The organism is Acinetobacter sp. NIPH1876 (genome assembly GCF_022808535.1).
In the GTDB taxonomy this organism is placed as follows: Bacteria; Pseudomonadota; Gammaproteobacteria; order Pseudomonadales; family Moraxellaceae; genus Acinetobacter; species Acinetobacter higginsii.
On sequence record NZ_JALGBR010000003.1, the window covers coordinates 57,672 to 115,342 of the forward strand.

The window sequence follows — 57,671 nt, forward strand, 5'->3', positions numbered from 1 at the left end:
GCTGCGATTTTAAATGCGCAAGGTTACAAAGTTGGCTTGTATCAATCACCGCATATTTATCGTTTTAATGAAAGGGTAAAGTTGGCGGGTGTTGAAGTTGATGATCGAAGTCTGGTTGATGCTTTTGTTTTAGTTGATCAAGCACGACGTGAATGTGGTTTAAGTTTATCTTTTTTTGAAGCAACCACTTTGGCTGCTTTTTTGATTTTTAAACAGCAACAATGTGATGTTTGGGTGCTTGAAGTCGGCCTAGGCGGTCGTCTTGATGTGGTCAATGTGATCGATCCTGATATTGCTGTGATTACCAATATTGGTTTAGATCATGTAGATTGGCTCGGCGACACCGTAGAAAAAATCGCATTTGAAAAAGCAGGGATTATTCGTTCGAATATTCCAGTAGTTTTCGCGGGTCAGCAACAACTGCCGCAAGCCATTCAAGATAAAGTGGTTGAAACCCAAGCTCAGCTATATGCCTTGAATCGAGATTATTTTTACCAGCAGAATGATGATGGCCAAACTTGGTCGTTTGCGTCTTCAGGCACAACCTTACAGCTTCCTGTTGGACAACTAGCGCTCGATAATATTTCTACCGCAGTTGCCGCTATATTGGTGAGTGGTGTTGAAGTTTCGCAAGCAGCGATTGCAACAGGTATTCAACAAGCACGTTTACAAGGTCGTTTTGAAATACGACAAATCCAAGATAAAACCGTGATTTTTGATGCTGGGCATAATGCACATGGCGTCGAATTTTTATTGAAGCAGTTGCGAAAATTCTTAAAATACAATAAACAGTACACAGATGTTGTTGCAGTATTTTCAATGCTGGCAGATAAAGACATTGCTTCTGTCACCGATTTACTAAAAACAACAGTAAAAGATTGGTTTATTGCTAATTTAGATGTGCCTAGAGCCGCACCAATGCAACAGATCCATGATGCATTACAAGGGCAACAGGTATACGAGTTCGGCAGTATCCAGCAAGCGTTTGAAACTGTGCTGAAACAAAGTAATAACAATCAGCTGATTTTAGTCTGTGGTTCGTTTCATACTTTAGAAGCGGTCTGGGAGTATTTAGAAGAATGTCGATGAATAACAAACAACGTTGGATGGGCGGCGTTGTTCTACTCGGTGGTGGTGTTTTATTAGCTGCATTGCTGTTAAAGGGCAATGATGAAATTGAGCAAGATCACACGCAAGCTCCAGTTACTCATCCGATTCCCAAAACTGAGTCTAAACCGAAAACAGCACAGCCAGCTCAAGACAGCGAAATGGTGTCATTACAACCATTGGCTGTCGATGTGGAAACAGAAAAGCGGTTGCTGGAAGAACAGCGTCGTTCACGTGAAAAAGCGGTGGCTGAACAAGAAGCGCGTGCAGCTGAATTCTTAAAGATGCAGCAACAGGCCGAAGCAGCAGCAGCACGTAAAGCTGCAGAAGAATACGCAGCGATTAATGCACGTCGTACTGCAGCTCAAGAAAGCTCGGATAATATTCCACCAGAATTGGTTGAAGATGAAAAAGCCAAGGCTCAACGACTTGCGGATGAAAAACGTAAATCGGATGAAAAGAAGCGCGCTGAACAACAGAAAGCAGATCAACAAAAGTCTGATGCTGATAAGAAGTTAGCGGAAGACAAACGTAAAGCAGAAGCTGACAAAAAAGCAGCAGAAGACAAACGTAAGGCAGAAGCGGATAAGAAAGCTGCTGAAGATAAGCGTAAGGCAGAAGCGGATAAGAAAGCCGCTGAAGATAAACGCAAAGCAGAAGCTGACAAGAAAGCTGCAGAAGATAAACGTAAGGCAGAAGCAGAGAAAAAAGCTGCTGATGAGAAAAAACGTAAAGCTGACGAAGATAGCAAGAAGAAAGCTGAGGCTGAGAAAGCACGCGATCTGATGGAAAATGGCGATAAAAAGTGGATGGTACAAGTCGCTTTGGCAGCAAACCAAGCCAATGCAGATGCTGTTGTGTCGAAATTACGTGCTAAAGGCTACAAGGTAACGACCAGCCAGACCTCTAAAGGAATCCGTATTATGGTTGGTCCTGCCAAGGATCGTGATACTGCGGATAACACGCGTAAGAAAATCACAACGGATGAAAGCTTAAATATGAAATCTGCTTGGGTGATTGATTGGGTTCCGCTTGACCAACGATAAACCTTGACCATCCCCTAGATCAAATCAGGAGCACATCACAGGCTTTATTTATGCTGTGAGTGTTCCATTAAAATTAAATAGGGGACTTGCGATCATGAATACAGCGATCAGAATATTAGAACGATTTGTTTTTTCACAAGATTCTGATGTTAGTGCACTGTCTGGTGTCGCCTGTATAGGGGACGATGTTTATTTTGTTGGTGATGATGTTCGTTACTTATTAAAAACCAATCGAAACAACAATATAGATGGTGCAACAGTTTTTGAAAAAGTTCCGTTATCTGAGTCGTCTGAGCAAATATCATTTAGCGTATTGAGCAAAGCAAAAAAGCCTGATTTTGAAGCACTAAGTTGCATAACCTTGGATGGGCAACAGCAACTACTGGTGATGGGATCAGGTTCTACCGAAAATCGAAAACAAGCATTACTTTATAATCCATCTAACAATCAAATCAGCATTTTTCTGGATGCAGTCGATTATCACTTTTTAGAGAACTGTGTTGAATTAACGGGTGGAGCTGAACTGAATATAGAAGCAATCTGTTCAGATCATCGTCATTTCTATATCTTTCAACGTGGCAATATTAATCGCCATCACGGTGTTTTAGTTTTTGATTTAGCTGAAATTCAAGCCGGAAAATCGTTAGAAAATGCGCTTATCAACTCGCTTAATCTCAATTTGCCTGAGATTGAGGGGGCTGCAAGTGGGATTTCTGATGCCTATTTCTTTGTGGATAAAAATCTAATTGTCGCCACGGCAGCGGTTGAGCAAACATTAAATACCTATGACGATGGTGATGTGCTGGGTAGTTTTATTTTACTGTTCTCGCCAGATGGTAAGGCGTTATCCAGTCATTTGATTCAAGATGAAGAAAGTAAAACGCTCGCGATTAAAGTTGAAGGGATTACTTGGTTGGAGTCGAGATCCGATGGGGAAGTATTCTCATTGGTCACGGATAGTGATGGCGGAGATTCTGAAATTTTAAAGGTCTGGTTGGCTCATTCAGTTTTTGAAAACTAGGAGGGGAAGTAAAACTTGCTTTGTGATCATGCAATTTTGAGCAGTATATTGTGCAGGTTGATTCCTAATGACTGGACAAGCCAGTTCCTTTACGAAGCTCTATTTGCTAAATAAATAGAGCTTCGTCCAAAATAATTACAATATTTAGTGAGATGGATTAGACAGTTGTTTTTGAATCCATTTTACATTTTCAGGCGTAAATAAATGATCAATGTTTTTCCAGATCACATGGAAGCCATATCCACCTTGTTTCATTTCTTTGACTGCATCTTCAATTGACCAGTTTTCAAAAATAATCCGATACATGGCAATGGTTGCACCAGTACGGTCAGAACCATGGTAGCAATGCACTAAAATTTTATGATTCTTTTCTTTGGCTGTTTGAATCGCTTGCATGGTTTGTAATAGATCTTGACGATTGATGGCCCATGTATAAATTGGAATATGCACAAGATTAAACGGTTGATCTTTTAAAACTTTGGCATCTTCATTTCTGGCTCTGAGATTAATGACCGTATCAATATTATATTGTTTTAAGCTTGGAATGAGTTCATTGCTGGGCTGATCACTACGAAATACATCATTGCTAATTTGATAAAAATTATGCTGCTGTGAAATCAGTGTTCCCCAGTTTTTTGGACGTTGTTCATCATTGAGGCTTGAATGCTTCATGCATCCGCCTACACTGAGTGTAGAAATCAGGGTGAGGGCAAGGAGTTTTTTTTTCATATTACTGATAACGATTGAATTCGACGGGATCGTGCGCACAAATTAACTCAATGCTTGGTTCATGTTGAGCGAGATATTGTAACTGCTTGAGGTTTTGCAAACGCAGTTGATTATTTTCAGCCAATAAGCGCTCAGTGAAATCTAAAGCCCTGAGTTTATTTTTTGGATTGAGTTCCAAATGGGTGTAATAGGCATCGCCACAGAATAGGACCCAGCCATCAGCCTTTTTAATCGCAATCCCACAGTGCCCAGCAGTATGTCCAATCAGTGGAATCATCAGGATTTCCTCTTGAAATAAGGCTAATCCTTTGACTTTTTGTAGATTAAACCAAGATTCACCTTCACTATGTTCCGCAAAGCTCCAATGGCGATGTTGTTTGAATTGCTCCGTTTTATAACGGAGCTTGCCTTTGGCTGTGAGTGATTGAGTGGCATTAAATTCAGCAGCTAAGAGATGTACGGTGGCATTGGGGAAGTCTGAAATTCCACCGGCATGATCAAAATCTAAATGGGTCACAAAAATATGTTTTACATCACTGGGGTTAAAGCCGAGCTGTTGAATTTGTTGGATGGCAGTAAGTTTTAAATTCGGCACAATTGAACCAAACTGTTTAAGTAAACGGCCTAAACGCTGTTCAGTATGTAAATAGTCTTGAAGCCCTAGACCTGTGTCAATTAAGACTAAGCCACGATCAGTTTCAATCAATAGACAATGACAAACGAGGTGTGCTTTCCAGCCTTTTTGTCCAAATAATGGCGCACAAGTCGGGCAGAAGCTGCCGCAATGTAGATGGTGGATATTGTAGATCATGATGCTTTTTTTATTGTGTAGCGGATCGAATTATTTTTATAACCGATTGATTCAGAAATACCAAAACAATTTTAGCTTATATATAAAAAAGCCTATCCAGAGGATAGGCTGAGATGCATGTTATTCAGATTTAATATTATTTTATTACTGCTTGGGTTTATCCTCTACTACGTACTTCGTTTGTCTTGCACTGCGATTAAAGCATACGCTTTAATCCTTTAATTCACAGCATAGCTGCTCATCTTCTTGCGAAGCTTTAGCCGCTTCTCAGGAACGAGCGTTGCTCGTCTTTATTGCTACGCACTTCGTTTGTCTTGCACTACGATTAAAGCATACGCTTTAATCTAGTTCAGGCTGGGGGGTGAGTCTTAAATAAGGTTTGACCGCCTTATAGCCTTTCGGGAAGCGTTGTTTGATTTCTTCTTCATCTTTCAATGAAGGCACAATCACCACATCTTCACCATGTTGCCAGTTTGCTGGGGTTGCCACTTTATGCTTGTCAGTTAATTGTAATGAATCTACCACCCGCAATACTTCATTAAAATTACGGCCTGTCGATGCAGGATAGGTAATAATCAAACGAACTTTCTTGTTCGGGTCAATAATCACCAATGAACGTACCGTTAAAGTCTCACTAGCATTTGGATGAATAAAGCCATACAGCTCAGAAACTTTACGGTCTTTGTCCGCGATAATCGGGAAGTTGACCGTGGTGTTCTGCGTTTCGTTGATGTCCTGAATCCAGCCTTGATGTGATTCAACATCATCGACTGAAAGGGCGATGGCTTTCACTCCGCGCTTGTCAAACTCATCTTTTAGCTTTGCGGTATAGCCAAGTTCCGTGGTACAGACTGGGGTGTAGTCGGCAGGATGGGAAAAAAGGATTCCCCAGCTATCCCCTAAAAAGCCATAGAAATCAATATCGCCTTGGCTTGATTGTTGTTGGAAATTTGGGGCGATGTCGCCTAAACGTAATGTCATGATCAGTCCTCTATACATTCTTTATGTTTTCTATCTCTATTCAATATGCAGTATTCTCTTTATAAATAAAAAGATTGTTTTTTCATTTTGTTATGAATTTTTTGGATATGAATAAGTAGTGATGCTAAAAAATGATCAGAAATACACATTCAAATCGATGTAAGTTAAATGCAAATTTGCTACATTAACGCTCTTTGGTTGTGTGATGTCAGAATCGCCTCGCAGATTTTTTTGCCTGTTTGAATGCAAAGCACTTGTAGTTCTTATTTCTGACTCCATAATAACAGCTAAGAAAAAATTAACCGACCTAGGGTTTGTTGAAATTGACAAACCTTATAACAAACAGGATTAGAGAGTTTATTCATGTTGGCAAGTCTGATCGGAGGTATCTTCGGTACAAAAAATGAGCGCGAGCTCAAACGCATGCGTAAAATTGTTGAACAAATTAATGCGCTTGAACCGACGATATCTGCTCTTAACGATGCAGACCTCTCTGCAAAAACTCCAGAATTCAAACAACGTTTTAGTAATGGCGAAAGTTTAGATAAGTTAATGCCAGAAGCGTTTGCGGTGTGTCGTGAAGCAGCAAAACGTGTCATGGGCATGCGCCATTATGACGTGCAGTTGATTGGTGGTATTACCTTGCACGAAGGTAAAATTGCCGAAATGCGTACAGGTGAAGGTAAAACCCTGATGGGTACTTTGGCTTGTTATCTTAATGCATTAAGCGGTCAGGGCGTTCACGTGATTACGGTGAACGACTACTTGGCACAACGTGATGCTGAGTTAAACCGTCCATTATTCGAATTCTTGGGCTTGAGCATTGGTGTGATTTACTCCATGCAAATGCCTGCTGAAAAAGCACAAGCGTATACTGCTGATATTACTTACGGTACCAATAACGAATTCGGTTTCGACTATCTACGTGACAATATGGTGTTTTCTCTACAAGAGAAAAAACAGCGTGGTTTAAGCTATGCCATCATCGATGAAGTCGACTCAATTCTAATTGATGAAGCACGTACGCCATTAATTATTTCTGGTCAAAGTGAAGATTCATCTCATCTTTATCAGCTTATTAATAATATTCCTCCGACATTACGTCCACAGAAAGAAGAAAAAGTGGCTGATGGTGGGCATTTCTGGGTCGATGAGAAACAACGTTCAGTTGAAATGACTGAAGTCGGCTATGAAACGGTTGAGCAAAAACTGATTGAAATGGGCTTGTTGGCTGAAGGCGAGAGTCTTTATTCAGCAACTAACCTGAATTTAGTTCACCATGTCACTGCAGCGATTCGTGCACACTATCTTTATCAAAAGAATGTGCACTACATTATTGGCGTTAATCCACAGACTCAGAAAGAAGAAGTCATTATTGTGGATGAAAGCACGGGTCGTACCATGCCTGGTCGTCGCTGGTCAGAAGGCTTGCACCAAGCGGTTGAAGCCAAAGAAAGCATGGAAATTCAACCTGAGAACCAAACGCTTGCAACCACAACTTTCCAGAATTATTTCCGTCTATATAAAAAGCTTTCAGGTATGACAGGTACTGCCGATACTGAAGCTGCGGAAATGAAAGAAATTTATGGCCTAGATGTTGTCATTATTCCAACGCACCGTCCAATGGTTCGTAAGGATCATAACGATTTAATTTATTTAAACCGTAATGGTAAATACACCGCGATTATTGAAGAAATTACCAATATTCGTCAGCAGGGTGTTGCACCGATCTTGATTGGTACTGCGACAATTGAAGCAAGTGAAATCTTGTCTTCTAAGTTGCTACAAGCAGGTATTCATCACGAAGTCTTGAACGCAAAACAGCACGAACGTGAAGCGGATATTATTGCGCAAGCGGGTAGTCCAAATGCGGTGACGATTGCGACCAACATGGCGGGTCGTGGTACAGATATTTTGCTGGGTGGTAACTGGAAAGCCAAGCTTGCCAAAATTGAAAATTCAACGCCTGAAGATGAAGCACGCTTACAAGCACAATGGGAAAAAGATCACGAGGATGTTTTAAGTTCGGGTGGTTTGCATATCATTGGTTCTGAACGTCACGAATCACGTCGTATTGATAACCAGTTACGTGGCCGTGCAGGTCGTCAAGGTGACCCTGGTGTATCTCGTTTCTATTTATCGCTTGAAGATGACTTGATGCGTATCTTCGCGGGTGATCGTGTGGTTGCCATGATGCGTGCGATGGGCTTACAAGAAAGTGAAGCGATTGAACATAAAATGGTCAGTCGTTCAATCGAGAATGCACAGCGTAAAGTTGAAGCACGTAACTTTGATATTCGTAAGAACTTATTGAAATACGATGATGTAAACAACGAACAACGTAAGATCATTTATTCGCAACGTGATGAAGTATTGGCTGAAAGCACTTTACAAGATTACATCGAAGAAATGCATCAAGAAGTGGTGAAGGGCTTAATAGCGGACTTTATTCCACCTGAGTCGGTGCATGATCAGTGGGATATCGAAGGCTTGGAAAATGCTTTACATGCAGATTTAGGCATTGACTTGCCTGTACAGCAATGGCTAGACCAAGATCGTCGTTTAGATGAGGAAGGTTTGATTGCACGTATTACTGATGAAGTAATTGCACGTTATCGTCAACGCCGTGAACAAATGGGTGATGAATCAGCAGCAATGCTTGAACGTCACTTTATGTTGAATTCACTTGATCGCCATTGGAAAGATCATTTAGCGGCGATGGATTATCTGCGTCAAGGTATTCATTTACGTGGTTATGCGCAGAAGAATCCAGAGCAAGAATACAAGAAAGAAGCCTTTAACTTGTTTGTGAATATGTTGGGTGTGATCAAGTCTGATGTCGTGACGGACCTTTCTCGTGTGCATGTGCCGACAGCAGAAGAGTTAGCTGAACTTGAAGCACAGCAACAACGTCAGGCTGAATCAATGCGTTTGTCTTTCGAACATGATGATGTTGATGGCTTAACGGGTGAAGTCACTGCTTTTGAAGAAACTGAAGTGACAGAAAATGCATTCCCAGTACCAGAAAGTCGTAATGCACCTTGTCCATGTGGTTCAGGTCTTAAATACAAACAATGTCACGGTAAAATCTAAGTTCATGACTTGATTTAAGCTGAAATAAAAAAAGCAGAGCATCAGCCTCTGCTTTTTTTACGAGAATTTACTTGAGTCCAAGCACGCTTTGTAGTTTCATTATTGGACTTACAGATCTTGATTGAGTTCGCATTAAAAGCGGGAAGACAATGAAAAAACCATTACAACTTTTAATTTTGGCAACTGCGGCGGTATCTGGTTTTGCATTTGCAGACGATGCACCACAAACCACAACTGTGGATAAAGTATTGGCAGCAAAAGGTATCAATACAGCTGAAGCGCAAGTCAAGCGTGAAGTAACAACTGTGATTAGTCCACGTACTGGCATTCGCTATACCCTAGGTGATACAGGCAACCGCCCAATCGTATTGCAAACTGCTGCAATCGCACCTGCAAACTCAGCAAATATTAACCGTATTGTGGCATCAAACCCTGCATTATCAGCACAAAGCCAAGAGAAAGCGAAGATTGCTTTAATTGGTGAAACAGCTGTTCAGGCAGCTAATGCGGCTGCGGCACAAACTGCAGGTACTCAGACTGCTAAAGCAAATTAATTTCAACTTGTTTGGAATAAAAAAAGAGATGCAATTGCATCTCTTTTTTTATGGAAGAATTTTATTATAAAAAGCTTGGTAATAAAATTAAGCCAATCAGGATAGCAAAAAGCAGCCACTTTGATACGTAGTAAAGTGGGCGATTACGCTCTTTTAGGCCACGGCCATAGTGATGCACAGCATAGCCGTATTTAAAAATACGGTTAATAAAACCAGTTTTGTCTTGGTCATCATTGGGCGAACTTGCCGCAGACATGACATTACGACCAAACCAGTGATTAAACTTTTGTGCCCAACCCCATTTCATCGGGCGTTCGATGTCACAGAATAAGATAATACGGGTTTCATCGGTTTTGTTTTCAGCCCAATGCACAAAGGTTTCATCAAAGACGGTAGCTTCACCATCTCTCCAGCTATAACGCTCTTGATCGACTTCGATAAAGCAATCATCGCTATTGGGTGTGACTAAGCCTAGGTGATAGCGTACCGAACCTGCATAAGGGTCACGGTGTTTCCCTAAGTAGCTGCCAGAAGGCAATTCGGTAAACATGGCGGCTTTGACGGATGGAATACTTTCCAGTAACGCCACTGTTTTTGGACAGAGTTGATGTGCAGATGGATGACTATCTTGATACCATTTCAGATAAAAGCGTTTCCAACCTCGTTTAAAGAAGGTATTAAAGCCCGCATCATTGTTTTTTTCAGAAGCTTTAATTTGATTTTGCAGTTGAATCGCTTCTTCACGAATCACTTGCCAGTTATCCTGTAATGGTTTCAGTTCAGGGAACTGCGCCACATCGAAGAAAGCCTGGTTCGGCAACTTGGAAAAGCCCGTCATAAACATGTTGATCGGTGCTAAAAATGTCGAATGGTCAAATAATTGTCGAGATGCTTTTAAGCGCTCTTTACCTCGTAAATAGGTATACAAAAAGCTGACTAAAAATACGGCAACGATAATCACTGCGTACATAACACAATCGTCTAAAAAAAATGAAGGCGGTTATTTTAGCACAAAAAATATTTGGAAGAATGCAGCCCTAAGCGCAACTTTATAAGATAAAAACTATGCAATTGAATGGTATTTCAGATGATCTGAGCGCGTATTTCCCACAGATCATCTGAAAAATAATGATTAAATTTGGTTGTTTACATCATCATGCTTGGTTTCACGAATCATTAAAAATGCAATTAACGATAAAATTGAAGCCACACTGAGGTACAGACCAACTGCGCCAAGACCATAACTTTCTGCCAACTTGGTTGCGATATATGGTGCAAAGGATGCGCCGAAAATACCTGCCAAGTTAAAAGTTAAAGCTGATCCTGTATAGCGAACCGAAGTTGGAAAGATTTCTGACAACACAGTACCGATTGGACCATAGGTTAAACCCATAATGGCAAGACCGATACATAAGAACAAGAACACCAGAATTGGACTACCTGAACCTAATAGCGGAGCGAAACACAATCCGAACAGGGCGGAAAGAATACACACGGCAACAGAGGTATTTTTACGCCCAAACTTCTCTGCCAAAATCGCTGACAGTGGAATAAAGGCAGCAAAACAGAGGGTTGCTACCAGTTGCAATACAAGGAATTCACCACGGGCATAGCCGAGCTTGGTGGTGCCCCAGTTCAAGGCAAATACGGTGGTGAGGTAAAACACCACAAAAGTACAGATTGCTGCGATCGTACCAAGTACTAACATCGGGAAATGTTTGGTCATTACTTCTTTGAAAGGAACATTCACTTCTTTCTGCTTATTCAGAACTTTTTGAAAAGCAGGGGTTTCATGTAACTTTAAACGAATGTATAAACCAACTAAAACCAATACCGCACTGGCGATAAATGGAATACGCCAGCCCCATGCCATAAAGGCTTGTTCAGACATAAAGGCATTGAGTAGCAGGAAGGAACCTGTTGCAAGGATAAAACCGATCGGTGCGCCGAGTTGTGGAAACATCCCGTACCAAGCACGTTTGCCCTCTGGTGCGTTCTCAGTGGCAAGCAGTACCGCACCACTCCATTCGCCACCTAAGCCTAAACCTTGGCCCAAACGACATAAGGCGAGCAATAGAGGTGCAGCAAGGCCAATTTGTGCATAGGTTGGTAACAGACCAATACAGACAGTTGAAATTCCCATGGTCAGTAAGGCTGCAACCAAGGTGGCCTTTCGTCCAATTCGGTCGCCGAGATGTCCAAAAATTGCAGCCCCAATCGGGCGGGCAATAAAGGCGATCGCAAAGGTCGCAAGTGACTTGAGCACCGCAGCGCCATCGCTGCTTTCAGGGAAAAATAAGTGTGGAAAAATGAGTACTGCTGCTGTGGCATAGATATAAAAGTCGAAAAACTCAATTGTCGTACCGACAAGGCTGGCAAATAATACCCGTACTTTTGAGTTGCTGGCCACTTCTGGGGTGGCAGTCGTAGTGCTTGACGACATACAAGACCTTCATGTTATTCATTCAAGAAACAGAATAGCGGTTGTCTTGAAAAATTCCTTTTGAATGTGCAGTTTTACTTCGAAAACTTAATGCTATATATGGACTTATAATACATAACAGTAGATTGCCAAAAAGTGTAATCCTGCGCCTAATAGCACAAAAACATGCCAAATTGCGTGGGTATATCTTACCTTTTTTAAGGCATAAAACAATGTGCCGATGGTATAAGCCAAACCACCTGCAATCAGCAGTTGTACTGCTTCTTTAGACAGATAACGTTGCATATCATCCATCACTAAAACAGCCAGCCAACCCATGACTAAATAGGCAGCTAAAGAAATTTTTTGGAAACGATGAATGAATACCAGTTTGAACAGAGTACCGATCAGGGCAATGGCCCATAAGGCGATCAGCAAGTAATGTGCCTTGGCAGTTGGAATGGCAATACTGAGAAACGGGGTATAAGTGCCTGCAATCAGATAGTAAATCGCGGTATGATCCAGTTTTTTATACCAATAGCGTTTACGTTCATCTTGGGCAAAGTGATACAGCATGGAACTACTGAGCAACAGTACCAAGCTAAAACCATAGACCCATAAACTGATCCATTGTCCTAAAGGCAGGCCATAGCCTTTGATGATCAAAAAGATTGAGGCAATTAAAGCCAATACTGCGCCAGCGCCGTGACTATAGGCATTAATCAGTTCTTCTTTGGGGTCATAGTCCAGCAATGTGTTTGTGTTCATCAAGCGATCTGGTTGCATAAAAATACAACTGTATCGTAATGCAATTTCCCTTTTAAAGTAAGACGCTTTAAAATTTAGTTTCTATTTGTCAGGTTTTCATTATGTTTGCGCCGAATTTTTCTTTTGAACAAGAACAGCAGTTTTTCTTGGATATCCAGCAATCTATTGAAAGTAAAAGCTTTGATCGTCTGATTTTGAGTCAGTACAAGGGCGAAATAGCGCAACTAGAAAAGATGACATTTCGTGTGATTGAACTACAGGGACAGGCAAACTTGTCTTGCTTATACCATCACACTACACAAGACATCACTAAAAATTATAGTATTGCCGAAGGTTTGGAAAAGATTGCTGAGTTATTGAGTCTGTCTAAGCAAGCCAATCTCTTTAGTGCTGAACAAGATGTTCAACTGAAGAAAAATAAGAAGAAAGCCATGTTGAACACTCAGAAGAAACAAGTATCTACCGACAAAGTAGGGCAACAGCAGCACGATCGTGAAAAGCAGCGTTATGTACAACAGCAAAGTCCATTTTTAAAGCATCTTGGCATTACCGATGAAAAAGGACAAATCGTTCCAAGTATGGCGCGTAAGTGGAAGCAAATTAATAAATTTATTGAAATTTTTTCGCATGCCTATGAACAGATTGACGCTTCACAGCAAGAATTGAATATTGTCGATTTTGGTTCAGGTAAGGGCTATTTAACTTTTGCCTTATATGACTATTTGCAGGCGCAGCAGAAAACACCGTTAATTACGGGGGTTGAACTGCGTTCGAATCTGGTTGAGTTTTGTCAGAATGTGGCTGATCAAACGGGTTTTAGTCATCTGGATTTTTTTGAAGGGGATGTGCGTAGCTATCAGCCAGAAAAGTTAGATGTGATGATTGCATTGCATGCCTGTGATATTGCGACTGACTTTGCCATTCATACTGGTATTCGTCTGAATGCATCGATGATTATGTGCGCACCGTGTTGCCATAAGGAACTCCGTCCACAGCTACAAAGTCCAGAGGTGTTACAGCCGATGTTGCAATTCGGCATTCATGCAGGACAACAGGCTGAAATGTTGACCGATACTTTGCGTGCGTTACTACTTAAAGCCTATGGTTATGAAACCAAAGTTTTTGAGTTTGTGTCTTTGGAACATACTAGTAAGAATAAAATGATTTTGGCGACGAAACGAAAGGATGTTCAACAACCTGATGCAAAAATCATGCAGCAAATCCAAGCGTTGAAAACCATGTATGGGATTGAAAAACAGAGTCTGGAATTATTATTGCAAGATCAGATGCCAGTCGAGAATATTGGCTGTAAGTGTTAATTAAAACAGAGAAAACGATGTACCAAGTCAAACAGGGAAATTGGGATCAATTACAGCAAGATGCGAAATTGATCCGAACATTGGTTTTTATTCAGGAACAAGGTATTGCTGAAGCGGATGAGTGGGATGAGCAAGATGCGATCTCACAACACTTTGTTATCTATGATCAGGATCAGCCGATTGCTACAGGACGATTATTACAAAATAATAGTGTGGGGCGCGTTGCTGTGCTTAAGGCCTATCGAGGGCAAGGTCTTGGTCAAATGATCATGCTGGATATTATTGCCTTTGCGAAGCAGCAGGAACGTGCATTCCTGCATTTGTCTTCACAAGTCCATGCGATGTCATTTTATCAGCAGCTTGGTTTTGTGGTGCAAGGGGATGAATATGATGAATGTGGCATCCCTCATATTGAAATGCGGATGCCACATCTACAGTAAATTCAGAATGAAGTGAATGAGCTTGAATTGGACTGAGTTTATGGCTGTTGCTGAGTTTGGGCAGCCACTTCAGAACTCGCTGAAGAGCTATTTTGAGCATGTTCCTGTTGTTGCGCTTTACGCTGTGCACCTGGCATATAATCCGGTTCTTGGGTCATGGCCAAATAGAAAAAGCTTAAAAAGATCGTGCTAAGCACACCGACAATAATGACAAATTTCCATCCCAATACCGTTTCTTCATTTGAATCTTTTTTTGGGGATGGTTGATTATTCATAATAAATTCCAAAAATAACAAAAACAAAACTAGATTTTGCGCCTTTTGAGGCTGATTTGCCAAGTAGGAATATGGAATTGATGATAAGAAATTGGTTCATGCTTTGGATAGGGACGCGTAGACCGAAGATGCTGCCATCGTTGAACTAAGAAAAAACGCTTCGCTATCCAAAGGAAAATTGGATGTGTTTGTATAAGAATTAAAGCTTGTTCCAGTCTTCAATTGCCTTTAAACCTGTTTCTATTCCTACATCATAGCTATAGCGTATCTTGGCTTTATTCTTTGAAAGACGACCTGCCATATTTTTTAAATCAGGGGGGCAAACTTCCAAGATTTTCTGACCAGAGGCTGAGCGGGTAAATTCGACAGCATCGTTATAACGTTGAGTCCGCGTTAATAAACTTTGTGCAAAACCACGCTGTTGTTTAAACAGGTATTTGGCAAGGAACTGATCACCTTTACTGGTGGCTTTATAATATTTTTTTGGACGAGTTCTGAGTACCATTAACTTGAAAACATCATGCTGTTGCGCTGCCCAATGCACGGGTAAGGCATCTGCAACACCGCCATCAAAATAAGGCTCACCGAAGACTTCAACCGCTTGACGCGTTAAGACTGGAATTGAACTTGATGCTCTTAAGCCATCAAGGATATTGTCCTTAGATGCTTTGATATAGGTGGCTTCACCTGAGATGGCATGGGTCAATACCATATAAAATTCAGGATGATTGGCAAATAGATGAGCTTGATTGAGCGGATGCTCTTGTTCTACCACATCCCACATCCATTTTAAGTCCAGCAAGTCACCACCTTTGAAAAAGCGACCATATTGGATAAATTCAGTGCGAAGCGAATGATCTAAATAGATTTGTAGGGTACGACCTTGTTGTGCTGCAAGGTAATTGGCGACATTGGTTGAACCAGAAGAGACACCAACGCAGAGATCAAAGGGATTAAATTGTTGCTGTAAAAATGCATCTAAGACACCGCTGGTGAATGCACCGCGCATTCCACCGCCTTCAACGACCAGTGCCTGACGATTTTGTTGAAGCATTGAAAATCTCGAATATCATGATAAACCCATGTTTTACACAGATTTATCATGTTCGGCAATAACACTTTAGTGATTGTGTTGATGTGCTTCCGTTGCCCCTGTTTCTGTTGTCACTGATGATTGTGACATTTCAGCCGGTGTAGCCGCTTTCTTTTGATTCATTGGCATATAATCTGGTTCATTATTAATAGCCAAGTAGAAAATCACCATAAACAGTACGCTGAGAATTGTGGTGATAATTAATGCTTTCCAGCCCCAAGGCGAAGTTTCTGGGCAGAGTTTTTCAGACATAAGAAATTTCCAAATGATGCAAAAAAATAAAGCAGAATTACCAAACTTATAGCATAAATTGTGATGCATTACTCAGATGTTTTGCTGTGATTTTGTCGATCGCATAAAAAAGCCCGTATAGACAAGGAGTTCCATACGGGCCTTAATCGGCTTGGTTAAATCAAGATTATTGAATCACAGTATTTTGCTGTGCTTTTTCTTTCAATAATTTTGGCGGCGTAAAACGCTCACCATATTGTGCCGCCAGTTGCTCGGCGCGTTGTAAGGATTTTTGAATGCCATTTTGATTCAGGAATTGAATGGCACCACCCGTCCAAGGGGCAAAGCCAATCCCGAATATCGAACCGACATTGGCATCAATCACAGATTCTAAAACGCCTTCTTCATAGCAGCGTAAAGTATCCAGTGCTTGTACAAACAGGAAACGATCAATCATGTCCTGCTCAGAAATACTATTGTCTTTCTGCCAGCGGCTGAGCCCATCCCATAAATGCTTTTTGCCATTTTCAGGGTAGTCATAGAAACCTGCACCTGCAGCCTTACCTTTACGATTCAGCTCATGAATCATGGTGTGCACCACGTCATCCACTGGGGTTTTCGGTAAATCTTTACCTTCTGCTTGCAGAGCTTTACGGGTTTCTGCTGCAACATGTTCAGTTAAGGTTAGAGAGACTTCATCCTGAATCGCCAGTGGGCCAACCGGCATACCTGCTTTGAGTGCTGCCATTTCAATTTTGGCTGGATGCACACCTTCTGCAAGTAGACGCATCCCTTCTTGAATGAAAGTACCAAACACGCGGCTGGTGAAGAAGCCACGGCTGTCATTCACGACAATTGGGGTTTTGGCAATTTGCTGAACAAAGTCGTAAGCCTTCGCTAATGTATCAGCAGAAGTCTGTTTACCTTTGATAATTTCAACCAATTGCATTTTATCGACTGGACTAAAGAAATGTAGTCCAATGAACTTTTGAGCATCTTTACTCGCCGTCGCCAAACCTGTGATAGGTAGGGTAGAGGTATTCGATGCAAAGATTCCACCTTCAGCCAAATATTGTTCAGCTTCTTGCGTCACTTTGGCTTTCAGTTCTTGGTTCTCAAATACTGCTTCGATGATCAGGTCACAGCCTTGCAAGTCTGCCGCATTTGCCGTTGCAGTAATCAGTGCCAACACCTGATCACGCTTTTCTGCGGTCATACGACCTTGTGAAACACGTTTATCCAAAAGTTTCTGTGAATAAGCTTTGCCTTTTTCTGCGTTTTCAACAGAGACATCTTTCAGGATCACAGGGATGCCTTTGATTGCCGTCGAATACGCGATACCCGCACCCATCATGCCCGCACCTAACACACCCACTTTAGTCGCTTGCCATTTTGCAACATCCGCAGGGCGACTTGCGCCAGACTTGATTGCATTGAGACCATGCCAGAAAGTACCGATCATATTTTTAGAAATCTGACCGACCGTGAGTTGCGTAAAGTAACGTGATTCGATACGCAAAGCGGTATCAACATCAACCTGTGCACCTTCTACTGCTGCCGCCATGATCGCTTCAGGCGCAGGGTAACAGCCTTTGGTTTTATCACGTAGCATCGCAGGGGCAATCGCAAGTACTTGTGCCACCGCAGGCGTTTTCGGATCGCCACCTGGAATCTTGTAGCCTTTAACATCAAAAGGTTGCTGTGACTTTGGATTGGCTTTGACCCAAGCAATGGCTTTGTCTAACAGTTCTTGTTCGTTCTCAGCGGTGTCATGTACCAAACCCAGTGATTTTGCTTTATCTACCCCAAATTGCTTACCTTCCATCAGGAATGGAAACGCATTTTGTAAGCCAAGTAAACGTACCATACGCACGATACCACCACCGCCTGGCAGCAAGCCTAAGGTCACTTCAGGCAAACCAAATTTGGTTTTTGGATCATTGATGGCAATACGGTAATGACAGCCTAAAGCAATTTCCCAACCGCCACCGAGCGCCGTACCATTTAAGGCAGCGACAACAGGTACACCTAAAGTTTCAATTGCACGTAAGTCACCTTTGAGTTCCTCAATCATTTTGAAAAAATCAGTGGCATGTTCAGGTTGAACTTGAATCAGCTCATCCAAGTCACCACCGGCAAAGAAAGTTTTCTTGGCAGAACGGAAAATAATACCTTTTAGATCCGTTTCTGTTTTAAGCTTTTGGCTGACGTCATTGAGTGAATCACGGAATTCTGCATTCATGGTATTGGCAGACTGACCAGATGAATCAAGGGTAAGAATTACAATATTGTCAGCGTTTTTTTCGTATTTAATAGCGCTCATGTTGTGCTCCTTACACCAACTCAATAATGGTGGCGATCCCCATTCCACCACCGACACATAATGTGGCTAGGCCACGTTTTTTGCCTTGACGTTCTAACTCGTCTAACAAAGTTCCTAAAATCATGGCACCCGTTGCACCCAATGGATGACCCATCGCAATTGCACCGCCGTTAACATTGACTTTCTCAGCTGGAACGTTGAGTTCATTGATAAAACGCATCACCACGGCCGCAAAGGCTTCATTGACTTCAAACAGGTCAATATCATCAATCGTTAGGCCAGCTTTGGCTAGGGCTTTACGTGCAGCAGGCGCAGGACCTGTCAGCATGATGGTCGGGTCTGTACCCACCAATGCAGTTGCAAGTACTTTGGCGCGTGGTTTTAAACCTTGTTCTTTGACTGCTTTTTCAGAAGCCAATAACACCACAGCAGCACCATCAACGATGCCTGATGAGTTACCTGCATGATGGACATGATTAATTTTTTGTGCTTCTGGATATTTCTGTAGCGCAACCGCATCGAAGCCCATTTGTCCCATCATTTCAAAGCTGGCATTCAGTTTTGCCAAGCCTTCAACGGTGGTAGCACCTCGAATAAATTCATCTTTTTCTAAGATCAGTACACCCGAATGATCTTTAACAGGAACGACGGATTTATCGAAATAACCTTTGGCCTGTGCTGCCGCTGCTTTTTGTTGTGAGCCGACTGCAAACGTATCGACATCTTCGCGGCTATAGCCGTCTAAAGTGGCAATCAAATCTGCACCAACACCTTGTGGTACAAAAGAAGATTTTAAGTTGGTTTCAGGATCAAGTGCCCAAGGGCCGCCATCAGAGCCCATCGGGATGCGTGACATGGACTCCACACCGCCTGCGACAACGATATCTTCCCAACCAGAGCGGACTTTTTGTGCTGCCAAATTGACTGCTTCCAAACCAGATGCACAGAAACGGTTGATTTGCACACCAGCAACATCATCATTCCAACCTGCTGCAATGGCCGCAGTTTTAGCAATATCACCGCCTTGGTCTGCAATCGGGGTAACACAACCTAAAACGATGTCATCCACTTTTGACGTATCAAGTTGATGGCGTTGTTGTAATTCATTCAGTAATGATGTGAGTAAAGTAATCGGTTTGACTTCATGCAGTGAGCCGTCTTTTTTCCCTTTTCCGCGTGGTGTGCGAATGGCATCAATAATGTAGGCCTCGCTCATAGTTTTTCCTTGTATCACCTTAAAATTGTTGTTTATCGAGTGTACTCAATTTAAGTGTCAGTGCAATGATGATAAACATTGGCAAGTTTGATGCTTTTCGCCAATTTGATAGATTGCGTGAGTGATCAGGCCAAGCGTTAATTTTGGTATTCTTTGACATGTCTTGCGAGATCTTCGATTAGACTAGTATTTGGAAATGATTGATAGAAAAGATGGGCGAAAGCACATGATAAAACGAATGCGTCACTATGCTGCCATGGCATTGATCTTGTCACTTTTTGGATGTGATTCATCTGGACGGAATATTGAAAATAACAAAGCAATCGAGGATAAAAACAAGGTGAGCCAAACCTATTCAAATCAAGTCGCTGACGACAGAATGTTATTGGTGTTGTCTGCGCCTTCTGTACATGATCCGTATTACAAATCCGCTTTTCAACGAATTGTAGATTTTCAGATTGATTATGCAAAATCGATTTTGGGCAATGATAATGTCGTGATTTTAGTAGATGAGGATACCAAGCCTTATTTCACGGGCAAATTGCCTGAAGATATCTTACTGGTAGATGATGTCCGTGATATTTGGATGCGTGACTTCACCACGGTCAATCCAATGCAGCCTGTGCAATTTACCTATACTTGGGCCTCAATGACCAAGAAACAAAGTAAAGATGTGCAAAAAAGTTTTAATCAATTTGCTGACCGATATCAAATTCAAAGAGCCAAAACTGATTTGATGATTGATGGGGGGAACCTCGTTGATGACTATGCGGGTCGTGTCATTACCACAACACGTTTCATGCAAGATAATGAGCTTAGCTATAACGAGGCCAAACAAGAGTTAAAAGCTACGCTGGGTGCAACCGAAGTTGCCATTTTAGAACCAGATGAAGAAGTACTGGCGCATTCAGATGGTATGGTCAGTTGGGTGGATAAAAATACATTGCTTGTGAATGACTATTCAAAAACACCATCATTTAGAACAACCGTAATGAATGAGTTAAAAGCTTCTTTTCCAACTGCAAAAATTGTGGAAGTGCCTGTTGAATATAAGACCAATCCAAAAGGGCAATGGGAAGGGTTTGAGTCGGCATGCGGTGTGAATTTGAATGCCACGGTCACACATCACAATATTTATGTGCCAACCTTTAATATGCCGCATGATCAAAAAGCACTCACGACCATCAAGCAAAACACCTCTAAGAAAGTCATTCCTGTGAATGCTGAAAGTGTTTGTCCAATGGGCGGTAGCGTGCGTTGCCTCACTTGGCAGGTGACAGGGGACAATGCTGTGAAACTTATTCAAGCGGCGAGAGATAAGTAATTGATTTATAACTTGCATCGGCTGGTTCACAAGCCGATGCAAGTTGTTTAAGCTCACCTGCCTTTTTATTGTGCTCATAACAAATGAAGTTCATTAATATTATTGGTACCACAGGTTCGGGTAAATCGACACTAGCCCGACAGTTGGCGCAAAAACAACAATTACAATATATCGAACTGGATAATTTACTTTGGCTGGATGATTGGCAAGAATCGGCCAATGAAGCCTTGTTTTTGAAGCTAAAAATCGCCATGAAAAATGCTACAGCAGGGTGGGTCATTGATGGTCTTTATACCCGCACTACTCCAATGATGATGGAGAAAGTAGATACCGTCATCTGGTTAGATTATGCCTTTCACATCAATTTATATCGTTTGACCAAGCGTACATTCGGGCGTGTGATCAGTCGGAAAAAGTTATGGGAAGATTCAAATAATCAGGAAAGTTTAAAATTGATGCTGTCCAAAGAATCTATTTTTATCTGGTTAATTAAATCCTATCCAAAAAACCGAAAAAAATACTTAGCTTTGATGCAGAATCCTGACTATCAGCATATTCGGTTTATTCGTTTAACCTCTCCACAACAAGCAGAAAAATTTTTAGAACAGATTAAGGCCATGCAATGACGTCTATTCGAGCAAAAGCGTTATGCCTATTTCGTCATAATGATAAGGTGTTACTTGCAAAAGCGTATGATCCCAACAAGGATGAATATTTTTTCAGACCGATCGGTGGTGGTATCGAGTTTGGGGAAACATCTATTCAGGCAATTGAAAGAGAGGTCTTGGAAGAAATTCAGCAGCAGCTGACACAGCCTAAACTTATCTGCGTCATGGAAAATCTATTTAGCTTTGATGGGCAGCAAGGCCATGAAATTGTGTTTGTATATGATGCTGAATTTATAGACCCACATATCTATAAGCAACACCACATACAGGGTTGTGAACCCAATGGACATAGCTATATCGCACAGTGGCTGAGTCGAGAACAAATCGCACTCACTCAATATCCTGTTTATCCAAAAGGCATTGAGCAATGGCTATTCAATGCGAGATCATCTCAAGTTGAGTTTATGGACTCATTCGATAAATCTAAATGAAAGAATTGGTTATAGGGTGATTCGGTATATTCTGCGAAAGCTGCACCTTCAACAAAACCAAATTTTTTATAAAGTTTGATTGCTGCATCAAAATGAACGTCTTTTCCTGTTTCTAAACTGACTTTTTGATAGTGACGTTGCTGGGCAAGTTCTAGTAAGTATTCCAGTAACTGTGCTGCGACCCCTTGACGCAAATGGGCGGGATGAGTCCGCATAGACTTGATTTCTGCATGGTCGGGTGTCAGTTCTTGGATTGCGCCACAGCCCAGTAACTCATCATCGTTCCACAGGGTATAGACGCTAATGGAATCTTTTTGCAGGCTACTGAGGTCTAATGCAAAACTATGTTCAAGTGGGGTATTTTGATGCAGGCCATGCAAGTGGAGATAAATCAAATTTTGTACTTGTGGGTGAGAAAAGTCAGCTTTTTTAATGGTCATTGTTATTCAAGCAAATTGTAGGGGGCTGCTTGATTATTAGCATATTTAAAATGCAGTGTTCAACTATATAAAGTTGAACACTGCATTGTCGTTATTAGTTGTGATGGCCATGCAACTGACGATATAAACCAGGAGTCACACCTGTCCATTTCTTAAAGGCACGGTGGAAAGTACTGGTTTCACTAAAGCCGACTTGTTGTGCTACATCTTCAAGAGTGAGATTTGGCGTCAACAATAAATGAATCGCAGCATCACGACGCAAGGCATCTTTAACACCTTGATAGCTTTTACCTTCGGCAGCTAAACGACGACGCAAAGTTTGTGGTGATAAATACAACATTGCGGCAACATCATTGAGTGTCGGCATTTCTTCACCAATCTGGCTCTTCAATACATCACGAATACGTGAAGTCAACGAATTGGTATTTTTGAATTTCACTAGAAGCTGGGCAGGTGCTGCTTTTAAGAATTCTTCTAAGGTCTTTTCATCTTGACGGATTGGGAGATCTAAATAATCCGCAGCAAAGGTAATCTCTGTGCGTGGCGCATCGAATTGCATCACAGGTGCAAAGAACAATGCATCGTATTCATCAGCATGATTAGGACGTTCATAACCGAAATGCACACGCTCTAAAGGTAGGCGACGTTCAATTAACCATGATGCTAGACCGTGCCAGATCATCAGCATGCTTTCAGTAATGAAATGATCAGGATCTAAAGCTTTAGGAATGTGTGGGACTAAACGTGCTTCATGTTTGTCACGTTCTAAGCTTACCGACCATTCATCTCCAAACAGTTTGTAGAATTGAGAGGAGAGTTCCAGTGCCTGTCCAAGTGTTTTGGAGTGGATGATTAATTGACACATGATTGCGAATGTACCCAAGCGACGTGGCTGTACATCGAAGCCAACGTGTTCGTCTTGAGTAACCATCCATAACATTTTTACAAAACGGGTGTACTGCTCAGGAGAGATTCGAGCCTTTGGTTGGCGAAGCAGTTCAGCCTCTATGCCGACATGTGAAAGTAACGTTTCAACGTCCATGCCTAGGCGTTTAACACCTGTTAAAGCCGCATTCACGAAGTGGATGCTGATCGTATCACGGCTCATATTGAATCCTTCAGTTTCTTTACTATTCACGATAATTGACCTAAATAACCGTCTAAAATATCAAATTGGGCAATTGACAAGAAAAATAATTGCGCTCTGTATACATGTTAAATTGCCGAAACTATCAAGGTAAATGGCTGAACATGACATTGTTTTTGTGTTTATCCACACCTAGTATAAAAGAAAATTTGAACAAATTGAGTAAAAATTATTATGCCATCTGCACTAAAGGGATTGAAAGTCCTCGATTTTTCGACTTTATTACCAGGGCCATTTGCCAGTATGTACCTTGCCGACATGGGTGCAGAAGTTATACATGTGGAATCACCGACTCGTCCAGACCTTGTACGGATTATGCCACCCTATGCCAATGGTCAGGCCACTGCACACAGTTATCTGAATCGGAATAAACAGTCGATTGCACTTGACCTCAAAGATGCAGCCAATATTGAACTGATCAAAAATAAAATCTCTGAGTTCGATATCGTGCTTGAACAGTTCCGTCCAGATGTGATGCGCCGTTTGGGCTTGGACTATGAGACTTTAGCGGAGATTAATCCACGACTTATCTATTGTTCGATTACTGGTTATGGTCAAACAGGGGCTTATAAAGATCGTGCAGGACACGACATTAACTATTTAGCGTTGGCAGGCGTGTCTGGGCATAGTGGTCGTCAAGATGGTGGACCGCCACCCTTGGGAATCCAAATTGCAGATGTGGCAGGTGGTTCCTTGCACGCAGTGATTGGTATTCTTGCTGCTGTGGTCGAGCGTCAACGCAGTGGTCTGGGTCAATATCTTGATATTTCGATGACCGATTGTGTGGCGAGTCTGAATAGTATGGCTGCTTCTGCAAGTCTGGCAGGGAAAACGCCACAAGCACCCGAGGCGGGAATGCTGAATGGTGCAAGCTTCTATGATTATTATCAAACCAAAGATGGTCGCTATTTTTCAGTGGGAAGTTTAGAGCCACAATTTATGACAGGCTTGGCTGCAGCGTTAGAATTACCTGTACTCCTTGCAAAAGGAACATCGTTTGACCCAGAAGATCGTCAAGCGGTAAAGCAAGCCTTGCGGGAAAAGTTTAAAACACAAGACTTTGCAGAATGGCAGCATCTGTTCCAAAGCTTAGATATTTGTGTTGAACCTGTACTCAGTCTGGATGAAGCGTTGGTCTCGCCAATGGCTCAACAAAGAGGCTGGGTGGTTGATGTGCCAGTATCGGAAAATGCATCACAAACTGAGCCACAGTTGGCCTGTCCGATCAAGTTTTCCCGTTCGCAAATGAAGTATGCCTTTATCGGTCAGGGTTTGGGTGAGGGTAAATGGTAGAAAATATGTGCGACTAATCACTGATTGTTAAAATATTGTACAGATTGTTAACATTTTGAATAAGTTGTAATTTAAAAATGAGAGTAACCTTTTATACACAATAACATAAAAGGTTACGTAAACATGACAATCTCTAAGTCTTTGATTGTTTCTTGTTTATCCGTTCTATCATTGAGTCTTTTCACACAACATACTCAAGCAGCATCTTCCGCATTTGACCCAAATGGTCAATGGCTGTTTGGTGATTGGAACGGTCAACGCACTGCGTTGCAAGAACAGGGTTACAAATTTTCTGCTGATTACACAGGTGAATTTGCAGGGGTTTTAGATTCTAAACAATACTCAAGCCACGGCAGTGAATTCACTGGACAATTGGCGTTGGGTACAAACTTCGACCTAAATAAAATTTTAGGTTGGCAAGATACTGAGGCGCAGATCACGGTGACATACCGTGATGGGCAGTCTTTGTCACAAACCGCAGATGGCTTACAAGGTCACCAAAGTTCTGTACAAGAAGTTTGGGGGCGTGGTCAAACTTGGCGCTTAACCGACCTCTGGATCAAAAAGAAATTTTTAGATCAAGCTTTAGATATTAAAGTGGGTCGTTTCGGTGAAGGTGAAGATTTCAACAGTTTTAACTGTGATTTCCAGAACTTATCACTATGTGGTTCTCAAGTGGGCAACTGGGTTGGTGACCAATGGTACAACTGGCCTGTGAGCCAATGGGCATTGCGTGTCAAATATAACCTACAGCCAGATCTTTATGCACAAATCGGGGCATATGAATATAACCCTGAGAACTTACAGCGCGGCAAAGGTTTTAACCTAAGTACCGATGGCTCTCGTGGTGCGATTATTCCAGCAGAAGTGGTCTGGAATCCTAAACTGGGTGCACTTGCTTTGCCAGGTGAATACCGTTTTGGTTATTACTACAGTACAGCGGATGCCGCAGAAATCGAGAATCCTGCCAAGACTGGACATAAACAAGGCGGTTGGTTTACTGCGAAACAACAGTTGACTCGTCATGATGGTCAGTCAGATCGTGGTTTAACTGGCTTTGTCAATGTCACAGTGCATGATTCTAAAACCAATGCCATTAAAGACATGCAAAATGTTGGATTGGTCTATAAAGGTTTATTGGATCAACGTCCTCAAGATGAAATTGCTTTAGGTGTTGCTCGTATTCACGCCAATGACAAAAACAATAGTCTATTGGATGAAGAATATAACACTGAGTTGTATTACGGCATTCATGCCACCAACTGGCTCACCATCCGTCCAAATATTCAATATGTCCACCATGTCGGTGCATTGAAGGATGGGGATAAGACCTGGGTGGGCGGTATTAAGTTCCAAACCATTTTCTAATTTTGATACTCGAGCAATTTTGCAGACGCAGTTCATACGATGGGCGATATCTGCAAAGTTCTTGTTGTGATTTGAACTCGACCATAAAAAGAGACTTTTCTTGCTTTTTATGGATCTAAAATATAAAAGATGCAAGGTGATCTTATGAATCAATCTGCTTCAAAATCTGGGCTTAGAACTTTGACGGTGGTGATTATCGCCCTCATTGCATTGTTCTTGCTCGTTGGCGGTATCTGGCTCGCAGCAATTGGCGGGTCTTTTTATTATGTGATTGCGGGCGTGCTGTTGCTCATTGTAGCAGTACAACTTTATAAACGTGCCTCAGGTCCTTTATGGGTTTATGCGGCATTGATGTTAGGTAGTGTGGTTTGGGGTGTCTGGGAAGTTGGGACCGACTTCTGGGCACTGGCACCACGTCTTGATATCCTTGGCATCTTAGGTTTGTGGTTACTCATTCCAGCGGTGACGCGTGGGATTGATAACCTCACTTCAAGTAAAGTGGCATTGTCATCGACTTTAGCCATTGCAATTGTGGTGATGGTGTACTCGATCTTTAATGATCCACAAGAAATTAATGGTGTGATTCAAACGCCACAGCCAGCACAAGCGAAAGCCGTGGATGGCATTGCCCCCGAAGATTGGCCGGCATATGGTCGTAGTCAGGGCGGTGAACGTTATTCTCCATTGACACAGATCAACGATAAAAACGTCAAAGATCTCAAAGTGGCTTGGACATTACGTACTGGTGATTTCCGAACTGAAAATGATTCGGGTGAAACCACCAACCAAGTAACACCAATCAAGATCGGCAATAACATGTTTATGTGTACACCACATCAACATTTAATTTCGATTGACCCTGCGACAGGTAAGGAAAAATGGCGTTTTGATCCTAAGCTCAAAACCGATAAAACCTTCCAGCATTTAACTTGTCGTGGTGTGATGTACTACGATGCTGCTAATACCACTGAATTTGCAACCAGTTTACAGGCGAAAAAGTCGACCTCAACCGAGTGTCCGCGTAAAGTCTTTGTTCCTGTAAATGACGGTCGTTTAGTTGCAGTTAATGCAGATACAGGTAAAGCATGTTCTGACTTTGGTCAAAATGGTGAAGTGAATTTACAAGAATTCATGCCATATGCATATCCAGGTGGTTATAACCCAACATCTCCGGGTGTGGTTTCTGGTACCACTGTAGTGATTGCAGGTTCTGTAACAGATAACCATTCGAATAAAGAGCCATCAGGTGTGATTCGTGGTTATGACGTGAACACAGGTAAATTATTATGGGTGTTTGATACAGGCGCAGCTGATCCAAATGCAATGCCAGGTCAAGATACTCAATTTGTGCATAATTCACCAAACGCATGGGCGCCACTTGCCTATGATTCAAAACTAGATATCGTCTATGTCCCAACAGGTGTGGGTACACCAGATATCTGGGGTGGAGACCGTACTGAGTTGAAAGAGCGTTATGCGAACTCAATGCTAGCGATCAATGCAACGACAGGTAAACTGGTATGGCACTTCCAAACCACACACCACGATTTGTGGGATATGGATGTACCATCACAACCGTCATTGGCCGATATTCAAGATAAATCAGGTCAAACGGTTCCAGCGATTTATGTATTGACTAAAACAGGCAATGCCTTTGTTTTAGACCGTCGTAATGGTCAGCCAATTGTACCAATTACCGAGAAACCTGTTCCGCAAACTGTGAAATGGGGCCCACAAACCAAAGGTGAGTTCTACTCAAAAACTCAACCATTCTCTGACTTTGATTTAGCACCAAAAGATAAATTAACCGATAAAGACATGTGGGGTGCCACCATGTTTGATCAGTTGATGTGTCGTGTGAAATTTAAACGTCTGAATTACGATGGTATCTATACACCACCTTCTGAAAATGGAACCTTGGTATTCCCAGGGAACTTAGGGGTGTTTGAGTGGGGCGGGATGTCGGTGAATGCTGATCGTCAGGTCGCAGTCATGAACCCGATTGGCTTGCCATTCGTGAGTCGTTTAATTCCAGCAGATCCAAACCGTCAACCTGTAGCACGTGGTGCGGGGACTGAGCAGGGCATGCAACCGATGTATGGTACGCCATACGGTGTTGATATCAGTCCGTTCCTATCTCCATTGGGTTTACCATGTAAACAACCAGGCTGGGGCTTTGTTGCGGGTGTGGACTTAAAAACACATGAAGTGGTATGGAAAAAACGTATTGGTACCATTCGTGATAGCTTGCCAACACTATTCCAGTTACCACCAGTGAAAATTGGTGTGCCAGGTTTAGGCGGTTCGATTTCGACTGCGGGTAATGTAATGTTTGTCGGTGCGACACAAGATAATTACATCCGTGCCTTTAATGTTTCAAATGGTGATAAGTTGTGGGAAGCACGTTTACCTGCGGGTGGACAAGCAACACCAATGACTTATGAAGCCAATGGCAAACAATATGTGGTGATTATGGCCGGTGGACATGGTTCATTCGGTACCAAAATGGGTGATTATCTCGTTGCGTATGCTTTACCTTAAATCCCTCCCAACCTCCCTTTATGAAAGGGAGGAGTTCTCTAATTTAATCCTTGCGCCACTATAATCGTGGCTCAGGGTGAGGGGAGATTAAAAGTCCAGATTTATCTGGGCTTTTTCTTTTTGTGGCAATTAGATAGGCTTATCAATAAAACCGTTATTAAATATGCAAAAAAAGCATTTTGTTGATGAATAAAAGCTCGCTATGCTAGTCGCCTTTATAATGAATGACTAGCCATACGCCATGTATTTATATACGGATTTCGATCAACAACTGATTAACCAACGTGTTGCTCAGTTTCGCGATCAAACAGAACGCTATTTAGCTGGAAAATTAACAGAAGACGAATATCGTCCATTACGTTTGCAAAATGGTCTGTACGTGCAACGTTATGCACCTATGCTCCGTATCGCTGTGCCGTATGGCTTGATGAATACCAAACAACTCAGAAAAATTGCTGAAATTGCGACAGAGTACGATCGTGGTTATGCGCACGTTTCAACCCGTCAAAATATTCAGTTGAACTGGCCTGCATTGGAAAATGTACCTGACATTCTAGCTGAGCTAGCAACAGTACAAATGCACGCTGTACAAACTTCAGGTAACTGTATCCGTAATACTACCACTGACCAGTTTGCTGGTGTGGTTGCGGGTGAGATTGCTGACCCACGTCCGACCTGTGAATTGATTCGTCAGTGGAGTACGTTTCACCCTGAATTTGCTTTCTTACCGCGTAAGTTCAAAATCGCGGTGTCTGCTTTAGAAGAAAAAGACCGTGCTGCAACAGCATTCCACGATATTGGTGTTTATCTAGTACGCAATGACGCGGGCGAGATGGGCTATAAAATCATGGTCGGTGGTGGTCTAGGCCGTACCCCGATTATTGGTAGTGTGATTCGTGAGTTTCTACCACGTGAAGATCTAATTGCTTATTTAGAAGCGACATTACGTGTTTATAACTTACATGGCCGTCGTGATAACAAATATAAAGCGCGTATCAAAATTTTGGTGAAAGCTTTGACACCAGAAGTGTTTGCACAAAAAGTGGAAGCTGAATTTGAGCACACGCGTGAAACATTGAAGATTCAACCTGAAATCTTGAAAAAATTAGATGAAGAATTTACCCCATTTGATTATCAAGATTTAGAAGATCAGGACTTCACCGACTTATTCGCTGCACATCCGAAATTCAAACAGTGGTTTAACGTCAATACCAATGCACATAAAGTGAAAGGTTATCGGATTGTTACGATTTCTTTGAAACGTGCGGGTATTGCACCAGGTGATGTCACCAGTGAAGAAATGAACTTAATTGCGGATTTGGCCGATAAATATACTTTCGGTGAGTTCCGTACCACGCACGAACAGAACATTTCATTGGTCGATGTGCCGCAGAAAGATCTATTTGAATTGTGGCAAACGCTTGAACACAGCGACATGGCACGTGCACATATCGGCTTTATTACCGATATTATCTGCTGCCCGGGTGGTGATTTCTGTTCATTGGCCAATGCCAAATCGATTCCAATTTCAGAAGCGATCAGTCGTCGTTTTGATGACCTAGACACTATTTATAATCTGGGTGAACTTGATCTGAATATTTCGGGTTGTATGAATGCCTGTGGTCATCACCATGTCGGTAACATCGGTATTTTGGGTGTCGATAAGAAAGGTGCTGAGTTCTATCAAATCACTTTAGGTGGTCATGCCGATCATGATGCATCACTCGGTGATATCTTAGGACCTTCTTTTGCCGCTGAAGTTGTACCAGATGTGATTGATGAAATCTTGAATACTTACCTTGACTTACGTACAGAAGGTGAGCGTTTTATCGATACCTATCGCCGTGTTGGGATTCAACCATTTAAGGAGCGTGCTTATGCTTAATACAACGCTACAAGTGCTGTTTAAAGATGGCACGATTGCTGACAATAGCTATCAAGTGATTGCTGAAGATGGAGCGATTCCACAAGGTGATGTGGTTGTAACAGCTGAACAGTTGGATCAATTGGCAAAGGTGCAAGGCAAAAAGGCGCTTTACATTACGGTGAATGATTCACCTGAAACCCATCAATTTCCATTGAATGAGCTAGATGCCATTTTTATTGAATTTGCTGGTTTTAATGATGGCCGTGGTTACTCATTTGCTGCCTTATTGCGTCGCCAAGGGTATCAAGGTGAATTACGTGCAGTCGGTGATATATTTAAGGATGTTTTAAACTATTTAAAACGTTCTGGCTTTGATACTTTTGTCGTCAAAGAAGGGAAAGATATTCATGAAGCTGCTGCTGGGCTTCAAGATTTTACCAATCCTTATCAAGCATCGACTGCTGTACCACAAGCAAGCTATCAAACTGGCGCATAAGCAGATTGAAACAAAAAAAGCTGAACTAAGGTTCAGCTTTTTTTGTTTTAATTGCTAAGTTCACAATGATTATTCATCTAACTGACAATTGATCATCCATTTGATTCCAAACTGATCGGTGAATGCGCCATAGAGCGCACCCCAGAAGGTTTTTTCTAAGGGCATTTCAATTTGGCCATTTGCAGACAAGGCATTGAATAATCGTTGTGCTTCGTCTTGTTCATCTGGATCAAGATTAATTGAAATATAGTGGTTGTTACCTTGGGTAAATACGCTATTTTGAGCGCAGAATTGATCATTAACATCTGATGCCATCAATACGGTAAATTCATTGATGGGTAGGGATACATGTAAAACCAAGTTTTTATCAGCTTCTGAAAGGCTGACACCTTCAGTAGGTGGCATATCGCCATAACGGCTGAGCATGGCAAATTCGCCACCAAACACAGATTTATAAAAATTGAATGCTTGTTCTGTTTGTCCTTTAAAATTTAGATAATGATTGAGTTGCATATGGGACTCCTTGTTGTTTTTTTATACACAGCATAACTTATCGATATTTTGACTATAGGTGCATTATTTTTTGTAATCTTAAAAATAAAAAATCCTGCATCAAGCAGGATTCTTTTGAACAGATTGAAAAATATTTAGATCAATTCAATCGCAACAGCTGTCGCTTCACCACCACCGATACACAAGGCTGCAACACCTTTCTTACCACCAGTGCGTTTAAGCGCGTGAATCAATGTCAGGATGATACGAGAACCAGTAGAACCAACAGGGTGACCTAGAGCACAAGCACCACCATTAATATTGACTTTTTCAGCATCTAATTTGAAATCATCGATTGGGCACATGGTTACCATGGCAAATGCTTCATTGATTTCCCATAGATCTACGTCTTGCGCATCCCAGCCTGCCTTTTTCAATACTTTTTCAATTGCACCGACAGGGGCAATCGTAAATTCAGATGGGTGTTGAGAATTTGACGCAGTTGCAAGAATCTTTGCCAAAGGTTGTAAACCACGTTGTGCAGCAACATCACTTGAGGTTAATACCAATGCTGATGCACCATCAGAAATTGAACTTGCGTTCGCAGCAGTAATCGTACCATCTTTTGCAAATGCTGGTTTTAATGATGGGATTTTATCGATTTTTGCACTTAATGGTTGTTCGTCTTGATCAACAACCACATCACCTTTACGGGTAGAAACTGTTACAGGAACGATTTCATCTTTGAAGTAACCTTCAGTAATCGCCTTTTGTGCACGCTGCAAAGAACGGATGGCAAAGTCATCCATCTGTTCACGGGTATAGCTACGTTTATTCGCCATATCTTGGGCAAATGAACCCATTAAACGACCAGTTTCAGCATCTTCCAAACCATCAAGGAACATATGATCCTTAATTTCACCATGACCCATACGGTAGCCAGCACGTGCTTTTGGTAATACATATGGTGCATTGGTCATTGATTCCATACCACCTGCAACCACGATCTCTGCACTCCCTGCTTTAATCATATCTGCTGCTTGCATCACCGCTTTCATGCCAGAACCACACAATTTGTTAATGGTCACTGCACTGGTAGAGTCTGGTAAGCCCGCTTTACGCATTGCTTGGCGCGCAGGGCCTTGTTTTAAGCCTGCAGGTAAAACACAACCCATGATTACTTCTTCTACATCAGTCGGTTGCAGGCCAGAACGGGCAATTGCTTCTTTAATGGTAACTGCACCTAATTCTGGCGCTGTAACACCAGATAATGCACCTTGGAAGCCGCCCATTGCTGTACGAGCGCCATTAACGATTACGATATCAGTCATGATGTGTCTCCACACTTATAATTTATAAAAATGTTCCAAACTTAAGCAGTATAGTAAAAAAAGGATCGGAATAAAGGGTTTTACTTATTTTAGGCTAGACTGAGGAGTTTTTAGCAACTTGATAACTTTTCAAAACGAATATTGCCCATACGGCTCAAGACAATCTTCGTATGGTGCTGAGGGGATTCAGAGCAGTAGACAAAGCTGCCATTGGAGGCAAAGGGAAGGCCGTTCTCAGCTTGAAAAACAAGAGAGTTGGGGCTTCGTCCAAAAGACCTAAAGTTGAGGTAACCATATTTATGGTTCAAAGGGACGCTAAAGAGGAGAGTCTCATTCTGATCACGTTGGTTGTTTCGATTAATATCAATAAATCCGATAAAACCTTTATTCCAATTTGTGTCACAGTTCTCGAAATTTGAACTTGGGCACAGCATCACATTTTTATGATGAAGTTGTGCATCCGTTTTTGCTTTTTGTATATGAATTGTGAGGATTCTTTTAAGGTGGTTTACTTCAGTAGAGATCATCATTTCACGAAAATGGGGGATTGCAACAGTAATCAAAATTGTCAGAATTCCAAGGGTGATGACTAATTCAATCAAAGTAAAGCCAAATGGTTTAAACATATTCTACCTATCTATTTTTATTAATTTTTTTATTAACAGTGTGTTAAATGAAAACTTAATTTCGCTAGTGAGTATTTCTAAAAAAAAAATTAAGATATACTAAAGCATAAGTTCCTGAACAATAATTCAATCAGATACCCGATGGGAATTGAAAATTTACTGAACTACAACGGAAATTGTAAGAAATTTTGTCAATAATTTATGAGGTTAAAGTTATCAAGCACTTGGAAAATTCATCAAATGTTTGTATGATTCAAAGTGAAGTGAATAGCTGAAAAAATAATACTGTAGAACACCTGTGTTCTCAGGACGAAAAATCATAGGCTGAGCTTACACAAAACAATTGTTATCTCTGGAGGATATCCATGAAATTGAGTCGTATTGCACTTGCTATGCTTGTTGCTGCTCCTTTAGCTGCTGCGAATGCGGGCATAACTGTAACTCCATTATTGGTTGGTTATAGCTGGCAAGACAGTAAGCATAATAATGACAACCTAACAACTCATGCTGAGTTGCAGGATGATTTATTTGTTGGTGCTGCATTAGGCGTTGAATTAACACCTTGGTTAGGTTTTGAAGTTGAATATAACCAAGTGAAAGGTGATCTTGACGGTACTGGCGTAGCTAATGCTGAATATAAACAACAGACAGTTGCTGGTAATTTCTATGCAACTTCTGACCTAATCACTAAAAACTATGACAGCAAAATTAAGCCGTACGTATTATTAGGTGCTGGTCAAACTAAAACTGATTTTGATGGTATCTATGAAGTTAAGAAAGATACTATTGGTAATGCTGGTTTAGGTGCTTTCTGGCGTTTAAACGATGCTTTATCACTTCGTACAGAAGCTCGTGGTACTTACGACTTTGATGAGAAGTATTGGAGATATACAGCACTTGCTGGCTTAAACGTAGTTCTTGGTGGTCACTTGAAACCTGCTGCTGCAGTAGTAGAAGTTACTCCAGTTGCTCCAACTCCAGTTGCTCCACAGCCACAAGAGTTGACTGAAGATCTTAACATGGAACTTCGCGTATTCTTCGATACGAACAAGTCTGACATCAAGCCGCAATATAAGTCTGAAATTGCTAAAGTTGCAGAGAAGTTAGCTGAATACCCGAATGCGACTGCTCGTATTGAAGGTCACACAGATAACACTGGTCCACGTAAGTTGAACGAACGTTTATCTTTAGCGCGTGCTAACTCTGTTAAGTCTGCACTTGTAAATGAATACAACGTGAATGCAACTCGTTTGACAACTCAAGGTTTCGCTTGGGATCAACCGATTGCTGACAACAAAACTAAAGAAGGTCGTGCTATGAACCGTCGCGTATTCGCTGCGATCACTGGTAGCCGTACTGTTCTTGTACAACCTGGTCAATAAGCTCAATAATTTGAGTTTATGAACTAAAAAAAAGCGACTCGTTAGAGTCGCTTTTTTTTATGTATATATAGGTTTTTGTAGCATTGATGTAAAACTAAAACATAAGGATTCAAAACTAGAATAATCTTGCCTTAACTTTGGATACATTGTGGGAATTATTTAGTTTTATTGAAAAGATTTTGATACCTTGTTAAAATTTTGATTAAAAAGTGATAAGCTCTCACAGCTTTATTAGATGTTGTTAAAATAGAATTTTCTAGATTTTTGGGAGAGAAATAAGTGGTTTTTTCAGTGGCTGCTAACTAAATGTTGTCAAATACTTGGAAAATTGATCAGGTATTTGTATGATTCAACATAAAGTGAATGACTGAAAAAGATACAATAAGATTATTTCTCAGTATTCAAAAACTATTAGAGTTTAGAGAACAAACAATTTTTTGTTTTTTGGAGGATATTCCATGAAAATGAGTCGTATTGCACTTGCTATGCTTGTTGCTGCTCCTTTAGCTGCTGCGAATGCGGGTGTAACAGTCACTCCATTAATGCTTGGTTATCACTGGTACCCTGAGAATGCTCAGGACAAAATGCGTGATACTTTAACAGATCGTGATCCGCAGGGTCGTGGTGATGCTGGAAGCTTAAAAAATGGCGTTGCGTTACAGAGTGATTTACTTGTTGGTGCTGCAATTGGTGTTGAGTTAACTCCTTGGTTACAAGCAGAGATTGAATATCAACAAACAAAAGCTGACGCAGCTCGTAATGAGAAAACTAACTTTAATGGTCAGCCGTGGGATGCTAAGCAACAAACTTTAAGTTTGAATGCAATTGCTACTGCTGATGTGTTTACTGGTAATTATGACAGTAAAATCAAGCCGTATGCTTTATTAGGTGTTGGTCATTCTAAAATTACAGTAGATAACCCAGGTTGGGATCGTCGTTCATATGACACAATCAGCAACTTAGGTGGTGGTGTGTTATGGCAAGTAAACGATGCTTTAACACTTCGTACAGAAGGTCGTGCAGTTTATAACTACGACAATAAGTGGTGGGAAGGTCAAGCCTTGGCAGCACTTCAAGTTGTTGTTGGTGGCCACTTGAAACCTGCTGCTGCTCCAGTGGTGGAAGTTGCTCCAGTTGAACCAACTCCAGTTGCTCCGCAACCACAAGAGTTGACTGAAGATCTTAACATGGAACTTCGTGTCTTCTTTGATACGAACAAATCTGTTATCAAACCACAATACAAAACTGAAATCGCTAAAGTTGCTGAGAAGTTAGCTGAGTTCCCGAATGCGACTGCTCGTATTGAAGGTCACACAGATAACACTGGTCCACGTAAGTTGAACGAACGTTTATCTTTAGCACGTGCTAACTCTGTTAAGTCTGCACTTGTAAATGAATACAACGTGAATGCAACTCGTTTGACAACTCAAGGTTTCGCTTGGGATCAACCGATTGCTGACAACAAAACTAAAGAAGGTCGTGCTATGAACCGTCGCGTATTCGCTGCGATTTCTGGTAGCCGTACTGTTTTAGTACAACCAGGTCAACAAGCTCAGTAATTTGAGTTTATGAACTGAAAAAAGCGACTCGTCAGAGTCGCTTTTTTTATATGAGGGATTTAAGTAATAAAGCATTGGGATTCTCCTTTTTGTTTAATGGGGTTAAGGTATTTCAATCACTATCAATTATTTACCATATCTCTTTTTTTAACTGCTGCTTAGTATTTTGTCTTTCACGACGATGTTGTGCTCGAGGCTTCTCGGTTTCATGAACTCCACCTTTGTGTAATAAAGGTGAAAGCGCTACAGGGTTACGGACCTTAATTTTTGGCATTTCTTTGAGTTTCATTTGATTATCCTTTGATACATAAGATTTGTTTTAGTGTATGTACGATTTCAATCAAGTCTGATTGGTTTGCCATGACTTGATCAATATCTTTATAAGCAGCCGGAATTTCATCAATCACCGCACTGTCCTTTCGGCATTCGATGCCTTGGGTCTGCTGAATCAAGTCATCTTGGCTAAACAGCAGTTTTGCCTTGCTGCGGCTCATTTTTCGTCCTGCACCATGTGAACATGAACAGAAGGACTCAGGATTTGCTTTACCTTTAACGATATAAGAACGAGCTCCCATTGAACCTGGAATGATGCCTAATTCATCTTGGCCCGCTCGAATTGCCCCCTTACGTGTGATTAAGAGATCCTCACCAAAATGAGTTTCTTGACTGACGTAATTATGGTGGCAATTAATCGCTTCTTTGGTCATTTGAAAAGGGGGGAGTAATGGTCGAATTGCCTCTAAAATCAGACGCATCATTTCACGTCGATTTTCAAACGCATATTCTTGTGCCCACTCAACAGCTTCCACATAATCATTAAAGCTATTTGAACCTTCCGCAAAATAACTCAAATCTTTATCTGGTACATGTCCAAATCGATGCTGAGCTTCTTTCTTTGCCAGTTCGATGAAGTAGGTTCCAATCACATTGCCTAAGCCACGGCTGCCTGAATGTAGCATCACCCAGACATCCTGATTTTCATCAAGGCAGAGTTCGATAAAGTGATTACCACCACCTAAAGTTCCCAGTTGTTTCTGCCAAGTGGCATCAAACTTTCTTAACATTCGAACTAAGCCGGGATGTTTTTTAATGATGGGTTGTAAGCGTTTTTCAAGTGGGATGATACTTGAAGCTTTTGCTTTCACTTGTTTATGTAGTTCAAAGCCTACAGGGACTTTGCGTTCGATTGCATGACGTAGCGGTGCAAGGTTGTTTGGAAGCTGTGAAGCTTTTAGATTGAGCCTTATTGCGTTCATTCCACAACCAATATCAACACCTACAGCGGCAGGAATGATGGCGTGTTTGGTTGGAATGACGCTGCCTACAGTGGCGCCTTTACCTACATGCACATCAGGCATCACGGCAATATGTGAATAAACAAATTGCAGTTGTGCCATTTTTTTCAGTTGTTCAATACTTTCGCTATCAATATCGTTCGTGAAGATTTTCACTGGAACGCCATATTGTGCATCTGCATTGAGTATTTTTTGTATGCCCATAAGATTCTCTCTTATTATTGTTTCCGTCCGAATAGGCATAAAAAAACCTAGCGAATGCTAGGTTGAATAGAGCATTCGGACAAGTGATCAATCGATTTGTACACTTGTCCGTGAGTCGACAGTGCCAAACCTTATTGTGTGGTTCCTTGTGGTAATGGCATGTTGTCGTCCTCCTATCATATGGTGCCGTTGAAAATATGAGCGAGATTTTACTCATATTTTCAATTGGGTCAAGTAAAAAAGCGGTTTTTTTATTCGCCTTCTTTCACATTCATGTCTTTATATGCAATCAGTTTGGTCTTGTGTTTCCACTTATAACCCAGCCAAATCGCCAAGAATAATGGAATACTAATATAGGTTGAAATTAAACCTAACCAGTCAATTTTTCCGCCAAGTAAAGCTTGGTAGTTTTGACCTAAGATGATGATTGAACAAAGAATAAATGCAAACCAAGGTGCAAATGGGAAGAATTTGGCACGGTAAGCCAGATCTTCAACTTTATAACCCTGAGCAATATAACCTTTACGGAAACGGTAGTGTGAAATCGCAATACCTAGCCAAACAATGAAACCACACATTCCAGACATGTTGAGTAACCAGTTAAAGACTTGTTTCTCGCCAATATAGGTGGTCAGGAAGCACAGTGCAGCAACCGCAGTGGTCGCATAGAGTGCATTCATTGGTACGCCACGGCCATCCAGTCTTGAGAACCACTTAGGTGCACGACCTTGTTTTGCCATATCAAATAGCATACGGGTAGAAGAATACATGCCCGAGTTACCAGCCGATAAGATCGCACTCAGAATAACCGCATTCATCAAACTTGCTGCAAAGGCAAAGCCTGCTTTTTCATACAATAAGGTGAATGGTGAGAGGGCAATATCTTCACTTTGCGCTGCTTTTAATAGTAGTGGATCATCATAGCTGACTAACGTACCGATGATGAAAATACAAAGGATATAGAACAGTAAAATACGCCAGAAGATTTGTTTGATCGCCAATGGAATGGTCTTTTTAGGATCTTTCGATTCACCTGCCGCAACCCCAACCATTTCAGTTCCCTGAAAGGAGAATCCAGCAATCATGGCCACACCGATTAAGGCTTGCAAACCACCAACAAAAGGCGCTTCTTTATAAGTCCAGTGCTGAAATACCGATACATTGGGTGTCATCATGATTTTAAAAATCATCCAGATACCAATGATGATAAACACGATAATCGCGATCACTTTGATCAAAGAGAATAAGAATTCACTTTCACCAAAGCCTTTAACGGTTAAGGCGTTAATTCCAAAAATGATGGCAAGGAAAATGGCACTCCAGTAGAAACCTGGAATATCAGGGAACCAAAACTTCATGATGAACTGAACGGCAACCAGTTCAAAGGCAACCGTAATCGCCCAGTTATACCAATAGTTCCAACCTAAGGCGAAACCAAAGCCATCTTCGACATAGCGGCTACCATAGGTAAAGAATGCACCAGACGTTGGATTGTGCGTGGCTAACTCACCTAAGCTGGTCATCAAGAAATAAATCATGATACCGATGAGGGCATAGGCCAATAACGCACCACCTGGACCCGCAGTGGCAATGGTTGAACCTGAAGCAAGGAATAAGCCTGTGCCGATCGATCCACCAATGGCAATCATGTTCAGGTGGCGAGCCCCGAGCTTGCGCTGAAGGTGTTGAGGAGCAGATGTATCGCTCATAAAAATTCCTTAAACTGTTTATTTCGCACAGGCATATAACACCTTGAATCCTTGTTGATCGGCTTTCACCAGACATTCACCAAAGCTTTGTTCAATTAGAGGAGGGTAGTTTAGAAAACGGTTTGCTACGATCCATAATTCACCTGAATTTTTCAGATGTCTTTTCGCACGTTGGCAAAGTTCCTCACTCGCATCGTAATTGGTATGAATTCCCTGATGAAAAGGCGGATTGCTGACGATCGCATCTAAATCATTCGGTGCATCTACAAAACCAGTGACAGCTTGGAGATTTAACTGAGTTAAATTGAGACCATTTCGTTGAAAGGTCAGTTCAGTAGACCGTAATGCAAATGCATCAACATCAAGTGCAAAAATTTGCCGATTCGAATCTAGTTTGGCCAAATAGGCACTAATAATTCCAGCGCCACAACCAAAGTCGGCAATCTTACCTGATTTTACTTGACTAAGGTAAGGGACTAATACGGCTGTTCCGACATCTAAATGATCTTGACTAAATACACCAGGCAAGGCACAGATATTTAACTCTTCTTGATCTATTTGAACTGTATAAGTTTTTAACCAGTGTTCAAGTGGTTTTAACTGCTCTGTTCTTTCGATCTTCATTTGCCAAAGTTGGCAGTGACGTGCACTGTCAAGTTTTAGTGTTTTGCCATATTGCAATAATTGTTTTGCTGCCCGCTCAACGCCGCCTTTTTTTTCACCAACCAGAAAAATATTTTGATCAAGTTTTAAATGGCTAACGACAACGTGCAGAATATAATTCAGGAGTTCTTTAGACTTTGGAACGAAAATAACAACCTGATCAAAAGTTGCTTGTGGGAATTCCACGGAAAAATGAGAGCGAATTCCAGAGCTGATAAAACCTTGATGATCAGCATAATTCCAAGTCCATACTGAGGCTTGGACTTTATTGGGTAAAGTTTTGGCGAGTTGATCATTTGGGGCATTAATCAGTAAAACTTGCCCGCTTAAATAATCTTGCTGTCTGATGACAACTTCACTACGTGGATCCATTTTGATCTCTCATCAAAAACAAAGCCCAGTCGTGAAACTGGGCACTTGTGATGGTTGGATGATTATTTATGTGTTTCAGGTAAAACAATATTTAAAATTAGGGCAGCGATACCGCCTGTTGCAACACCAGAACTAAAAATATTCTTAAATAATTCAGGTAGGTGCTCAAGGATTTGAGGTACTTGTGCAACACCTAAACCCAAAGCGAGCGAAATCGCAATAATTAACAAAGCACGACGGTCAAGGTGAATACTAGAGAGAATATTGATTCCAGAAGCAGCAACTGCGCCAAACATGACCATGACAGCACCACCAAGCACCGCTTGCGGCACGGCTTGAATCACAGCTGCAACAGCAGGGAATAGCCCTAAAATAACTAGGAGTACTGCAATCCAAATCCCGACATAACGACTTGCGACACCAGTAAGCTGAATGACGCCATTGTTTTGTGCAAATACAGAACTTGGGAAGGTATTGAAGATACCTGCTAGGAAAGAGTTGACACCGTTGACGAGTACGCCACCTTTGATACGTTGCATCCAAACAGGACCATCGACTGGCTGATTAGATATTTTACTGGTCGCGGTAACATCACCAATCGCTTCGAGAGAAGTAACTAAATAGATGAATGCCATTGGAATGAACAAACTCCATGAGAAGCTGAGTCCAAAATGCATCGGGGTTGGAATTTGAATCAAGGGAGCATCACTGAGTACTGAAAAGTTTAAATGGCCCATGAATCCAGCAAGAATATAGCCAATCACCAGTGCGATTAAAATTGCTGAACTTTTCACCCAAATAATTTTGATACGATTTAATAGAATAATAATGCCAAGCACGGTGCATGACATAATTAGGTTATCTGCATTGGCAAAGGTGTTGTCCTGCATTGCGGTATAACCACCGCCCATGCTAATCAAGCCTTCTTTAATCAAAGTAAGGCCAATCAACAGCACCACAATACCTGTGACTAACGGCGTAATCAGCTTTTTTACCCATGGCAAAATTCGAGAAACGCCCATTTCAATAAATGAACCCGCAATCACAACACCAAAAATGGCTGCCATGACTTGTTCAACAGGTGTACCCGCAGCAACCATTGCGCTCCCAATACCAATAATTGGGCCGATAAAGTTAAAACTTGTACCTTGGACAATGAGGAGTCCTGCACCGAATGGACCGACCTTTTTACACTGTAAAAAGGTTGCAATTCCTGAAATGATTAAAGACATCGAAAGGATCATGTTGGTGTCTTCACGAGAGACGCCAAGTGCCAAACAAATCAGTAAACCGGGGGTGACAATCGGGACTAAAATCGCCAAAAGATGCTGTAAAGCGGCTAAAAATGCAACAAAAGGTTTCGGTCGATCATTGAGTCCGTAGACCAGATCAAGCTGCTGCTGAGGTTGTGAATTCGACATGGGAGTATAAAAAGCGAGAGGCATTAGTGGAATATTCTAATAGAGTTAGCTCGCTTTACCAACGATTCTATGACACTTCGTCAGAAAAAAAGTGCACTGTCAATAAACTGTCACTACTAAAGTTTAGTATTTTTCTGTATAATTTGCCCTCAAATTTAAAGCGTATCGAATTTTACATGTCAGATATTAAAACTCTCCGTAACATTGCCATTATTGCGCACGTCGATCATGGTAAGACGACTCTAGTCGACAAACTTTTACAACAATCAGGTGCTCTTGGTGATCGCGCAGGCGAGATTGAACGTGTTATGGATTCTAACGCGCTTGAGTCTGAACGTGGTATTACCATTCTTGCAAAAAACACTGCAATCAAATGGTTAGACGCACGTACAAACACCGAATACCGCATTAACATTGTGGACACCCCAGGACACGCCGACTTCGGTGGTGAAGTGGAACGTGTAATGTCGATGGTTGACTGTGTATTGCTTCTTGTAGATTCACAAGAAGGTCCAATGCCACAAACTCGTTTCGTAACGCAAAAAGCGTTCGCGCGTGGTTTGAAGCCAATCGTGATTATCAACAAAGTTGACAAGCCAAGCGCGCGTCCAGATTGGGTAATCGATCAAGTATTTGATTTGTTTGACAACCTTGGTGGTACAGACGAACAGTTAGACTTCCCAATCGTTTATGCTTCAGGCTTACGTGGTGTTGCTGGTCCTTCACCAGAAGAATTAGCGGAAGACATGACACCGTTGTTCCAAACGATTGTAGATATTGTTGAACCACCAGCAGTTGATGTTGATGGTCCTTTCCAAATGCAGATTTCATCACTTGACTATAACAGTTTCGTTGGTGTTATCGGTGTTGGTCGTATCCAACGTGGTTCAGTAAAATTAAACACTCAAGTGACTGTAATTGATAAAGAAGGTAAGACTCGTAACGGTCGTATCTTAAAAATCATGGGTTACCACGGTTTAGAGCGTGTTGATGTAGAATCTGCATCAGCTGGTGACATCATCTGTATTACAGGTATTGATGCATTAAACATTTCTGACACGATTTGTGATCCGAAGAATGTAGAAGCTTTACCGCCATTGTCTGTAGATGAGCCAACAGTTTCGATGACGTTCCAAGTAAACAACTCACCATTTGCTGGTAAAGAAGGTAAGTTTGTAACTTCACGTAACATTCGTGAACGTCTTGATCGTGAATTGATTCACAACGTAGCATTACGTGTTGAAGATACTGACAGCCCAGACCGTTTCAAAGTTTCTGGTCGTGGTGAACTTCACCTTTCAGTATTGATCGAAAACATGCGTCGTGAAGGCTTCGAAATGGGCGTATCACGTCCACAAGTAATCATGAAAGAAATCGATGGCGAAAAACAAGAGCCATTCGAAAACGTAACTTTTGACGTTGAAGAACAACACCAAGGTTCTGTAATGGAACAAATGGGCTTCCGTAAAGGTGAGATGACCAATATGGAAGTTGACGGTAAAGGCCGTATCCGTATTGAAGCAACTGTACCTTCACGTGGTTTGATTGGTTTCCGTTCAGAATTCTTAACCATGACTTCTGGTACAGGGATCATGACATCAAGCTTCTCGCATTACGGTCCAGCAAAAGCAGGTACTGTTGCGAAGCGTCAAAACGGTGTGTTGATCTCTATGGTTCAAGGGACTTGCTTGGGCTATGCACTCTTCACACTTCAAGACCGTGGTCGTCTGTTCGCTAAACCACAGTTAGAAGTATATGAAGGTATGATCATCGGTATTAACTCTCGTTCTGATGACATGGTTGTTAACCCAACTAAAGCGAAGCAGTTAACTAACGTTCGTGCATCAGGTACTGATGAAGCTTTGACTTTAACACCTGCAATGGAATACACGCTTGAACAAGCGCTTGAATTCATTGAAGATGATGAATTAGTTGAAGTAACTCCAAAATCGATTCGTATTCGTAAGCGTTACTTAACTGAAAACGAACGTAAGCGTAACCGCGATAAATAATTTTTCTTCACTGAAAAATGACAAAACCGCTAAATTTATTTAGCGGTTTTTTATTGCATAAACCTAAGGGGAGGGACATGCTTAAACACATATTTTTATTAAAATAAAAAGTGTTGTTAAAGTGTGAAATAACTTTCTTTTTTTGATAAAAATATTAAATTATCAACATTATGTGGATAACTGCGCCTGTGTAATAAACAATGCAAAAACAGGCTGCGATCAAGTTCAACTCTGGAGAGTTATAGATGAGTATTATTAAAGAATTTAAAGAATTTGCCATCAAAGGCAATATGATGGATTTAGCGATTGGTGTCATCATTGGTGGTGCTTTTGGTAAAATCATTGATTCATTAGTGAAAGATATTGTGATGCCAGTGATTTCATGGATCTTGGGTGGTGATGTGGATTACACCAATTGGTTCCTTATCCTCGGCGACAACCCGAACAATGTGACAACCCTGAAAGCAGCACAGGATGCAGGACTGAATGTATTTGCTTATGGTAGCTTCTTAACTATTCTGATTAACTTCTTGTTATTGGCATGGGTTGTATTCTTGTTGGTGAAAGTGATGAACCGTATCCGCAAACAAGAAGAGGCTGCGCCTGAGCCTGAAGCAACACCTGAAGATGTTCAATTGTTACGTGAAATTCGTGATGAGTTGAAAAAACAAGGTTAATTTGTCTTGAATAAAAAAACGGCATTTGAAATGCCGTTTTTTTATTGCCTATTAAAATAGATTGGCACTGGATAATGCGGTGAAAATCATCATTTCACATAGAAAAATTGCTGCTTTCATTTTAAGATGCTGTGCATATGATCGGGGGATTAACCAACATGAACCAATTATTTGTTTACGGCACGCTGTGCCCAAATCGAGAAAATGCCCATATTTTGGGTGGAATAGGCGGTGACTGGCAGCAGGCTTCGGTGCATGGCACCATTCATATTTTGGATTGGGGGCCAGATCAAGGTTTACCTGCAATGGTTTTGAATGAGGCTGATCCGTTGGTTGAAGGTTATTTGTTTAGCACAGAAAAATTAGAACAGAATTGGCAAATGTTGGATGATTTTGAAGGGATACAATATCAACGTGTAAAGGTTCAGGTTCAGTTGTCTGATGGCAGCACAAGATTGGCATGGACTTATGTGATGAAGCCTCAGGATTAAAAGGTTTATTCTTGGAACAGGCTGTTGAGCTTAAATTAGAATTTAAGCTCAACCCCAGCGATTATCTCAAACCATCCATACGGAATTTGACTTCGACCAGATGGAAGCCAAACTGGCTTTTAATCGGACCATGTAAAATACGCTCTGCTGCGCTAAAGACCAGTTTATCGATCACAGGGACCAACTGACCTTTTTTCACTTCACCGAGTTCACCACCACGTTTTGCTGAATTACAGGTTGAATATTGCTTGGCAACCTTGCTGAAATCCGCACCCGACTGAATCCGTTTTTTTAGCTGTTCAGCTAAGTCTTTGTCTTTAACTAGAATATGTCGAACAATCGCAGTTTGCATGATGTGTTCTCCTTTGTACATTTCATAAGCTTACGCTTTTTTTAACTTCAGTGGCTGGCATTGTGGGCAGAATACACTGGCACGCTGACCTAATTTCATGTTTTCTAATGGGGTTTCACAATTCACGCACATTTCACCAGCACGCCCATAGGCCAAAAGCGTCTGCTGAAAATAACCATTTTCACCCATTGCATTGCTATAGTCACGTAAGGTTGAGCCACCTAAGTCAATCGCCTGTTTTAAGATGCGTTTAACCTCAATGACCAACTTTTCCACTTGTGCTTTGCTCAGCGTCGAAGCAGGTTGTGCTGGATGAACCCCGATGTTGAATAAACTTTCAGTCGCATAAATATTGCCGACACCAACCACCACATGGTTATCCATCAAAGCAATTTTAATGCCGACATTCTTTTTACTCAGTTTTTCATAAAGGTAACCCGCATTAAAATCTTCGCTTAATGGTTCAGGACCAAGCGTGTCGATCAATTTACTTTGATTCTGTTGGTCTAACCACAAAATACAGCCAAAGCGACGTGGATCATGGTAGCGAAGTTGCAGATCTTCAAAATCAATCACCAGATGATCATGCTTTCTGAGTGCTTCATTGGGTTCACATAGACGAAAGCTACCAGACATGCCCAGATGCCAGAGCATATGGTCTTGTTCAAATTCAGCTAAAATGTATTTCGAGCGACGTTTAAGTTGAGTCAAACGTTGTCCAACCAGTTTTTCGAGATCGTTTGGAATGGGCCAGCGTAAACTTGCATTCAAGACGTTGACCGCTTGCACACGTTGTTGCAACAACGGCAGCAGGCTGGTTTTGGTGGTTTCAACTTCAGGAAGTTCGGGCATAGAAAGCTCAAGTTGTTTCAACAACCATACAATGAGGGCAAATGTTTCACTTACAATTATGGCGGTATTTAATTTTATTTACCAATGCCAATCAGTAACCAGATTATTGATGATTTTGGCTAAAGTTAATGATGTAAGACAAATATAAAATAATCAGATGCTTACTTTTAAAAATCATCCTTTCGAAATTTTGAGAAATAAGGAATCTTCATGCCTTCACTGAAAATTAACCTTTTATACGGTTGCGTCGCAATGTGTATGGGGGCGGGTAGTAGCGTTGTCTGGGCAGCTGAATCAGATGCGGATCAAGCGGTGCAGCTTCCAACGATCAAAGTTGAAGCGACACGAACCAATACCACGTATATGCAAACCCCTGCATCGATCTTTAGAGTGGATATGCCTCAAAATGATCAATCTGCGCAGGTGAACTTAACCGAAGTGGTGAAAGGGATTCCAAGTGTTCAATTACGCAATCGCGAAAATTACGCGCAAGATTTGCAGCTCTCGATGCGTGGTTTTGGTGCGCGTTCTACCTTTGGTGTGCGCGGGATCCGTTTATATACCGATGGTATTCCAGCAACGATGCCAGATGGTCAAGGTCAAACCTCGAATATTGATTTAAGTAGCCTCAGTCATCTTGAAGTATTAACTGGTCCATTTTCATCACTGTATGGCAACTCATCAGGTGGGGCAATCTTGGCGACGACCAAAGAAGGCCAAGGCAAAGATTCGATTGAGATGAGTTATGCGGGAGGCAGTCATAACAAGAATCGTGCAGGTCTGGTACTACAGGGCGGTGCAAAAAATCAAAATGAACCGAGCTATATCATCAGTTCCTCGTATTTTGATACCGATGGCTATCGAGACCACAGCAGTGCAGAAAAAGTCTTAAATAATGCGAAACTGACGTGGAACTTGGATGATGGTAGTAAAATTAATTGGATCACCAACTATGTCAAGATTCATGCCGATGATCCCCAAGGCTTAAATCGAACCCAATGGCAGCAAAATCCGCGTCAGGTGAATGATGCGAATAATGAATATAACGTTCGTAAAGACATTGAGCAAACGCAAACGGGTATGACTTGGTCTAAACCGATTAATGATCAACATGAGTTGTATGCCATGGCATATTTTGGCAATCGTCAGGTGACTCAATATCAATCGATACCAAGATGTAGTTTTAAAAAAGACACTCGAGAATGTATCCCTAACACTACACAACTAAATAAGAATCACGCTGGTGGTGTGATTGATTTTGAACGCAATTATTATGGTGCTGATTTCCGCTGGACAGGTAAAGAACTATTGCAGAATACAAGCTTCAGTGCAGGGCTTGCGGTTGATAGCATGGATGAAGATCGTAAAGGGTATGAGAACTTTAATCTGGTTAATGGTTCACCATCTTATGGGGTGAAAGGCACATTGCGTCGCGATGAAGACAATACCTTGTGGAATGTTGATCCCTATTTACAAGCCTCTTGGCAGTTTTTACCGACTTGGCGTTTAGATACCGGTGTGCGTTATAGCAATGTGCATTATAAATCTAAGGATCATTATTTAAGTAATGGCGATGATAGTGATAAAACGGATTATAACAAGGTGTTACCGTCGGCTGCCTTAAGCTGGCAAATTGTACCTGAGTTATTGGCCTATGCCAGTTATGCTAAAGGTTTTGAAACCCCAACGTTTACTGAAATGGCTTATCAAGCTGATCCTAAAAAGTCTGGGTTTAACTTTGATCTAAAACCATCGACTAGTGATAATTATGAACTTGGCTTAAAATCACAAAATCCGCTAGGTGATTTCACCTTGGCTGTTTTCCAAAGTAAAACCAAAGATGATATTGTTTCAGCAGGCACTTCAAATGGACGTGCGACCTTTCGGAATGCTGATAAAACCTTGCGCCAAGGGGTTGAGTTGGCATGGAATAAAAAGCTCTGGAAAGATCTGGAAATCAGTAGCAGTTATGGTTATTTAGATGCCAAGTTTGATACCACAATTCCGGCTGTAGGTACGGTCAAGGCTGTTGAAAAGGGCAATGCAATTCCGGGGATTGCCAAGAACCAAGCTTTTCTTGGCTTGGCGTGGAAACCAGAGCAAGGCTTCTATGCAGGTGTTGATACTCAGTATATGGACAAGGTCTATGTTGATGATATCAATAGTGATGCAGCACCAAGTTACACCATTGCTTCAATCTATACTGGATATGCATGGAAATATGCAGATTGGGGCATAAATGGCTTTGCGCGTGTCGACAACCTGTTTGATAAAAACTATGCGGGTTCTGTGATTGTGAATGATAGCAATAGCCGCTTCTTCGAACCTGCAGATGGGCGCAACTGGAGTGCGGGGATTAAAGTCAGCAAACAATTCTAAGTGAAAAGAGCAGCATTTATTATGCTGCTCTTTGTTTTCTACTTTTTAGTTGCTGCTTTTTTTGCTGCGATTGCTTCTTCAACCTTGGCTAAAGATTCTTTCGCATTGGGGTAGTTTGCTTCAGCTAAACGAGAAAAAATATTTTTTGCCTGCTCTAAATCTTGATCGATAATGTTGCCATTAGCAAGCATGTTACCCAAAATCATTAGAGATGGCGCATAATTTTTCTTGGCAAGATCTTTCAAGCTTTCAACCGCTTGTTGTTGCATGAAAGGGTTTTTATTCTTTACGCCAATTCCAAGATCATATACTGCTTTTAAATTCTTCGCTGGATAATAGTCCTTTCGGAGTAAAGGGAGCAACCTCTGAATGGCAATTTGGTCATATTCTGGTTTTCCTTGTCTGAATAATAAATCAGCAAACTCAACAGTTGCTTCATCTGAGCCTTGAGTCGAGGCCTTATCTAAATACTCTTTATATTTTTGCGGATTATGTGTTAAGCCAAGCGTACTTTTATGGTAGGCCTGCGCTAGGACATAGCTTGCTGGTCCATAGCCTTTATTAGATGCCTCTTGGTAATACTGCAACGCTTTTTTATCATCTTTTACTGTACCTTGGCCAAGTTGAGTCATATAACCAAGATTATAGACAGCTTGCTTATTTCCTGTTGTGGCTAAGCGTTGCATTTCTTGGAAGGCAGCAGGGTAATCCTTTGCTTCATAAAGTTGAGTCGCTTTAGTAAATGCAGGATCAGGTTTAATCGTTGACGTTTTAGGGGCAGCTGCGAATGTTGCATGGCTTGCAATCGTCATTAAACTTGCGATAAGCAATTTTTTCATGTTTATTTTTTCCTTTCATGTTGATCTGCTTTCATCCTTTGCATAGCAGAACTCAATATGCTGTTCCCATCATAAAAGTTTAGTTAAAAATGTAAATAAGGATTTTGTATAAATCTTAGCAAATGGAAGAGACTGAACTGGAACTTTATTTTTATTTAGTTGTTTAAAGTTAATGTCTTAGGTTGAAAAATATGAAAGAAGGCTTGAGATTTTTTGTGGCAGAAAAGTCAACAAGCCTTCATATTTAATCTTTATTTTGGGGGACTGGCTTCTTGTAAAAGTTGCTCAATTTGTTCAGCATTTTGTGGACTACCAGAGAGCCGCATCCCATTTTGCAAAAATAAAGTTGGTGTTCCATCGATTTGTAATTTTTGACCTAGGGCGAGATTCTTCTGAATAGGGGTTTCACACTGTGCTGCATTTTTAGGTGCTTTACGGTGCAGCATATAATCTTCCCAAGCTTCATACGGGTTTTTCGAACACCAAATTTTATTCGCAATCGTTTCTGCTTGAGGATGTAGTCTCTTAAGCGGGAACAAGAACAGATACACGGTGACATTATCAACCGAAGTCATATGTTGCTCAAGCTTTTGGCAATAAGGGCAATCAGGATCGCTAAAGACATAGAGGATACGTTCCCCATTACCTTTTACATATTTAATTGCTTGATCGAGCGGCAGCTGTTTAACATCAATTTTACCAAATTCAGCCAAGCGCTCTTCGGTTAGGTTTTTCTTATTTTTGACATCGAGGAGGTTACCAAAAAATAGGTATTTGGCTGTTTCATCAGTATAAATAATTTTACCTGCGGCATAGACTTCATAAATACCGGGTAAAGGAGAGGGGCTGACGGATTTGACTGGAATATCAGGATAATTCTGTTTGAAGTTTCGTTCCAGTGTTTTGCTATCGGCATGTAGGCTTTGTACGCTGAGAAGGCTCAGACTGAGTGCAGATAACCATGTTTTGATCATTATTTTCATGAGAAATCGGTTGTATTGAGAATAGGTGAACAATAACCTTCATTTCGATTCTCGACAAGAATGATCGTTAAACTTTATTTCAAATAAGGCTGCATTGCCAATTGCAGCAATTCGATTAACTCAGCATCCATATAGTGATAGTCATCGGGAATATCGAGCACGAACACTTGCTTATGCAGGAGCTGTTTGGAAAACTGTTGTTTGATCTGTTGCTTGTGTCGAGACTCCATTACAAAAATTTGTTCAGCCCAAGCAATATCCTTTAAAGAGAGAGTATGTTTGGCGTGACGGCTAGTCCCTGCTGAACGGGTATGTAAGCCATACCCTTGAACGAAAATACGTTCGGCTGTAGGACTGCGCCATTGATTGCGACTGCAAATGAAAAGAGTGTTCAGTATGTTAAATCCAAGAGTTGAAATGAGCTTCACGTAAATATTTTGCTTTGGAAATTCGAGGATATTCAATTCTTAATTGCTTGGCACGTGCAAGTTTATCTTGTCGTGTATACAGATATTTCCATTGTTTGGGAGGTTTCCAACAGAGAGAATTATGCCTACAGTCTCGACCACGAAATAGAAATTTTTGTTTACGCCGCCACGCTCGATTACGTTGTTGTGCTACATCATCCATATTAAAAAACTCATGAGTTGATCGGGTTCAGCCGCCGCGATAACACATGAGTTTTCAATATAAAATCAAAGCCTGATTTTTACAAGTATTTAGCTTGGTCTTGCTACATCACCATTAAGCGTTTCTGGTAAATCTAAAACGATTACGCCGAGTTCTTCTAAAGCAACGGGTTTGGCAATCACCAGTGCTAAATAGCCTTCTTCAAACGCAATACTATTGACTACTTCAACATCTTTATTGAGTTGAGTTGCAGAGGCAGGAAGATCACCTTTGGCTTGGATTAAATGAAGCCAGTGTTTTGGTTTAGCTTTAAACCAAAGACGTGCCACGATTTCCTGACCAAGGTAACAGCCTTTATCAAAATGCACGCCATCACGTTGATGTAAACGTAATTCTTGAGGTTGGAACAAATGTTCCGTTGTTTGGGTAATCCAAGCCTGTCCAGACTGAATTGCCTGAACTTGCCAAGTATCGATATCTGTCATTGTTGTAGAAAACTCGGTTTGTGTACCGACAACAGTTGGATAAACTGTTCCAACTTCTTCTAACTTCATTTTAGAAAAGGCACCAAACTTTTTAATATGCTTAGAAAATTCTTCTGCCTGATCTTGAGTAGTCACAAGTTCAAAACTTTCTGGATTTAATCTTTTAATCCATAAACCAAAATGAATACGTCCTTTTAAATCACAAATAGCAGTATAGCGACTTTCATTTTCAGGCAAGCGTTCTACATGAACCGTCACTTGACCTTGTAAAAATTTTTGTGCATCGACACCATTTAAACTAAAAGCAGTAAAACCAAGCTGACTCATAGATCAATCCTAAATCTGCGTTCTGAACACTAAAAGATGGATTGTTATTTTGCGCCATTTTTCACAAAAAAGCAGCTTGAGATTCTCGATATTCGTGCTCAAATGAGCGATTGAAGGCATAGCTTTTGTACAATAAATCGCTATGATGAATCGATCCAACAGAATAATAGTGATATTGGAGAATAATAATGACAGGCACAGTTCGATTACATCGCGTATTTAATGCGCCACCTGCACGTGTGTATAACGCATTTCTTGATCCTGATGCATTGGTTAAATGGCTGCCTCCGCATGGATTTACCGCAAAAGTTCATCATTTAGATCCACAACAAGGTGGAACTTATAAAATGTCATTTACCAATTTTTCAACGGGGAGCTCGCATTCCTTTGGTGGAACCTATGTTGAACTGGTGCCCAATGAGCTTCTGCGTTATACCGATCGCTTTGACGATCCGAATTTACCGGGTGACATTCAAGTCACAATTCAATTGAAGCAAGTGCTTGTCGGCACAGAAATACAGATTACACAAGAGGGAATCCCGGATGTGATTCCTGTAGAGGCATGTTATCTGGGTTGGCAAGAATCACTTTATTTATTGAGCTTATTGGTGCAAGCAGACATACCAGATCAATAAGAAAAACAGTTTAAATCTTAAATACAGAGTTTTGATGATCATTACATTGGGGGATGCTATGTCAGAACAAGCGATTGTTGAACGCCGTGAACAACTTGCGCGTATCGCCATGCGGGAAGCTTTGGAAAATCAACAAGCCGAAGATAGTGTGGAATTGTTTATTCAACACCATCTGGAGGAAGTGGAGCCAGCATATTGGAAAAAGCACTTTGCAACTTCAACGCCATCACCTATACAGGTGTTAGAGTTTTTGGTGCTTGCCCATCAGTGGGAAGATGAGGACTTAGACAGTTATGATATGCTGGATTTTACCTTGCCAGACGAAATCACCAACTATGTGATTTGTGTGAGCTTTGACTCCAAAGGGCAGGTCATAGATATTTCAATGGAAAGTTGAACGGGTAAGGTGCTGGAGAGTCATGTGCAAATCGAGATCAAACGTATTTATGATCCTGTAGAACCAACCGATGGGCAGCGTGTACTGGTTGACCGTTTGTGGCCAAGAGGAATTTCTAAAGAGCGTGCGCATTTGGATGTTTGGCTCAAGGAAATTGCACCTTCTACAGAATTGCGGCAGGCCTTTTGTCATAAGGCTGAGCACTGGCTCAGCTTTCAAGAAGGGTATTATCAAGAGCTTAAAGATAATCCTTATGTGCACCAGCTCCGAGAAATGGCAGCGCAACAGCAGTTGACGCTCATTTATGCAGCTAAAGATCCTGAGCTGAATCATGCTTTGGTACTTAAAAATTATTTACTTGGCAAAGCGATTCAAGCCTAAATTTTGAAAAACTGTGTCTATCCATCATAATAGTCGTTTTGAGTTTCTTTTATGTCTTTTCCACATTGCCCACAATGCCAATCAGAATACACTTACCAAGATGGCGACTTATTGATTTGTCCTGAATGTTCACATGAATGGAAGGAGGGGGAAGCATCTGCTTCAGAATTGCAAGACATTATTAAAGATGCCAACGGTAATGTATTGGCTGATGGTGATAGCGTTACGGTTGTTAAAGATTTAAAAATTAAAGGTTCATCATCTGTCGTTAAAGTGGGAACGAAGGTAAAAAGTATTCGTTTGGTGCCTGATGCAAGCGATGGTCATAACATTGATTGTAAAATTGATGGTGTGGGTGCCATGAAATTAAAATCTGAGTTTGTGAAGAAAATTTAAATTCTTATTTAGGAGCATGAAAATGCTCCTTTTTCTACCTGATACAAATTACCAAAAGTGAACAAAAAACAATCTTCTTAAACGATGAGAGCTGATCTATATTGGATGAGATAACAATCAGTACTAACTCCAAAAATAGAGGTCCTTATGGCAGGATGGTTCGAAGTAAGTCAAGCGAGTGATGGGCAATATCGTTTTGTATTAAAAGCAGGAAATGGTGAGCCAATTTTAAATAGTGAATTATATAAAACCAAAGCAGCTGCGCAGAATGGAATTGCATCTGTACAAAAAAATAGTCCAGATGATGCACGCTATGAGCGATTAACATCTAAGAATGATAAGCCTTATTTTAATTTAAAAGCCGCTAACCATCAGGTGATTGGTACCAGTCAGCTGTATTCAAATGAACAGTCTCGTGATAAAGGTATTGAGTCTGTAAAAAATAATGGGCCATCAGAAACCATTAAAGATTTGACTGTTTAAATCAGCAATAAAAAAAGCCGTTTCAATGAAACGGCTTTTTTACAGATAGAATTGAGATTAGCGAACAAGTTTTGCTAATAATTCTTCTTTATTAAGGTTAGTCGCTTCAGCATCACGACGGCCTTTATATTCAAAAGTACCTGCATCCAAACCTTTCTCACCGATCACGATACGGTGTGGAATACCCATCAACTCAAGATCAGAGAATTTCACGCCTGGGCGTTCGTTACGATCATCTAATAATACGTCATAGCCTTGTGCTTGTAATTCAGCATAGAGCGCTTCAGCTGCTTCAAGCGTACGTGGTGATTTATGTGCATTCATTGGCACAATTGCAACTTCAAAAGGTGCAATCGCTTGTGGCCAAATAATACCTTTATCATCGAAGTTTTGTTCGATCGCAGCAGCGACAACACGTGTTACACCAATTCCGTAACAACCCATGGTGACGGTAAATGGTTTGCCATCTTCACCTAAGACTTTACAGCCCAAAGCTTCAGAATACTTTGTACCGAGTTGGAAAATATGACCAACTTCAATACCACGTCTAATTTGGATTGTCCCTTTACCATCTGGAGAAGGGTCACCTTCAACCACATTACGTAGGTCAAACACTTCCGTGAATCTCGCATCGCGGTCCCAGTTTACACCCGTTGCATGTTTGTCGACTTCATTTGCACCCGCTACAAAGTCAGACAATACCGATGCAGCACGATCCACAATCACAGTTAAGCCTTTTTCAAGCAGACCTTGAGGACCGCAGAAACCAGCTGTTAGGCCGTGTTGTTGCAATTGTTCTTCAGTTGCAAAAGCTAAAGGTGCAGCAATCAATGGATGCTTTTCAGCTTTAATATCATTGAGTTCATGGTCGCCACGAAGGAACAATGCAACAACTGGTGTATTGCCTTTGTCGTCAGTTGGACCTTGTACCAGCAATGCTTTAACAGACTGTTTGGCATCAGCATTTAAGAACTGGCAAACATCAGCAATGGTTTTTTGATTTGGTGTATCAACTAAGGTTAATGCTTGAGTTGCTGCAGCACGTTCACCAACTAAAAGCGCTTCTGCCATTTCAACGTTTGCGGCAAAGTCAGACTCTGTCGAGAAAGCGATGTCATCTTCACCACTTGATGCAAGTACATGGAATTCATGCGATGCAGAACCACCAATTGAACCTGTATCTGCTTGTACTGGACGGAAGTCCAAACCTAGACGGGTAAAGATACGGCTATAGGTGTCGTACATAACATCATAGGTTTCTTGTAATGATGCTTGGTCAGCATGGAAAGAATAAGCATCTTTCATGATAAATTCACGCGAGCGCATCACACCAAAACGTGGACGAATTTCGTCACGAAATTTGGTTTGAATTTGATAAAAATTCAATGGCAGTTGCTTATAGCTTTTCAGCTCGTTACGGGCTAAGTCGGTAATCACTTCTTCGTGAGTTGGACCCAGTACGAAAGGATTGTCATGACGATCTTTAAAGCGTAATAACTCTGGGCCGTATTGTTCGAAACGACCAGATTCTTCCCAAAGCGCAGCAGGTTGTGTAACCGGCATGAACACTTCCAATGCGCCTGAACGGTTCATTTCTTCGCGAACAATCGCATCCACTTTCTTTAAAACGCGCGTTCCCATGGGCAACCAAGAGTATAAGCCAGAAGCGAGTTTACGAATCATCCCCGCACGTAACATGAGCTGGTGTGAAATCACTTCAGCATCATTTGGGGTTTCTCTTAACGTTGCAAATAAAAAGCGGCTTGCGCGCATGGAAACTGTCCTAAAGTTAAGTGTTATTTAAAAAGTGCTATAAAATGAGCAAAAATAATGGGCTCAGTTTTGAGCAATGGGCATTATGACATGAAACATTCAATTTCGCGCAGTATATAGCACTGGCATATGTTTAAATATTGAAATTGTTTAAAAATTAATATTGAGGGGGAGGGATTTATACAAGATTTTGAGCTTAAGTCGAGCCGAGTGCATTTAAGCGATTGATAATGTCGCTATATTCTACTTCAGTCTTGTGATAGGCATTGCGTAAGCTTTCAACGGTTTTTTTGACGTTTTCAATATTTTGAGCATTATTTTCTAGATTGCTTTTAAGCTGGGCAGGTAGCATTTCACCTTTGCGGTGATATTCCATTTCTTGGCGTTTGAAACCAATCTTATCCTTTTGTAATTGCTGTAACTGTTCTTGCTGATAATTCAGCTGTTTTTTGAGGTTTGCTAAAATTTGATCGCGTTTTGTTGCTGCGATTTGTGGACTGCCATACGCGCGTTTGAGCCTTAAATCCTGTTCACGACGGCGTGCGAGAGACTCACGTTGGGCTGATTGCTGAACATCGGCAGCGGCATTATAAGCACGATTACGTTTGATCACTTGCATATTACGATCAAGTGCTTCATAACCATGTCGGATGTGTTCTGGTGTGACCGAGGTACTGACATTGGCAACACCATTTTTGTCATAATAACGATACCAAACAGGTTTAACCTGTTCAGTTGCTGCAAAAGTGGAACTGTTGACAAATAGCAATAGAAAAAAACAACAAATGTAACTACGAGTAATCGTTGTAAAGTGACGAATGCGGAAACCGCACTTTAACGAACCAGTCATTACATTCCCCGTAAAAAAGTTAATTAAATCACTTATTTTTAAATAATAATCAGTTGTATATTAGTGCTAATTTAGACATTTAAAAATAGTTATTCAGCAAAAAAATTAGGAATTTAATCAAAAGTGTGAACTGTTTGTGATTGTTAAGCGAAACTGATAGGTTGGTTCAAAAAACTTCATTGATAATGCAAGTAAAGATATGTTAAAAATATCAACTAATCTGTATAAAACAAATTAAACCAACCATAGTTTGTATTGAGTATTGGGGCAGGACAATAAATGGACGATAAATTTCAAAATTTAAAGGTGATGGTGATTGACGATTCAAAAACGATTCGCCGTACAGCTGAGACCTTATTACAACGTGAAGGTTGTGAAGTGATCACTGCGGTTGATGGCTTTGAAGCATTGTCAAAAATTGCAGAAGCCAATCCAGATATCGTTTTTGTAGACATTATGATGCCTCGTTTAGACGGTTATCAAACCTGTGCATTAATCAAAAACTCTCTAAATTATCAAAATATTCCAGTAATTATGTTGTCAAGCAAAGACGGTTTGTTTGATCAAGCGAAAGGGCGTGTTGTGGGGTCGGATGAATATTTAACCAAGCCATTCAGTAAAGATGAATTGTTAAATGCGATTCGCAACCACGTTAGCGCATAAAATTTAAG

At 41.2% G+C, this 57,671-nt stretch carries 57 protein-coding genes (1 of these 57 only partly in view); 27 read left to right on the plus strand and 30 right to left on the minus strand.

What is annotated here, in order from left to right:
* The 3 genes from folC to MN869_RS04170 all read left to right on the plus strand — a co-directional run.
* Nucleotides 1-1,089: the 3' portion of a bifunctional tetrahydrofolate synthase/dihydrofolate synthase gene (gene folC / locus MN869_RS04160; protein WP_241304694.1), read on the plus strand. The gene continues 198 nt to the left of window position 1, outside the view; the window shows 1,089 of its 1,287 coding nt (coding positions 199-1,287); its start codon lies beyond the left edge, outside the window; it ends in the stop codon at nucleotides 1,087-1,089.
* Nucleotides 1,080-2,153, plus strand: coding sequence for an SPOR domain-containing protein (locus MN869_RS04165; RefSeq protein WP_241304695.1), 1,074 nt, complete (start codon nucleotides 1,080-1,082; stop codon nucleotides 2,151-2,153). The genes folC and MN869_RS04165 overlap by 10 nt, the downstream gene beginning before the upstream one ends.
* A 94-nt stretch (nucleotides 2,154-2,247) precedes the next feature.
* Nucleotides 2,248-3,174, plus strand: coding sequence for a hypothetical protein (locus MN869_RS04170; protein WP_241304696.1), 927 nt, complete (start codon nucleotides 2,248-2,250; stop codon nucleotides 3,172-3,174).
* A 144-nt stretch (nucleotides 3,175-3,318) separates the two neighbouring features.
* On the opposite strand, the gene MN869_RS04175 is transcribed toward MN869_RS04170, so the two are convergent.
* The 3 genes from MN869_RS04175 to MN869_RS04185 form a co-directional block, all read right to left on the minus strand.
* Nucleotides 3,319-3,903 (minus strand): dual specificity protein phosphatase family protein, encoded by a 585-nt coding sequence (locus MN869_RS04175; RefSeq protein WP_241304697.1) that lies wholly within the window; start codon nucleotides 3,901-3,903, stop codon nucleotides 3,319-3,321.
* A 1-nt stretch (nucleotide 3,904) separates the two neighbouring features.
* Nucleotides 3,905-4,714 (minus strand): MBL fold metallo-hydrolase, encoded by an 810-nt coding sequence (locus MN869_RS04180; RefSeq protein ID WP_171550196.1) that lies wholly within the window; start codon nucleotides 4,712-4,714, stop codon nucleotides 3,905-3,907.
* Between the two features lie 339 nt (nucleotides 4,715-5,053).
* Nucleotides 5,054-5,695, minus strand: a complete 642-nt coding sequence (locus tag MN869_RS04185; protein ID WP_241304698.1) for a peroxiredoxin — start codon at nucleotides 5,693-5,695, stop codon at nucleotides 5,054-5,056.
* Between the two features lie 363 nt (nucleotides 5,696-6,058).
* Between MN869_RS04185 and secA the strand changes: the two genes are divergently transcribed.
* Both secA and MN869_RS04195 read left to right on the plus strand, forming a co-directional pair.
* Entirely contained in the window at nucleotides 6,059-8,788 is a 2,730-nt protein-coding gene (gene secA / locus MN869_RS04190; protein ID WP_004802826.1) for a preprotein translocase subunit SecA, read from the plus strand.
* A 149-nt stretch (nucleotides 8,789-8,937) separates the two neighbouring features.
* Nucleotides 8,938-9,342: a hypothetical protein gene (locus MN869_RS04195; RefSeq protein ID WP_243306903.1), complete on the plus strand. Its 405-nt coding sequence runs from the start codon at nucleotides 8,938-8,940 to the stop codon at nucleotides 9,340-9,342.
* A 64-nt stretch (nucleotides 9,343-9,406) separates the two neighbouring features.
* On the opposite strand, the gene lpxO is transcribed toward MN869_RS04195, so the two are convergent.
* The 3 genes from lpxO to MN869_RS04210 form a co-directional block, all read right to left on the minus strand.
* Complete coding sequence (gene lpxO, locus MN869_RS04200) at nucleotides 9,407-10,312, minus strand: lipid A hydroxylase LpxO (protein ID WP_005206139.1); 906 nt, start codon at nucleotides 10,310-10,312, stop codon at nucleotides 9,407-9,409.
* A gap of 162 nt (nucleotides 10,313-10,474) precedes the next feature.
* Complete coding sequence (locus MN869_RS04205; RefSeq protein ID WP_241304699.1) at nucleotides 10,475-11,785, minus strand: MFS transporter; 1,311 nt, start codon at nucleotides 11,783-11,785, stop codon at nucleotides 10,475-10,477.
* Nucleotides 11,786-11,890: 105 nt separating this feature from the next.
* Nucleotides 11,891-12,532 carry a hemolysin III family protein gene (locus tag MN869_RS04210; RefSeq protein ID WP_241304784.1) on the minus strand — a complete coding sequence of 214 codons (642 nt, stop codon included), beginning with the start codon at nucleotides 12,530-12,532 and terminating at the stop codon, nucleotides 11,891-11,893.
* A gap of 101 nt (nucleotides 12,533-12,633) precedes the next feature.
* Here MN869_RS04210 and MN869_RS04215 point away from each other — a divergent pair, with 101 nt between their 5' ends.
* Together MN869_RS04215 and MN869_RS04220 are read left to right on the plus strand one after the other, a co-directional pair.
* The gene (locus MN869_RS04215) at nucleotides 12,634-13,851 is read left to right on the plus strand and encodes an SAM-dependent methyltransferase (RefSeq protein WP_241304700.1); all 1,218 of its coding nucleotides are present in this window, start codon (nucleotides 12,634-12,636) and stop codon (nucleotides 13,849-13,851) included.
* A gap of 17 nt (nucleotides 13,852-13,868) precedes the next feature.
* Nucleotides 13,869-14,291, plus strand: a complete 423-nt coding sequence (locus MN869_RS04220) for a GNAT family N-acetyltransferase (RefSeq protein WP_005206135.1) — start codon at nucleotides 13,869-13,871, stop codon at nucleotides 14,289-14,291.
* Nucleotides 14,292-14,329: 38 nt separating this feature from the next.
* Here the strand turns inward: MN869_RS04220 and MN869_RS04225 are convergent, their stop codons facing one another.
* The 5 genes from MN869_RS04225 to MN869_RS04245 all read right to left on the minus strand — a co-directional run bounded on the left by MN869_RS04225 (nucleotide 14,330) and on the right by MN869_RS04245 (nucleotide 19,429).
* Nucleotides 14,330-14,566, minus strand: a complete 237-nt coding sequence (locus tag MN869_RS04225; RefSeq protein ID WP_005206134.1) for a hypothetical protein — start codon at nucleotides 14,564-14,566, stop codon at nucleotides 14,330-14,332.
* A gap of 199 nt (nucleotides 14,567-14,765) precedes the next feature.
* Nucleotides 14,766-15,620 (minus strand): patatin family protein, encoded by an 855-nt coding sequence (locus tag MN869_RS04230; RefSeq protein ID WP_241304701.1) that lies wholly within the window; start codon nucleotides 15,618-15,620, stop codon nucleotides 14,766-14,768.
* 66 nt (nucleotides 15,621-15,686) lie between these two features.
* Nucleotides 15,687-15,911 carry a hypothetical protein gene (locus MN869_RS04235; RefSeq protein WP_005206131.1) on the minus strand — a complete coding sequence of 75 codons (225 nt, stop codon included), beginning with the start codon at nucleotides 15,909-15,911 and terminating at the stop codon, nucleotides 15,687-15,689.
* A gap of 166 nt (nucleotides 15,912-16,077) precedes the next feature.
* Nucleotides 16,078-18,213, minus strand: a complete 2,136-nt coding sequence (locus MN869_RS04240; protein ID WP_241304702.1) for a 3-hydroxyacyl-CoA dehydrogenase NAD-binding domain-containing protein — start codon at nucleotides 18,211-18,213, stop codon at nucleotides 16,078-16,080.
* Between the two features lie 10 nt (nucleotides 18,214-18,223).
* Nucleotides 18,224-19,429 carry an acetyl-CoA C-acetyltransferase gene (locus MN869_RS04245; RefSeq protein WP_159886554.1) on the minus strand — a complete coding sequence of 402 codons (1,206 nt, stop codon included), beginning with the start codon at nucleotides 19,427-19,429 and terminating at the stop codon, nucleotides 18,224-18,226.
* A 226-nt stretch (nucleotides 19,430-19,655) separates the two neighbouring features.
* Here MN869_RS04245 and MN869_RS04250 point away from each other — a divergent pair, with 226 nt between their 5' ends.
* The 3 genes from MN869_RS04250 (at nucleotide 19,656) to MN869_RS04260 (ending at nucleotide 21,852) form a co-directional block, all read left to right on the plus strand.
* Nucleotides 19,656-20,753, plus strand: coding sequence for an agmatine deiminase family protein (locus MN869_RS04250; protein WP_241304703.1), 1,098 nt, complete (start codon nucleotides 19,656-19,658; stop codon nucleotides 20,751-20,753).
* An 83-nt stretch (nucleotides 20,754-20,836) separates the two neighbouring features.
* Complete coding sequence (locus MN869_RS04255) at nucleotides 20,837-21,379, plus strand: AAA family ATPase (RefSeq protein WP_241304704.1); 543 nt, start codon at nucleotides 20,837-20,839, stop codon at nucleotides 21,377-21,379.
* Entirely contained in the window at nucleotides 21,376-21,852 is a 477-nt protein-coding gene (locus tag MN869_RS04260; RefSeq protein WP_241304705.1) for an NUDIX domain-containing protein, read from the plus strand. Before MN869_RS04255 ends, MN869_RS04260 begins: the two co-directional genes overlap by 4 nt.
* On the opposite strand, the gene MN869_RS04265 is transcribed toward MN869_RS04260, so the two are convergent.
* Together MN869_RS04265 and MN869_RS04270 are read right to left on the minus strand one after the other, a co-directional pair.
* Nucleotides 21,813-22,292: a GNAT family N-acetyltransferase gene (locus MN869_RS04265; RefSeq protein WP_241304706.1), complete on the minus strand. Its 480-nt coding sequence runs from the start codon at nucleotides 22,290-22,292 to the stop codon at nucleotides 21,813-21,815. The two genes, MN869_RS04260 and MN869_RS04265, sit on opposite strands and share 40 nt — an antisense overlap.
* A 94-nt stretch (nucleotides 22,293-22,386) precedes the next feature.
* Nucleotides 22,387-23,400, minus strand: a complete 1,014-nt coding sequence (locus tag MN869_RS04270; protein ID WP_004652394.1) for an AraC family transcriptional regulator — start codon at nucleotides 23,398-23,400, stop codon at nucleotides 22,387-22,389.
* A gap of 213 nt (nucleotides 23,401-23,613) precedes the next feature.
* On the opposite strand from MN869_RS04270, the gene MN869_RS04275 reads away from it, so the two are divergent.
* The 5 genes from MN869_RS04275 to MN869_RS04295 all read left to right on the plus strand — a co-directional run bounded on the left by MN869_RS04275 (nucleotide 23,614) and on the right by MN869_RS04295 (nucleotide 31,004).
* Nucleotides 23,614-24,732 (plus strand): CaiB/BaiF CoA-transferase family protein, encoded by a 1,119-nt coding sequence (locus MN869_RS04275; protein ID WP_241304707.1) that lies wholly within the window; start codon nucleotides 23,614-23,616, stop codon nucleotides 24,730-24,732.
* 144 nt (nucleotides 24,733-24,876) lie between these two features.
* On the plus strand, nucleotides 24,877-26,100 hold the full coding sequence (locus MN869_RS04280) for a carbohydrate porin (protein WP_171061108.1): 1,224 nt from the start codon (nucleotides 24,877-24,879) through the stop codon (nucleotides 26,098-26,100).
* Between the two features lie 144 nt (nucleotides 26,101-26,244).
* Nucleotides 26,245-28,641, plus strand: coding sequence for a glucose/quinate/shikimate family membrane-bound PQQ-dependent dehydrogenase (locus MN869_RS04285; RefSeq protein WP_004652391.1), 2,397 nt, complete (start codon nucleotides 26,245-26,247; stop codon nucleotides 28,639-28,641).
* A 241-nt stretch (nucleotides 28,642-28,882) separates the two neighbouring features.
* Nucleotides 28,883-30,526, plus strand: a complete 1,644-nt coding sequence (locus tag MN869_RS04290; RefSeq protein WP_004802867.1) for a nitrite/sulfite reductase — start codon at nucleotides 28,883-28,885, stop codon at nucleotides 30,524-30,526.
* On the plus strand, nucleotides 30,519-31,004 hold the full coding sequence (locus tag MN869_RS04295; RefSeq protein ID WP_005322540.1) for a DUF934 domain-containing protein: 486 nt from the start codon (nucleotides 30,519-30,521) through the stop codon (nucleotides 31,002-31,004). Before MN869_RS04290 ends, MN869_RS04295 begins: the two co-directional genes overlap by 8 nt.
* Before the next feature lie 69 nt (nucleotides 31,005-31,073).
* Here MN869_RS04295 and MN869_RS04300 read toward each other — a convergent pair whose 3' ends face one another.
* The 3 genes from MN869_RS04300 to MN869_RS04310 all read right to left on the minus strand — a co-directional run bounded on the left by MN869_RS04300 (nucleotide 31,074) and on the right by MN869_RS04310 (nucleotide 33,453).
* A complete protein-coding gene (locus MN869_RS04300; protein WP_004652388.1) occupies nucleotides 31,074-31,517 on the minus strand; it encodes a VOC family protein in 444 nt (147 codons plus the stop codon).
* A gap of 134 nt (nucleotides 31,518-31,651) precedes the next feature.
* Nucleotides 31,652-32,827 (minus strand): thiolase family protein, encoded by a 1,176-nt coding sequence (locus MN869_RS04305; RefSeq protein WP_241304708.1) that lies wholly within the window; start codon nucleotides 32,825-32,827, stop codon nucleotides 31,652-31,654.
* 110 nt (nucleotides 32,828-32,937) lie between these two features.
* Nucleotides 32,938-33,453: a GspH/FimT family pseudopilin gene (locus tag MN869_RS04310; protein WP_241304709.1), complete on the minus strand. Its 516-nt coding sequence runs from the start codon at nucleotides 33,451-33,453 to the stop codon at nucleotides 32,938-32,940.
* A 365-nt stretch (nucleotides 33,454-33,818) separates the two neighbouring features.
* Between MN869_RS04310 and omp38 (MN869_RS04315) the strand changes: the two genes are divergently transcribed.
* On the plus strand, nucleotides 33,819-34,835 hold the full coding sequence (gene omp38 / locus MN869_RS04315) for an outer membrane protein Omp38 (protein ID WP_005206103.1): 1,017 nt from the start codon (nucleotides 33,819-33,821) through the stop codon (nucleotides 34,833-34,835).
* 458 nt (nucleotides 34,836-35,293) lie between these two features.
* A complete protein-coding gene (omp38, locus tag MN869_RS04320; protein WP_004802880.1) occupies nucleotides 35,294-36,394 on the plus strand; it encodes an outer membrane protein Omp38 in 1,101 nt (366 codons plus the stop codon).
* A 130-nt stretch (nucleotides 36,395-36,524) separates the two neighbouring features.
* Here the strand turns inward: omp38 (MN869_RS04320) and MN869_RS04325 are convergent, their stop codons facing one another.
* From MN869_RS04325 to MN869_RS04345, 5 genes are all read right to left on the minus strand, one after another.
* Nucleotides 36,525-36,683 (minus strand): hypothetical protein, encoded by a 159-nt coding sequence (locus tag MN869_RS04325; RefSeq protein WP_005206101.1) that lies wholly within the window; start codon nucleotides 36,681-36,683, stop codon nucleotides 36,525-36,527.
* Between the two features lie 4 nt (nucleotides 36,684-36,687).
* A complete protein-coding gene (locus tag MN869_RS04330) occupies nucleotides 36,688-37,893 on the minus strand; it encodes an RtcB family protein (RefSeq protein ID WP_241304710.1) in 1,206 nt (401 codons plus the stop codon).
* A 251-nt stretch (nucleotides 37,894-38,144) separates the two neighbouring features.
* A complete protein-coding gene (locus MN869_RS04335; RefSeq protein ID WP_243306905.1) occupies nucleotides 38,145-39,602 on the minus strand; it encodes an amino acid permease in 1,458 nt (485 codons plus the stop codon).
* Nucleotides 39,603-39,620: 18 nt separating this feature from the next.
* On the minus strand, nucleotides 39,621-40,637 hold the full coding sequence (locus tag MN869_RS04340; RefSeq protein ID WP_241304711.1) for a class I SAM-dependent methyltransferase: 1,017 nt from the start codon (nucleotides 40,635-40,637) through the stop codon (nucleotides 39,621-39,623).
* A gap of 62 nt (nucleotides 40,638-40,699) precedes the next feature.
* The gene (locus tag MN869_RS04345) at nucleotides 40,700-42,058 is read right to left on the minus strand and encodes a uracil-xanthine permease family protein (RefSeq protein WP_241304712.1); all 1,359 of its coding nucleotides are present in this window, start codon (nucleotides 42,056-42,058) and stop codon (nucleotides 40,700-40,702) included.
* A gap of 176 nt (nucleotides 42,059-42,234) precedes the next feature.
* Between MN869_RS04345 and typA the strand changes: the two genes are divergently transcribed.
* The 3 genes from typA to MN869_RS04360 all read left to right on the plus strand — a co-directional run bounded on the left by typA (nucleotide 42,235) and on the right by MN869_RS04360 (nucleotide 45,238).
* Nucleotides 42,235-44,070, plus strand: coding sequence for a translational GTPase TypA (gene typA / locus MN869_RS04350; protein ID WP_017402215.1), 1,836 nt, complete (start codon nucleotides 42,235-42,237; stop codon nucleotides 44,068-44,070).
* 245 nt (nucleotides 44,071-44,315) lie between these two features.
* On the plus strand, nucleotides 44,316-44,747 hold the full coding sequence (mscL, locus tag MN869_RS04355) for a large conductance mechanosensitive channel protein MscL (protein WP_004652374.1): 432 nt from the start codon (nucleotides 44,316-44,318) through the stop codon (nucleotides 44,745-44,747).
* Between the two features lie 158 nt (nucleotides 44,748-44,905).
* Nucleotides 44,906-45,238 (plus strand): gamma-glutamylcyclotransferase family protein, encoded by a 333-nt coding sequence (locus MN869_RS04360; RefSeq protein WP_005206086.1) that lies wholly within the window; start codon nucleotides 44,906-44,908, stop codon nucleotides 45,236-45,238.
* Nucleotides 45,239-45,299: 61 nt separating this feature from the next.
* On the opposite strand, the gene MN869_RS04365 is transcribed toward MN869_RS04360, so the two are convergent.
* A complete protein-coding gene (locus tag MN869_RS04365) occupies nucleotides 45,300-45,590 on the minus strand; it encodes a peptidylprolyl isomerase (protein ID WP_004802898.1) in 291 nt (96 codons plus the stop codon).
* A gap of 30 nt (nucleotides 45,591-45,620) precedes the next feature.
* The gene (gene mutM / locus MN869_RS04370) at nucleotides 45,621-46,442 is read right to left on the minus strand and encodes a bifunctional DNA-formamidopyrimidine glycosylase/DNA-(apurinic or apyrimidinic site) lyase (RefSeq protein WP_241304713.1); all 822 of its coding nucleotides are present in this window, start codon (nucleotides 46,440-46,442) and stop codon (nucleotides 45,621-45,623) included.
* Between the two features lie 210 nt (nucleotides 46,443-46,652).
* Between mutM and MN869_RS04375 the strand changes: the two genes are divergently transcribed.
* Nucleotides 46,653-48,821 carry a TonB-dependent receptor gene (locus MN869_RS04375; RefSeq protein ID WP_241304714.1) on the plus strand — a complete coding sequence of 723 codons (2,169 nt, stop codon included), beginning with the start codon at nucleotides 46,653-46,655 and terminating at the stop codon, nucleotides 48,819-48,821.
* A gap of 38 nt (nucleotides 48,822-48,859) precedes the next feature.
* Here MN869_RS04375 and MN869_RS04380 read toward each other — a convergent pair whose 3' ends face one another.
* The 5 genes from MN869_RS04380 to MN869_RS04400 all read right to left on the minus strand — a co-directional run bounded on the left by MN869_RS04380 (nucleotide 48,860) and on the right by MN869_RS04400 (nucleotide 52,085).
* On the minus strand, nucleotides 48,860-49,660 hold the full coding sequence (locus MN869_RS04380) for a tetratricopeptide repeat protein (protein ID WP_005206079.1): 801 nt from the start codon (nucleotides 49,658-49,660) through the stop codon (nucleotides 48,860-48,862).
* Between the two features lie 251 nt (nucleotides 49,661-49,911).
* The gene (locus tag MN869_RS04385; protein WP_017402217.1) at nucleotides 49,912-50,634 is read right to left on the minus strand and encodes a DsbC family protein; all 723 of its coding nucleotides are present in this window, start codon (nucleotides 50,632-50,634) and stop codon (nucleotides 49,912-49,914) included.
* 83 nt (nucleotides 50,635-50,717) lie between these two features.
* Entirely contained in the window at nucleotides 50,718-51,071 is a 354-nt protein-coding gene (locus MN869_RS04390) for a protein tyrosine phosphatase (RefSeq protein WP_241304715.1), read from the minus strand.
* On the minus strand, nucleotides 51,043-51,273 hold the full coding sequence (locus MN869_RS04395; protein ID WP_005206076.1) for a hypothetical protein: 231 nt from the start codon (nucleotides 51,271-51,273) through the stop codon (nucleotides 51,043-51,045). The genes MN869_RS04390 and MN869_RS04395 overlap by 29 nt, the downstream gene beginning before the upstream one ends.
* 89 nt (nucleotides 51,274-51,362) lie before the next feature.
* Nucleotides 51,363-52,085: a folate-binding protein YgfZ gene (locus MN869_RS04400; protein ID WP_005206074.1), complete on the minus strand. Its 723-nt coding sequence runs from the start codon at nucleotides 52,083-52,085 to the stop codon at nucleotides 51,363-51,365.
* A gap of 182 nt (nucleotides 52,086-52,267) precedes the next feature.
* On the opposite strand from MN869_RS04400, the gene MN869_RS04405 reads away from it, so the two are divergent.
* The 5 genes from MN869_RS04405 (at nucleotide 52,268) to MN869_RS04425 (ending at nucleotide 54,377) form a co-directional block, all read left to right on the plus strand.
* On the plus strand, nucleotides 52,268-52,720 hold the full coding sequence (locus tag MN869_RS04405; RefSeq protein WP_171550298.1) for an SRPBCC family protein: 453 nt from the start codon (nucleotides 52,268-52,270) through the stop codon (nucleotides 52,718-52,720).
* A gap of 34 nt (nucleotides 52,721-52,754) precedes the next feature.
* Nucleotides 52,755-53,117, plus strand: a complete 363-nt coding sequence (locus MN869_RS04410; protein ID WP_005206072.1) for a DUF2004 domain-containing protein — start codon at nucleotides 52,755-52,757, stop codon at nucleotides 53,115-53,117.
* Nucleotides 53,118-53,141: 24 nt separating this feature from the next.
* Nucleotides 53,142-53,498, plus strand: a complete 357-nt coding sequence (locus MN869_RS04415) for a DUF488 domain-containing protein (protein ID WP_241304716.1) — start codon at nucleotides 53,142-53,144, stop codon at nucleotides 53,496-53,498.
* Between the two features lie 51 nt (nucleotides 53,499-53,549).
* Nucleotides 53,550-53,894 carry a zinc ribbon domain-containing protein YjdM gene (locus MN869_RS04420; protein WP_241304717.1) on the plus strand — a complete coding sequence of 115 codons (345 nt, stop codon included), beginning with the start codon at nucleotides 53,550-53,552 and terminating at the stop codon, nucleotides 53,892-53,894.
* A 147-nt stretch (nucleotides 53,895-54,041) separates the two neighbouring features.
* On the plus strand, nucleotides 54,042-54,377 hold the full coding sequence (locus MN869_RS04425) for a YegP family protein (protein ID WP_005192866.1): 336 nt from the start codon (nucleotides 54,042-54,044) through the stop codon (nucleotides 54,375-54,377).
* A gap of 57 nt (nucleotides 54,378-54,434) precedes the next feature.
* Here MN869_RS04425 and MN869_RS04430 read toward each other — a convergent pair whose 3' ends face one another.
* Entirely contained in the window at nucleotides 54,435-56,150 is a 1,716-nt protein-coding gene (locus MN869_RS04430) for a proline--tRNA ligase (RefSeq protein WP_005206069.1), read from the minus strand.
* Between the two features lie 196 nt (nucleotides 56,151-56,346).
* Entirely contained in the window at nucleotides 56,347-57,000 is a 654-nt protein-coding gene (locus tag MN869_RS04435; protein WP_005206068.1) for a hypothetical protein, read from the minus strand.
* 279 nt (nucleotides 57,001-57,279) lie between these two features.
* On the opposite strand from MN869_RS04435, the gene pilG reads away from it, so the two are divergent.
* Nucleotides 57,280-57,663, plus strand: coding sequence for a twitching motility response regulator PilG (gene pilG / locus MN869_RS04440; protein WP_004802929.1), 384 nt, complete (start codon nucleotides 57,280-57,282; stop codon nucleotides 57,661-57,663).
* Nucleotides 57,664-57,671 lie beyond the last annotated feature (8 nt).

Bases quoted from the DNA above. Each gene is read 5' to 3' on its own strand.
- MN869_RS04260 (WP_241304705.1), top strand. From the start codon at position 21,376: ATGACGTCTATTCGAGCAAAAGCGTTATGCCTATTTCGTCATAATGAT.
- MN869_RS04180 (WP_171550196.1), bottom strand. From the start codon at position 4,714: ATGATCTACAATATCCACCATCTACATTGCGGCAGCTTCTGCCCGACT.
- MN869_RS04410 (WP_005206072.1), top strand. From the start codon at position 52,755: ATGATCATTACATTGGGGGATGCTATGTCAGAACAAGCGATTGTTGAA.
- MN869_RS04255 (WP_241304704.1), top strand. From the start codon at position 20,837: ATGAAGTTCATTAATATTATTGGTACCACAGGTTCGGGTAAATCGACA.
- MN869_RS04185 (WP_241304698.1), bottom strand. From the start codon at position 5,695: ATGACATTACGTTTAGGCGACATCGCCCCAAATTTCCAACAACAATCA.
- MN869_RS04380 (WP_005206079.1), bottom strand. From the start codon at position 49,660: ATGAAAAAATTGCTTATCGCAAGTTTAATGACGATTGCAAGCCATGCA.
- omp38 (WP_004802880.1), top strand. From the start codon at position 35,294: ATGAAAATGAGTCGTATTGCACTTGCTATGCTTGTTGCTGCTCCTTTA.
- MN869_RS04295 (WP_005322540.1), top strand. From the start codon at position 30,519: ATGCTTAATACAACGCTACAAGTGCTGTTTAAAGATGGCACGATTGCT.
- MN869_RS04175 (WP_241304697.1), bottom strand. From the start codon at position 3,903: ATGAAAAAAAAACTCCTTGCCCTCACCCTGATTTCTACACTCAGTGTA.
- MN869_RS04235 (WP_005206131.1), bottom strand. From the start codon at position 15,911: ATGTCTGAAAAACTCTGCCCAGAAACTTCGCCTTGGGGCTGGAAAGCA.
- MN869_RS04225 (WP_005206134.1), bottom strand. From the start codon at position 14,566: ATGAATAATCAACCATCCCCAAAAAAAGATTCAAATGAAGAAACGGTA.
- MN869_RS04335 (WP_243306905.1), bottom strand. From the start codon at position 39,602: ATGAGCGATACATCTGCTCCTCAACACCTTCAGCGCAAGCTCGGGGCT.
- MN869_RS04215 (WP_241304700.1), top strand. From the start codon at position 12,634: ATGTTTGCGCCGAATTTTTCTTTTGAACAAGAACAGCAGTTTTTCTTG.
- MN869_RS04220 (WP_005206135.1), top strand. From the start codon at position 13,869: ATGTACCAAGTCAAACAGGGAAATTGGGATCAATTACAGCAAGATGCG.
- MN869_RS04305 (WP_241304708.1), bottom strand. From the start codon at position 32,827: ATGACTGATATCGTAATCGTTAATGGCGCTCGTACAGCAATGGGCGGC.
- MN869_RS04310 (WP_241304709.1), bottom strand. From the start codon at position 33,453: ATGTTTAAACCATTTGGCTTTACTTTGATTGAATTAGTCATCACCCTT.
- MN869_RS04395 (WP_005206076.1), bottom strand. From the start codon at position 51,273: ATGGATGATGTAGCACAACAACGTAATCGAGCGTGGCGGCGTAAACAA.
- secA (WP_004802826.1), top strand. From the start codon at position 6,059: ATGTTGGCAAGTCTGATCGGAGGTATCTTCGGTACAAAAAATGAGCGC.
- MN869_RS04375 (WP_241304714.1), top strand. From the start codon at position 46,653: ATGCCTTCACTGAAAATTAACCTTTTATACGGTTGCGTCGCAATGTGT.
- MN869_RS04195 (WP_243306903.1), top strand. From the start codon at position 8,938: ATGAAAAAACCATTACAACTTTTAATTTTGGCAACTGCGGCGGTATCT.
- MN869_RS04205 (WP_241304699.1), bottom strand. From the start codon at position 11,785: ATGTCGTCAAGCACTACGACTGCCACCCCAGAAGTGGCCAGCAACTCA.
- MN869_RS04345 (WP_241304712.1), bottom strand. From the start codon at position 42,058: ATGTCGAATTCACAACCTCAGCAGCAGCTTGATCTGGTCTACGGACTC.
- MN869_RS04325 (WP_005206101.1), bottom strand. From the start codon at position 36,683: ATGAAACTCAAAGAAATGCCAAAAATTAAGGTCCGTAACCCTGTAGCG.
- MN869_RS04430 (WP_005206069.1), bottom strand. From the start codon at position 56,150: ATGCGCGCAAGCCGCTTTTTATTTGCAACGTTAAGAGAAACCCCAAAT.
- MN869_RS04360 (WP_005206086.1), top strand. From the start codon at position 44,906: ATGAACCAATTATTTGTTTACGGCACGCTGTGCCCAAATCGAGAAAAT.
- MN869_RS04245 (WP_159886554.1), bottom strand. From the start codon at position 19,429: ATGAGCGAGGCCTACATTATTGATGCCATTCGCACACCACGCGGAAAA.
- typA (WP_017402215.1), top strand. From the start codon at position 42,235: ATGTCAGATATTAAAACTCTCCGTAACATTGCCATTATTGCGCACGTC.
- MN869_RS04290 (WP_004802867.1), top strand. From the start codon at position 28,883: ATGTATTTATATACGGATTTCGATCAACAACTGATTAACCAACGTGTT.
- MN869_RS04385 (WP_017402217.1), bottom strand. From the start codon at position 50,634: ATGATCAAAACATGGTTATCTGCACTCAGTCTGAGCCTTCTCAGCGTA.
- MN869_RS04170 (WP_241304696.1), top strand. From the start codon at position 2,248: ATGAATACAGCGATCAGAATATTAGAACGATTTGTTTTTTCACAAGAT.
- pilG (WP_004802929.1), top strand. From the start codon at position 57,280: ATGGACGATAAATTTCAAAATTTAAAGGTGATGGTGATTGACGATTCA.
- MN869_RS04275 (WP_241304707.1), top strand. From the start codon at position 23,614: ATGCCATCTGCACTAAAGGGATTGAAAGTCCTCGATTTTTCGACTTTA.
- MN869_RS04400 (WP_005206074.1), bottom strand. From the start codon at position 52,085: ATGAGTCAGCTTGGTTTTACTGCTTTTAGTTTAAATGGTGTCGATGCA.
- mutM (WP_241304713.1), bottom strand. From the start codon at position 46,442: ATGCCCGAACTTCCTGAAGTTGAAACCACCAAAACCAGCCTGCTGCCG.
- MN869_RS04285 (WP_004652391.1), top strand. From the start codon at position 26,245: ATGAATCAATCTGCTTCAAAATCTGGGCTTAGAACTTTGACGGTGGTG.
- MN869_RS04365 (WP_004802898.1), bottom strand. From the start codon at position 45,590: ATGCAAACTGCGATTGTTCGACATATTCTAGTTAAAGACAAAGACTTA.
- MN869_RS04270 (WP_004652394.1), bottom strand. From the start codon at position 23,400: ATGAGCCGTGATACGATCAGCATCCACTTCGTGAATGCGGCTTTAACA.
- MN869_RS04250 (WP_241304703.1), top strand. From the start codon at position 19,656: ATGATAAAACGAATGCGTCACTATGCTGCCATGGCATTGATCTTGTCA.
- MN869_RS04230 (WP_241304701.1), bottom strand. From the start codon at position 15,620: ATGCTTCAACAAAATCGTCAGGCACTGGTCGTTGAAGGCGGTGGAATG.
- MN869_RS04165 (WP_241304695.1), top strand. From the start codon at position 1,080: ATGTCGATGAATAACAAACAACGTTGGATGGGCGGCGTTGTTCTACTC.
- MN869_RS04240 (WP_241304702.1), bottom strand. From the start codon at position 18,213: ATGAGCGCTATTAAATACGAAAAAAACGCTGACAATATTGTAATTCTT.
- MN869_RS04300 (WP_004652388.1), bottom strand. From the start codon at position 31,517: ATGCAACTCAATCATTATCTAAATTTTAAAGGACAAACAGAACAAGCA.
- MN869_RS04210 (WP_241304784.1), bottom strand. From the start codon at position 12,532: ATGAACACAAACACATTGCTGGACTATGACCCCAAAGAAGAACTGATT.
- MN869_RS04435 (WP_005206068.1), bottom strand. From the start codon at position 57,000: ATGACTGGTTCGTTAAAGTGCGGTTTCCGCATTCGTCACTTTACAACG.
- mscL (WP_004652374.1), top strand. From the start codon at position 44,316: ATGAGTATTATTAAAGAATTTAAAGAATTTGCCATCAAAGGCAATATG.
- MN869_RS04420 (WP_241304717.1), top strand. From the start codon at position 53,550: ATGTCTTTTCCACATTGCCCACAATGCCAATCAGAATACACTTACCAA.
- MN869_RS04330 (WP_241304710.1), bottom strand. From the start codon at position 37,893: ATGGGCATACAAAAAATACTCAATGCAGATGCACAATATGGCGTTCCA.
- omp38 (WP_005206103.1), top strand. From the start codon at position 33,819: ATGAAATTGAGTCGTATTGCACTTGCTATGCTTGTTGCTGCTCCTTTA.
- lpxO (WP_005206139.1), bottom strand. From the start codon at position 10,312: ATGTACGCAGTGATTATCGTTGCCGTATTTTTAGTCAGCTTTTTGTAT.
- MN869_RS04425 (WP_005192866.1), top strand. From the start codon at position 54,042: ATGGCAGGATGGTTCGAAGTAAGTCAAGCGAGTGATGGGCAATATCGT.
- MN869_RS04340 (WP_241304711.1), bottom strand. From the start codon at position 40,637: ATGGATCCACGTAGTGAAGTTGTCATCAGACAGCAAGATTATTTAAGC.
- MN869_RS04265 (WP_241304706.1), bottom strand. From the start codon at position 22,292: ATGACCATTAAAAAAGCTGACTTTTCTCACCCACAAGTACAAAATTTG.